At 69.4% G+C, this 55580-nt stretch carries 50 protein-coding genes (1 of these 50 cut by a window edge); 27 read left to right on the forward strand and 23 right to left on the reverse strand.

Features of this window, described 5'->3' with window-relative positions; translation table 11 throughout:
* The 5 genes in view from QTI20_RS03050 to QTI20_RS03070 are tightly spaced (at most 49 nt apart) and all read left to right on the forward strand, a layout consistent with a single transcriptional unit that may run on beyond the window.
* Window positions 1–787: the 3' portion of a hydantoinase/oxoprolinase family protein gene (locus QTI20_RS03050; protein WP_286550350.1), read on the forward strand. The gene continues 1334 nt to the left of window position 1, outside the view; 787 of the gene's 2121 nt are visible here — the last part of the coding sequence; the start codon falls outside the window, past its left edge; the stop codon is at window positions 785–787.
* Window positions 784–2508 carry a hydantoinase B/oxoprolinase family protein gene (locus QTI20_RS03055; RefSeq protein ID WP_286550348.1) on the forward strand — a complete coding sequence of 575 codons (1725 nt, stop codon included), beginning with the start codon at window positions 784–786 and terminating at the stop codon, window positions 2506–2508. The genes QTI20_RS03050 and QTI20_RS03055 overlap by 4 nt, the downstream gene beginning before the upstream one ends.
* Before the next feature lie 49 nt (window positions 2509–2557).
* On the forward strand, window positions 2558–3559 hold the full coding sequence (locus QTI20_RS03060; RefSeq protein WP_286550347.1) for an ABC transporter substrate-binding protein: 1002 nt from the start codon (window positions 2558–2560) through the stop codon (window positions 3557–3559).
* Between the two features lie 25 nt (window positions 3560–3584).
* A complete protein-coding gene (locus tag QTI20_RS03065; protein WP_286550346.1) occupies window positions 3585–4358 on the forward strand; it encodes an ABC transporter ATP-binding protein in 774 nt (257 codons plus the stop codon).
* Window positions 4359–4363: 5 nt separating this feature from the next.
* On the forward strand, window positions 4364–5161 hold the full coding sequence (locus tag QTI20_RS03070) for an ABC transporter permease (protein ID WP_183023223.1): 798 nt from the start codon (window positions 4364–4366) through the stop codon (window positions 5159–5161).
* 39 nt (window positions 5162–5200) lie between these two features.
* On the opposite strand, the gene QTI20_RS03075 is transcribed toward QTI20_RS03070, so the two are convergent.
* The 3 genes from QTI20_RS03075 to QTI20_RS03085 are packed head-to-tail and all read right to left on the reverse strand — an operon-like array spanning window position 5201 to window position 7466.
* Window positions 5201–5932: an aldolase gene (locus QTI20_RS03075; RefSeq protein WP_286550345.1), complete on the reverse strand. Its 732-nt coding sequence runs from the start codon at window positions 5930–5932 to the stop codon at window positions 5201–5203.
* Window positions 5933–5943: 11 nt separating this feature from the next.
* Window positions 5944–6588, reverse strand: coding sequence for a 2-dehydro-3-deoxy-6-phosphogalactonate aldolase (locus tag QTI20_RS03080; protein WP_286550344.1), 645 nt, complete (start codon window positions 6586–6588; stop codon window positions 5944–5946).
* A complete protein-coding gene (locus QTI20_RS03085) occupies window positions 6585–7466 on the reverse strand; it encodes a 2-dehydro-3-deoxygalactonokinase (protein ID WP_286550343.1) in 882 nt (293 codons plus the stop codon). Before QTI20_RS03085 ends, QTI20_RS03080 begins: the two co-directional genes overlap by 4 nt.
* Before the next feature lie 142 nt (window positions 7467–7608).
* Here QTI20_RS03085 and QTI20_RS03090 point away from each other — a divergent pair, with 142 nt between their 5' ends.
* From QTI20_RS03090 to QTI20_RS03100, 3 genes are read left to right on the forward strand one after another with little or no spacing between them, the layout of a single operon-like run.
* Window positions 7609–8583: a Bug family tripartite tricarboxylate transporter substrate binding protein gene (locus QTI20_RS03090; protein WP_503011369.1), complete on the forward strand. Its 975-nt coding sequence runs from the start codon at window positions 7609–7611 to the stop codon at window positions 8581–8583.
* Window positions 8580–9527, forward strand: coding sequence for a 2-hydroxyacid dehydrogenase (locus QTI20_RS03095; RefSeq protein WP_286550342.1), 948 nt, complete (start codon window positions 8580–8582; stop codon window positions 9525–9527). The genes QTI20_RS03090 and QTI20_RS03095 overlap by 4 nt, the downstream gene beginning before the upstream one ends.
* A 17-nt stretch (window positions 9528–9544) precedes the next feature.
* On the forward strand, window positions 9545–10291 hold the full coding sequence (locus tag QTI20_RS03100) for a FadR/GntR family transcriptional regulator (protein ID WP_286550341.1): 747 nt from the start codon (window positions 9545–9547) through the stop codon (window positions 10289–10291).
* A 37-nt stretch (window positions 10292–10328) separates the two neighbouring features.
* Here QTI20_RS03100 and QTI20_RS03105 read toward each other — a convergent pair whose 3' ends face one another.
* Entirely contained in the window at window positions 10329–12116 is a 1788-nt protein-coding gene (locus QTI20_RS03105; RefSeq protein WP_286550340.1) for a DEAD/DEAH box helicase, read from the reverse strand.
* 414 nt (window positions 12117–12530) lie between these two features.
* On the opposite strand from QTI20_RS03105, the gene ettA reads away from it, so the two are divergent.
* The 10 genes from ettA (at window position 12531) to QTI20_RS03155 (ending at window position 26596) form a co-directional block, all read left to right on the forward strand.
* Entirely contained in the window at window positions 12531–14192 is a 1662-nt protein-coding gene (ettA, locus tag QTI20_RS03110) for an energy-dependent translational throttle protein EttA (RefSeq protein WP_286550339.1), read from the forward strand.
* A gap of 127 nt (window positions 14193–14319) precedes the next feature.
* Complete coding sequence (locus QTI20_RS03115) at window positions 14320–15483, forward strand: hypothetical protein (RefSeq protein ID WP_286574140.1); 1164 nt, start codon at window positions 14320–14322, stop codon at window positions 15481–15483.
* Window positions 15474–16670 (forward strand): hypothetical protein, encoded by a 1197-nt coding sequence (locus QTI20_RS03120; protein WP_286550337.1) that lies wholly within the window; start codon window positions 15474–15476, stop codon window positions 16668–16670. Before QTI20_RS03115 ends, QTI20_RS03120 begins: the two co-directional genes overlap by 10 nt.
* A 55-nt stretch (window positions 16671–16725) precedes the next feature.
* Entirely contained in the window at window positions 16726–17370 is a 645-nt protein-coding gene (locus QTI20_RS03125) for a hypothetical protein (protein WP_183023232.1), read from the forward strand.
* 4 nt (window positions 17371–17374) lie between these two features.
* Complete coding sequence (locus tag QTI20_RS03130) at window positions 17375–18832, forward strand: CsgG/HfaB family protein (protein ID WP_286550336.1); 1458 nt, start codon at window positions 17375–17377, stop codon at window positions 18830–18832.
* A 469-nt stretch (window positions 18833–19301) separates the two neighbouring features.
* Window positions 19302–21575: a DUF6351 family protein gene (locus tag QTI20_RS03135; protein WP_286550335.1), complete on the forward strand. Its 2274-nt coding sequence runs from the start codon at window positions 19302–19304 to the stop codon at window positions 21573–21575.
* A gap of 131 nt (window positions 21576–21706) precedes the next feature.
* The gene (locus tag QTI20_RS03140) at window positions 21707–22642 is read left to right on the forward strand and encodes a tripartite tricarboxylate transporter substrate-binding protein (protein ID WP_286551003.1); all 936 of its coding nucleotides are present in this window, start codon (window positions 21707–21709) and stop codon (window positions 22640–22642) included.
* Window positions 22643–22765: 123 nt separating this feature from the next.
* Window positions 22766–24787, forward strand: coding sequence for a sensor histidine kinase (locus tag QTI20_RS03145; RefSeq protein WP_286550334.1), 2022 nt, complete (start codon window positions 22766–22768; stop codon window positions 24785–24787).
* The gene (locus tag QTI20_RS03150) at window positions 24780–26153 is read left to right on the forward strand and encodes a sigma-54-dependent transcriptional regulator (RefSeq protein ID WP_286550333.1); all 1374 of its coding nucleotides are present in this window, start codon (window positions 24780–24782) and stop codon (window positions 26151–26153) included. Before QTI20_RS03145 ends, QTI20_RS03150 begins: the two co-directional genes overlap by 8 nt.
* A gap of 92 nt (window positions 26154–26245) precedes the next feature.
* Window positions 26246–26596: a hypothetical protein gene (locus QTI20_RS03155; RefSeq protein WP_286550332.1), complete on the forward strand. Its 351-nt coding sequence runs from the start codon at window positions 26246–26248 to the stop codon at window positions 26594–26596.
* Here QTI20_RS03155 and QTI20_RS03160 read toward each other — a convergent pair.
* Together QTI20_RS03160 and QTI20_RS03165 are read right to left on the reverse strand one after the other, a co-directional pair.
* On the reverse strand, window positions 26586–27947 hold the full coding sequence (locus tag QTI20_RS03160) for a TAXI family TRAP transporter solute-binding subunit (RefSeq protein ID WP_286550330.1): 1362 nt from the start codon (window positions 27945–27947) through the stop codon (window positions 26586–26588). The genes QTI20_RS03155 and QTI20_RS03160 overlap by 11 nt on opposite strands.
* A gap of 18 nt (window positions 27948–27965) precedes the next feature.
* Window positions 27966–29000, reverse strand: a complete 1035-nt coding sequence (locus tag QTI20_RS03165) for a P1 family peptidase (protein ID WP_286550327.1) — start codon at window positions 28998–29000, stop codon at window positions 27966–27968.
* 38 nt (window positions 29001–29038) lie between these two features.
* On the opposite strand from QTI20_RS03165, the gene QTI20_RS03170 reads away from it, so the two are divergent.
* A complete protein-coding gene (locus tag QTI20_RS03170) occupies window positions 29039–30337 on the forward strand; it encodes an NAD(P)/FAD-dependent oxidoreductase (RefSeq protein ID WP_286550326.1) in 1299 nt (432 codons plus the stop codon).
* Between the two features lie 12 nt (window positions 30338–30349).
* Here QTI20_RS03170 and QTI20_RS03175 read toward each other — a convergent pair whose 3' ends face one another.
* From QTI20_RS03175 to QTI20_RS03205, 7 genes are all read right to left on the reverse strand, one after another.
* Window positions 30350–30649, reverse strand: a complete 300-nt coding sequence (locus QTI20_RS03175; protein ID WP_286550324.1) for a copper-binding protein — start codon at window positions 30647–30649, stop codon at window positions 30350–30352.
* A 20-nt stretch (window positions 30650–30669) separates the two neighbouring features.
* The gene (locus QTI20_RS03180; RefSeq protein ID WP_286550322.1) at window positions 30670–31134 is read right to left on the reverse strand and encodes a DUF411 domain-containing protein; all 465 of its coding nucleotides are present in this window, start codon (window positions 31132–31134) and stop codon (window positions 30670–30672) included.
* Window positions 31135–31160: 26 nt separating this feature from the next.
* The gene (locus tag QTI20_RS03185; RefSeq protein ID WP_286550320.1) at window positions 31161–31676 is read right to left on the reverse strand and encodes a cupredoxin domain-containing protein; all 516 of its coding nucleotides are present in this window, start codon (window positions 31674–31676) and stop codon (window positions 31161–31163) included.
* Window positions 31677–31701: 25 nt separating this feature from the next.
* On the reverse strand, window positions 31702–33078 hold the full coding sequence (locus tag QTI20_RS03190; protein WP_286550318.1) for a multicopper oxidase family protein: 1377 nt from the start codon (window positions 33076–33078) through the stop codon (window positions 31702–31704).
* Window positions 33078–34460 carry a TolC family protein gene (locus QTI20_RS03195; RefSeq protein ID WP_286574141.1) on the reverse strand — a complete coding sequence of 461 codons (1383 nt, stop codon included), beginning with the start codon at window positions 34458–34460 and terminating at the stop codon, window positions 33078–33080. Before QTI20_RS03195 ends, QTI20_RS03190 begins: the two co-directional genes overlap by 1 nt.
* A gap of 189 nt (window positions 34461–34649) precedes the next feature.
* Window positions 34650–35036: a DUF2946 family protein gene (locus QTI20_RS03200; protein WP_286550314.1), complete on the reverse strand. Its 387-nt coding sequence runs from the start codon at window positions 35034–35036 to the stop codon at window positions 34650–34652.
* Window positions 35037–35047: 11 nt separating this feature from the next.
* A complete protein-coding gene (locus QTI20_RS03205) occupies window positions 35048–37126 on the reverse strand; it encodes a heavy metal translocating P-type ATPase (RefSeq protein WP_286550313.1) in 2079 nt (692 codons plus the stop codon).
* Window positions 37127–37199: 73 nt separating this feature from the next.
* On the opposite strand from QTI20_RS03205, the gene QTI20_RS03210 reads away from it, so the two are divergent.
* The gene (locus QTI20_RS03210) at window positions 37200–37673 is read left to right on the forward strand and encodes a MerR family transcriptional regulator (protein ID WP_183023247.1); all 474 of its coding nucleotides are present in this window, start codon (window positions 37200–37202) and stop codon (window positions 37671–37673) included.
* Here QTI20_RS03210 and QTI20_RS03215 read toward each other — a convergent pair.
* Window positions 37670–38644, reverse strand: a complete 975-nt coding sequence (locus QTI20_RS03215; protein WP_286550310.1) for a glycerophosphodiester phosphodiesterase — start codon at window positions 38642–38644, stop codon at window positions 37670–37672. The genes QTI20_RS03210 and QTI20_RS03215 overlap by 4 nt on opposite strands.
* A 135-nt stretch (window positions 38645–38779) precedes the next feature.
* On the reverse strand, window positions 38780–39322 hold the full coding sequence (locus QTI20_RS03220) for a DUF1439 domain-containing protein (protein WP_286550309.1): 543 nt from the start codon (window positions 39320–39322) through the stop codon (window positions 38780–38782).
* Window positions 39323–39574: 252 nt separating this feature from the next.
* On the opposite strand from QTI20_RS03220, the gene QTI20_RS03225 reads away from it, so the two are divergent.
* Window positions 39575–40777 carry a hypothetical protein gene (locus tag QTI20_RS03225; RefSeq protein ID WP_286550307.1) on the forward strand — a complete coding sequence of 401 codons (1203 nt, stop codon included), beginning with the start codon at window positions 39575–39577 and terminating at the stop codon, window positions 40775–40777.
* Between the two features lie 38 nt (window positions 40778–40815).
* Here the strand turns inward: QTI20_RS03225 and QTI20_RS03230 are convergent, their stop codons facing one another.
* The 5 genes from QTI20_RS03230 to QTI20_RS03250 all read right to left on the reverse strand — a co-directional run bounded on the left by QTI20_RS03230 (window position 40816) and on the right by QTI20_RS03250 (window position 44673).
* Complete coding sequence (locus QTI20_RS03230) at window positions 40816–41601, reverse strand: amino acid ABC transporter ATP-binding protein (protein WP_286550305.1); 786 nt, start codon at window positions 41599–41601, stop codon at window positions 40816–40818.
* Window positions 41585–42238: an amino acid ABC transporter permease gene (locus QTI20_RS03235; protein ID WP_286550303.1), complete on the reverse strand. Its 654-nt coding sequence runs from the start codon at window positions 42236–42238 to the stop codon at window positions 41585–41587. Before QTI20_RS03235 ends, QTI20_RS03230 begins: the two co-directional genes overlap by 17 nt.
* A 16-nt stretch (window positions 42239–42254) precedes the next feature.
* A complete protein-coding gene (locus QTI20_RS03240; protein ID WP_183023255.1) occupies window positions 42255–42911 on the reverse strand; it encodes an amino acid ABC transporter permease in 657 nt (218 codons plus the stop codon).
* A gap of 149 nt (window positions 42912–43060) precedes the next feature.
* Window positions 43061–43873 (reverse strand): transporter substrate-binding domain-containing protein, encoded by an 813-nt coding sequence (locus tag QTI20_RS03245; protein WP_286550301.1) that lies wholly within the window; start codon window positions 43871–43873, stop codon window positions 43061–43063.
* Window positions 43870–44673, reverse strand: coding sequence for a GntR family transcriptional regulator (locus QTI20_RS03250; RefSeq protein WP_219211723.1), 804 nt, complete (start codon window positions 44671–44673; stop codon window positions 43870–43872). The genes QTI20_RS03245 and QTI20_RS03250 overlap by 4 nt, the downstream gene beginning before the upstream one ends.
* Before the next feature lie 154 nt (window positions 44674–44827).
* On the opposite strand from QTI20_RS03250, the gene QTI20_RS03255 reads away from it, so the two are divergent.
* Window positions 44828–46624, forward strand: coding sequence for a PAS-domain containing protein (locus QTI20_RS03255; RefSeq protein ID WP_286550299.1), 1797 nt, complete (start codon window positions 44828–44830; stop codon window positions 46622–46624).
* Here QTI20_RS03255 and QTI20_RS03260 read toward each other — a convergent pair.
* Window positions 46614–47054, reverse strand: coding sequence for an OsmC family peroxiredoxin (locus QTI20_RS03260; protein ID WP_286550297.1), 441 nt, complete (start codon window positions 47052–47054; stop codon window positions 46614–46616). The genes QTI20_RS03255 and QTI20_RS03260 overlap by 11 nt on opposite strands.
* Before the next feature lie 178 nt (window positions 47055–47232).
* On the opposite strand from QTI20_RS03260, the gene QTI20_RS03265 reads away from it, so the two are divergent.
* Entirely contained in the window at window positions 47233–48930 is a 1698-nt protein-coding gene (locus tag QTI20_RS03265; protein WP_286550296.1) for a long-chain fatty acid--CoA ligase, read from the forward strand.
* Window positions 48931–48935: 5 nt separating this feature from the next.
* On the opposite strand, the gene QTI20_RS03270 is transcribed toward QTI20_RS03265, so the two are convergent.
* The gene (locus tag QTI20_RS03270; protein ID WP_286550295.1) at window positions 48936–49763 is read right to left on the reverse strand and encodes an AraC family transcriptional regulator; all 828 of its coding nucleotides are present in this window, start codon (window positions 49761–49763) and stop codon (window positions 48936–48938) included.
* A gap of 105 nt (window positions 49764–49868) precedes the next feature.
* Here QTI20_RS03270 and QTI20_RS03275 point away from each other — a divergent pair, with 105 nt between their 5' ends.
* Together QTI20_RS03275 and QTI20_RS03280 are read left to right on the forward strand one after the other, a co-directional pair.
* Complete coding sequence (locus tag QTI20_RS03275) at window positions 49869–50810, forward strand: alpha/beta fold hydrolase (RefSeq protein WP_286550293.1); 942 nt, start codon at window positions 49869–49871, stop codon at window positions 50808–50810.
* A gap of 37 nt (window positions 50811–50847) precedes the next feature.
* Window positions 50848–51231 carry a helicase SNF2 gene (locus tag QTI20_RS03280; protein ID WP_286550291.1) on the forward strand — a complete coding sequence of 128 codons (384 nt, stop codon included), beginning with the start codon at window positions 50848–50850 and terminating at the stop codon, window positions 51229–51231.
* A 6-nt stretch (window positions 51232–51237) separates the two neighbouring features.
* On the opposite strand, the gene QTI20_RS03285 is transcribed toward QTI20_RS03280, so the two are convergent.
* On the reverse strand, window positions 51238–52575 hold the full coding sequence (locus QTI20_RS03285; RefSeq protein WP_286550290.1) for an NAD(P)/FAD-dependent oxidoreductase: 1338 nt from the start codon (window positions 52573–52575) through the stop codon (window positions 51238–51240).
* A gap of 122 nt (window positions 52576–52697) precedes the next feature.
* Here QTI20_RS03285 and egtB point away from each other — a divergent pair, with 122 nt between their 5' ends.
* Together egtB and egtD are read left to right on the forward strand one after the other, a co-directional pair.
* Window positions 52698–53954 carry an ergothioneine biosynthesis protein EgtB gene (gene egtB, locus QTI20_RS03290; RefSeq protein WP_286550289.1) on the forward strand — a complete coding sequence of 419 codons (1257 nt, stop codon included), beginning with the start codon at window positions 52698–52700 and terminating at the stop codon, window positions 53952–53954.
* Window positions 53954–54937, forward strand: a complete 984-nt coding sequence (gene egtD / locus QTI20_RS03295) for an L-histidine N(alpha)-methyltransferase (protein WP_503011368.1) — start codon at window positions 53954–53956, stop codon at window positions 54935–54937. Before egtB ends, egtD begins: the two co-directional genes overlap by 1 nt.
* The last annotated feature ends 643 nt before the right edge of the window (window positions 54938–55580 follow it).

A 55580-nucleotide genomic window follows, 5' to 3' on the forward strand; every position in this document is an offset into this window, starting at 1 on the left:
GGCGCGCGCGATCCGCGCGGTGACGGTGGAACGCGGCCGCGATCCGCGCGACATGTCGATGATCGCCTTCGGCGGCGGCGGGCCGCTGCACGCGGTGTCTGTGGCCCGGCTGCTCGGCATCCGCAGGGTGATCGCGCCGATCATGGCCGGAGTCTTCTGCTCCGCCGGCATGCTGTCGGCGGACGCCGAGCACAACTTCGTCAAGGCGGTGCTGAAGCCGCTCGCCGGTTGCGCGCCGGCCGAGCTGGGCAGCATCGCGGCCGCGCTCGGCGACAAGGGCTATTCGGTGCTGGCGTCCGAGGGCTATCAGACGGAAGACGCGACCATCGTGCTGGCCGCCGACCTGCGCTACGTAGGGCAGAGCTCCGAGCTCACCGTGGCGCTGGCCTCCGCGCATTTCGGCCCCGTGGCCATCGAACAGCTGGTGCGCGACTTCCAGGCGATGTACCACCAGACCTTCGGCTACAGCAGCGATGAGCCGCTCGAGCTGGTCAACCTGCGCGTTTCCGCGCGCGGCCGCAGCAAGCACCGGCTCGATTTCGCGACCTGCCAGGTGGACGGCACCGCGCTGCAGGGCGAGGCCGGCACGCGCTCCGTGAGCTTCGCCGCCAACGAGGCGCCCGTGGCCACCCGCGTCGTGCCGCGCGCCCAACTGACACGGGCGCCTGAACAGGGGCCGCTCGTGATCGAGTCCTACGACACCACCATCGTCGTGCCGCCGCACTGCAGCGCCCATGCCGACGCCGTGGGCAACATCATCATCGACCTCCAGGAGCAAGCCGCATGACCACGCCCATCGACCCGATCACCTTTGCCGTGATCAAGAACGCGATGGATGCCATCGTCGACGAAGTCGCCTACACCGTGCTGCGCACCGCGCGTTCGGAGATCGTCAAGGACGTCATGGACTACTCGGCCGCGATCTGCGACCGCGATGGCCAGATGATCGCGCAGGCCAAGACCATCGCGCTGCACCTGGGCGCCATCCCCGAGGCCATGGCGGCAGTGAAGGCGCGCTATGGCGACAGCCTCGCACCCGGCGATGCCGTGATCGTCAACGACCCCTACCAGGGCGGAATGCACCTGCCGGACATCTTCATGTTCGTGCCCTTCTTCTACCAGGGCGAACTCGAAGGCTTCTGCGTGGTGATCTGCCACCACACCGACGTCGGCGGCCGCGTGCCCGGCTCGAATGCCAGCGACTCGACGGAGATCTACCAGGAAGGCCTGCGCATCCCGGTCGTGAAGCTGTACGAGGCCGGCGTGGTCAACGACACGATGGAACGCGTGATCGCTCAGAACGTCCGGCTGCCCGACCGCGTGCTGGGCGACCTGCGCGCGCAGTACGCCGCCTCGCAGGTGGGCGTGCGCGAGCTCACCGGCCTGCTCGACCGTTACGGGCGCGAAGCCGCGCGCACCTACTTTGCCGAACTGCTCGACTACGCGGAACGGCTCACGCGCGCCGAGATCCGCACCTGGCCCAAGGGCACCTTCACCTTCGAGGACTTCATCGACGACGACGGCCTGTCGCCCGAGCCGATCCCGATCCGCGTGGCGCTCACGGTGCACGAGGACCATGTCAGCGTGGACTACACCGGCTCCTCGCCGCAGGTGCGCGCGGCCATCAACTCCACCCGCTCGTACACCAACTCCTGCACCTATCTGAGCGTGCGCTGCGCGCTCAAGGGCGACGTGCCGAACAATGCCGGCGTGTTCCGCTGCGTGAGCATCCACGTGCCCGAAGGCTCGGTGCTCAACCCGGTGGAGCCGGCGGCCGTGGCGGCGCGCGCGCTCACCGGCTACCGCGTCTTCGACACCATGCTCGGCGCCCTGGCGCAGGTGGTGCCCGACCGGATTCCGGCCGCGGGAGAAGGCGGCAACACGGTGGTCTGCCTCTCGGGCCAGGACGACACCGGCAAGCCGTACATCATCGTCGACATGATTTGCGGTGCCTGGGGCGCGCGGCCGCATGCCGATGGCGTCGAGGCCATCACGAACGCCTCGCAGAACCTGTCGAACACGCCGGTCGAGACGCTGGAGGCCCAGCATCCCGTGCGTGTCGAGGCCTATGAGATGGAGCCCGACTCCTGCGGTGCGGGCCGCTACCGTGGCGGCCTGGGCATCCGCCGCAGCTACCGCGTGCTGGCCGACGACGTGCTGCTGCAGCTGCGCGCCGACCGCATGAAGTTTCAGCCCTATGGCCTGAACGGCGGCGGCCCCGCCAGGGCCGCGTCCAACACGCTGGCGCATGGCGACACGGTCGAGGCGCTGCCAAGCAAGGTCGGCATGCGAATTGCTCGCGGTGACCAGGTGACGCACATCCAGCCGGGCGGCGGCGGTTTCGGCGACCCGCTGCTGCGCCCGCTGCCCGAGCTCGAGCACGACGTCTGGAACCACAAGCTCAGCGCGGCCTTCGTGCGACAGCACCACGCCGCTGTCGTCGACCCGGCCACGGGCAAGGCAGATCTGGCCGCTACCCATGCCTTGCGCGCCATGTTGCCCGTCTGAGCGGACGGCCTGAAGACATTCCCACGATCCACCGCAACCGGAGAAAACAATGAAACGACGGACCCTGAGCCAAGGACTGGCGGCCATGCTCGCCGCGCCCGCGCTGTCGCTGGGCAGCCTCCCGGCGCGCGCGCAAGGCGCCGAGAAGCTGCGCGTTCGACTCGATTTCTCGCCCTGGGGCCTGCATGCCGCCATGCACCTGGCACAGCAGAAGGGCCTGTTCAAGGCCCAGGGCCTGGACGTGGAGGTGCAGGACGGCACCGGCACCATCTCGACGCTGCAGTTGCTGGCCGCCGACCAGGTCGACATCGGCCAGGTGGCGCTGGGCACGATGGCGGTGGCCAAGGAGAACGGCCTGGACCTCGTGTCGATCGCCGGTTTCGCACGGACCGGCGACCTCGCGGTGATGGTCGACGAGACGCTCGGCGTGAAGTCGCCTCGGGACCTCGCGGGCAGGAAGATCGTCTGTTTCACCACCAGCCCTTGGGCGCCGTTCATCGAGCCCTTCCTGAAGGCCAACGGCATGAGCAAGGGCAGCATCGGCTTGGTCATGGTGGCGCCCAGCGCGATGATCTCGACCTACGCCTCGGGCAACAGCGACGGCTTCATGTCGCAGGCGCCGTTCGGCCAGCCGATGGTGCTGAAGACCCGCAAGTCCTCGGCGCTGCTGCTGGGCGACAGCGGCATCAGTTTCCCGAGCTACGGCTTGGCGGCAACGCCGAAGGCGCTCGCGGCCAAGCGCGATGCCATCGCCAGGTTCGTTCAGGTGCAGGTGCGCACATGGCAGTACATCTACGACGGCCACATCGACGAGGCGGTCGGGGCCGTCGTCGCCCAGCGGCCCAATGCGCGGCTCGACCCCGAGGTGCTGCGCGGCCAGATCACTGCCTACCGCAGTTTCTTCGAAAGCCCCTCCGCCAGGAACCAGCCCTTCGGAGTGCAGAACGACGCCGACTGGACCGCCGCCATCCGGTCGATGGAACAGACCGGCCAGATCAAGCCCGGCCACAAGCCCTCGGACTACTACACCAATGCGCTGCTTGCCGTCTGACCTCCCCCTCGCGAGGAACCCCTCCGTGTCCAGCTTTCTCGAGATCGAGCGCCTCAACAAGGTCTATGCCTCTGAGCGCAAACCCATCCACGCGCTGCAGGACATCGACCTGCACATCGAGGAGGGCGAGTTCGTCTGCATCGTCGGGCCCAGCGGCTGCGGCAAGAGCACGCTGATGCGTTGCATGGCGGGCCTGGAGCCGATCACCAGCGGCAGGCTGGCGCTGCATGGGCGGCCCATCGATGCGCCACCGGACGACATGGGCGTGGTGTTCCAGCGCGACCTGCTGCTCGAATGGCGCAACATACTCGACAACGTGCTGGTGGCGGCGGAGTTCCATGACCGCGACCGGCGCGAACTCGAGCCGCGTGCGCGCGAGTTGCTGGGCCTGTTCGGCCTGTCGGCGTATCTGGACCGCTTTCCGCGCGAGCTGTCGGGCGGCATGCGGCAGCGGGTCTCGATCTGCCGCGCGATGCTGCTCGACCCGCAGTTGCTGCTGATGGACGAACCCTTCGGCGCGCTCGACCCCTTCACGCGCGACGAGCTCAACGCCGAGCTGCAGCGCACCTGGCTCGAGACCCGCAAGACGGTGGTCTTCATCACGCACTCGATCACCGAGGCCGTCTTCCTGGGCAGCCGCGTCGTGATGATGGCGCGCGGGCCCGGGCGCATCGCCGACGTGGTGCCCATCGAGCTGGAACGCCCGCGCGGCCTCGAGGTGCGCGAGACCGCGGCGTTCGCCGCCTATGTCGCACGCATCCGCGACACCTTCCGAGAAATCGGCATCTACAAGGGCTGAACACCATGAAACAACTCTGGGTACGCACGCAGCGCAGCCGCCAGGCCCTGCTTTCGCTCGTGGTGCTGCTGGTGATCTGGGAGGCCTGCGTGCGCCTGCTGGGCATCCGCGACTTCCTGCTGCCGGCGCCGTCGAAGATCGCGGGTCAGTTCTTCGCGCAACCCGGCTACCTGCTGATGGAGAGCCTGGACACGCTGCGGACCACGGTCTACGGCTTCGCGCTCGCGCTGCTGCTGGGGGTCGCGGCGGCCATCGGCATCGTCTATTCCAAGTTCCTGGACCGGACGCTCTACTCGCTGCTCGTGGCGCTCAACGCAGTACCCAAGGTCGCGCTGGCGCCGCTCTTCGTGATCTGGATGGGCACCGGCGCCATGCCCAAGGTGGCGATCGCGATGCTGATCGCGATCTTCCCGATCCTCATCGACACCGTGCTCGGCTTGCGCTCGACCGACCCCGACATGCTCGACATGGCGCGGGTGAACCATGCTTCGCGCGCCAAGATGCTCTGGAAGATCCGCTTCCCGAACGCGATGCCGAGCATCTTCGCGGGCATGAAGGTGGGGGTGTCTTTCGCGCTGGTGGGCACCATCGTCGGGGAGTTCGTGGCCGGGGAATCCGGGCTCGGGCATGTGATCCTGGTGGCGCAGGGCAGCTTCGACACCTCGACCGTCTTCGTGGCGCTGGCCTTGCTCTGCCTCATGGGCGTGCTGCTGTTCAAGGCCATCGAGTTCGCGGAGATCCGTCACCTGGGCTGGCATTCGTCGCAGCGAGAGAAGCCCGCGCCGAACGGCGTTCCGGCCTGAGGGAGCGACGAGCGGGCCGGGCTTGCGGCACGCGCGACCTCAGGGCAGCAGCCGGCGCAGCGCCTCGAAGAACAGGTCGGACTGCTCGCGCTCGCCCTGCACCTGGGCCGCCACGCGCGCAGCCAGCGCGGGGTCGACCGGTGCCAGCGGCCGGCCGGTCGATTGCGCGAGCACCTGGTGCAGGCAGGCGCGCTCCAGGTAGTAGAGGTCGTCGTAGGCATGGGCGAGGGTGGCGCCCGCGACGATCACGCCATGGTTGGCGAGGAAGGCCACGTCCCTGCCGTCGGCCATGCTGCGCGCGATGCGCTCGCCCTCGGCATCGTCGAGCGCCAGGCCGTTGTACTGCGCGTCGATCGCGATCCGGCCCATGTAGCGCATCGCGTTCTGGCTCAGCGTGGGGTCGAGCGCGCGGTCGCTGGTGAGCGTGAGCGCGGTGGCGTAGGGCATGTGGCAATGCAGCACCACCGCATGGCCCGTGAGGCGGTGCACCGCGCCGTGGATGAACAGCGCGGTCGGCTCGACGCGGTGGCGTCCGGCCAGCACCTCGCCGTGCAGGTCGATCAGCACGATGTCGTCGGCCCGCACCTCGCTCCAGTGCAGACCGCGCGGGTTGATCAGATAGCGGTCGACGCTGCCGGGCAGCGTCACGCTGAAGTGGTTGCACACGCCTTCGGACAGGCCGTGGTGCGCGGCGGCGCGCAGGGCGAGCGCGAGGTCTTCGCGCAGGCCCTGGACCTGGGGGCTGGCGTACTGGGCGTCGGCGTTCGGCATGGGACGGGCTTTCAGGTGCGCAGGGCGTGGTTCCAGGCGGCGGCGAACTGCAGCGCATCCTCGCGCACCGCGGCGGCGCTCTTGCCGGGCTTGTAGAGCGCGGAGCCGATGCCGAAGCCGGTGGCGCCCGCGGCGCGCCAGGCGTCCATGTTGGCCGGCGTGATGCCGCCCACCGGCATCAGCGGCGTGCCCTTGGGCAGCACCGCGAGCCAGGCCTTGACCACCGCGGGCGAGGCCGCCTCGGCCGGGAACAGCTTGAGGCCGGTGGCGCCGGCGGCGAGCGCGCCGAAGGCCTCGGTGGGCGTGGCCACGCCGGGCAGGCTCACCATGCCGAGCCGGGTTGCCTCCGCCACCACCTCGGCGTTGAAGTTGGGCGCGACGATCAGCGCGCCGCCGGCCGCATGCACCTCGCGCACCTGCTGCGCCGTGAGCACCGTGCCGGCACCGACCAGCGCGGCGGGGAAGCGCTGGCGCAGCAGCGCGATGCTCTCCAGCGGCTGCGGCGAATTGAAAGGCACTTCGAGCAGCTCGAAGCCGGCTTCGGTCAGTGCGTCACCGACGGCGGGCGCCTCGGCCGGCGTGAGGCCCCGCAGGATCGCGACCAGCGGGAGTCGGCGCACGGCGGCGTGGAAGGTGTCGAGGGCAGCGGTGCTCATGGTGCGAGGGTGGTGGCCACGGCATGCAGCCCGGCCCAGGTCGCTTCGGCGCCCAGGGTCCGGCTGGCCACGCCGCTGGCATGGAGGGCCAGCGCATAGCGCTGGGTGAGGGCGGGCGAGCCGATCAGCACGACCTCGCCCGCGGCGCGCAGCGACTGCGTGCGCAGCTCTTCGCCGATCAGCAGGCCCGAGAGGTAGCTCGCCAGGTCGGCCGCCGACATGCGCTCGAACAGCGCCAGCGTGCGCGCGCCGAAAGCGTTGTGCAGCAGGCCTTCGTTGTTGGCCGACTGCATCACGCCCTGCAGGAAGGCGGCCTCGTCGAGCGGCGCCGTGGTGTCGAGGGTGCGCGCCAGGATCGAATGGGTGCCGAGCAGCGCATAGAACTCGCCGGTCATGAAGGTGCGGAAGCCCGCCACGCGGCCCTCGGCCACGCGCACCCATTTGTTGTGCGTGCCGGGCAGCACGAAGAGGCCGTCGCGCAGGCCGGTCAGCGCCATGGCGCCGAACAGCTGCACCTCCTCGCCGCGCATCACGTCGGGCACGCCGTCGTGCTCGTCGCTGAGGCCGGGCACCATCGCCACGCGGCCGGGCTGGACCTCGATCACCTTGGCCGCGATCTCGGCGAGGCCGGCCGGGCAGGCGCAGTAGGGGGCTTCGACCCAGCCCTGCTTGCTGCCGGCCATGCCGGAGATCAGGCAGCGCGTGCCCGAGGGCGCCATCCAGGCGCCGAACAGTTCGTCGAAGACGGCCCCGAAGCCGCCGGCCGGCACGCTCAGGATGCCGCGTGCGTGGCTCTGTTCCTCGAGCACCTTTCCATCGGCATCCAGCAGCGCGCCGCGCAGCGAACTCGTGCCCCAATCAACTGCGACCCAATGCATCGTGGCGTGTCTCCGGCTTCATCGTCATGGCGTCCGCATCCCAGGGTTTCTCCTGCGGAAACGGCATTTTCAATCATCATATGATAAGCCGGCGAGCCCGGGCAGACCCGGATGGCCGCACCCCCCATACCGGAGACAGAGCATGCAAGACACCCTCTCGGCGCAGCGCCGCCACCTTCTGCAGGGCCTCGGCGCGATGCTGCTGCCGCTGCCTTTCGCCGCCTTCGCCGACGACTACCCCAGCAAGCCGGTCGAGCTGGTGGTGCCGGCCTCCGCGGGCGGCGGCACCGACGCGCTGGCGCGCGGTTTCGCCGAGATCGCGAAGAAGCATTTCCCGCAGCCCTTCATCGTCAACAACAAGCCCGGCGCCAGCGGCGTGGTCGGCATGGGCGAGGTGCTCAACAGCAAGCCCGACGGCTACAAGGTGTCGGTGGTGATCGCCGAGCTGGTGATCCTGCCGCACCTGAACCTGTCGAAGTTCACCTATGCCGACTTCCGTCCCATCGCGCGGCTCAACGCCGACCCGTCGGCGATCACGGTCAAGGCCGATGCGCCCTGGAACACCATCGAGGAGTTCCTCGCGGCATCCAAGGCCAAGCCCGGCGAGATGCGGGTCGGCAACTCGGGCAACGGCTCGATCTGGCATCTCGCGGCCGCGGGCCTGGAAGACAAGGCCGGCGTCAAGTTCAACCATGTGCCCTACCAGGGCGCGGCACCCGGCGTGGTGGCGCTGCTCGGCGGCCACATCGATGCGGTGGCCGTGAGCCCGGGCGAGGTGGCGGTGCACGTGCAGGCCGGCAAGCTCAAGATCCTGGCCGTGATGGCCGACCAGCGCCTCAAGGCCTTCGACAAGGTGCCGACCCTGAAGGAACGCAAGATCGACCTGTCGATCGGCACCTGGCGCGGCCTGGCCGTGCCCAAGGCCACGCCGACCGCGGTGGTCGACGTGCTGCGCGCCGCGGCGCGCAAGACCGCCGAGGAGCCGGCGATGCGCGAGGCGCTCGAGAAGCTCAACCTGGGCTTCTCCTACCTCGACGCGGCCGAGTTCGGTCAATCGATGGAGCGCGACCACCTGTACTTCAAGGAGCTGGTGCAGAAGGTGGGGATCCGCGCATGAGCGTCGAACGCCCGGAGGTGCTGGTCGTCGCGCCGGTGATGCCCTTCCTGATGGACGCGCTGCGCGGCGCGGTCACCGTGCACGACCGCCTGCACCTGAACGACCCGTCCGCCTTCGCGGCGGCGGCGCCGCGCATCCGCGCGGTGGTCGCGACCGGCGAGTCGAAGGTGCCGGCCGCGCTCATCGCGCAGCTGCCCGCGCTGGAGATGATCACGGTGTTCGGCGTCGGCTACGACGGCGTGGACGTGGCGGCGGCCCGGGCGCGCGGCATCCCCGTGACCCACACGCCCGGCGTGCTCAACGACGACGTGGCCGACCTCGCGCTGGGGCTGCTGATCTCGGCGGCGCGGCGCATCCCGCAGGCCGATCGCTTCGTGCGCGGCGGCGAATGGCTCAAGGGCCCGATCCCGGTGGCGCGCAAGGTCGCGGGCAGCCGGCTGGGCGTGGTCGGCATGGGCCGCATCGGCCAGGCGATCGCGCAGCGCGCGCTGGCCTTCCGCATGGACGTGGCCTACACCGCGCGCTCGCCGCGCGAGAACCTGCCCTACACCTACCACCCCGACGCCGCATCGCTGGCCGCCGCGGTCGATTTCCTGGTCGTCATCACGCCCGGCGGCGCGGCCACGCGCGGCCTGATCGATGCCAAGGTGCTGCAGGCGCTGGGCCCGCAGGGCTACCTGGTGAACGTGGCGCGCGGCAGCGTGGTCGACCAGCCGGCGCTGATCGCGGCGCTGCAGGCCGGCACCATCGCCGGCGCCGCGCTCGACGTCTTCGCCGACGAGCCCCACGTGCCGGCCGAATTGCTGGCCATGGACAACGTGGTGCTCACGCCGCACATCGGCAGCGGCACCAGGCAGACGCGCGAGGCGATGGCGCAGCTCACCTTCGACAACCTGCGCGCGCACTTCGCGGGCGAGCCGCTGCTCACGCCGGTCCCGGCCTGAGAAGGTCGGCACAGGCGATGGCCAAGAACGCGCACGGCCAGACGGTCGACCTGCTGGGCGAGGCGATCGTCTCGGGCCGCTACCCGGAAGGCGGCGTGATCCCGCCCGAGCCGGTGCTGGGCCAGGAACTGGGGGTGAGTCGCACGGTGGTGCGCGAGGCCATCAAGGCGCTCGCCGCCAAGGGCATGGTCGTGACCGGGCCCAAGGTCGGCAGCCGGGTGCTGCCGCAGCAGGACTGGAACTGGTTCGATCCCGACGTCATCACCTGGAAGGCCAAGGTCGGCCTCACGCCCCAGTTCCTGCGCGACCTGCAGGACCTGCGGCGCATGGTCGAGCCGGCCGCGGTGCGCCTGGCGGCCGAGCGCGCGACCGCGCAGGACCTCGCGGAACTGGAGGACGCCTATGCCGGCATGGCGCAGGCGGTGGCGGCGCGCAGCACCGACTACACCACGCACGACCTGCGCTTCCACCACGGCCTGCTGCGCGCGGCGGGCAACCTGATGCTGGCGCAGATGAGCAAGGCGCTGAACGCGCTGCTGCGCACCAGCTTCGAGATCTCCAGCACCCTGCACAACGGGCCCGCGCTGTCGCTGCCGCGGCACCGCGCGGTGCTCGATGCGGTGCGCGCGCGCGACCCGGACGAAGCCGAGCGCGCGGTGCTGGCGCTGATCGACAGCGCGCGCAGCGACATCGAAGCGGTGCTCGGTGCGCGGTCGCCCGCGCCATCCGACCGGCCAAGCAAAAGGGCGCCGAAGCGCCCTTGAGGAGAGTGGAGTGCTGCCATCGAGGGCAGCAGCCGGCTCAGCGGCCGAAGGAACGGCCACCGCCGCCGCCCGAGCGGCCACCACCGCCACCGCCGTAACCACCGCCGCCGCCGGAACGACCACCACCGCCGCCGCCGCCCGAGCGGTTGCCGCCGTAGCCGCCACCACCACCGCCGCCGCCGCGACGGCCGCGGCCGCCACCCATGCTGTCGACGCTGGTGCGCAGCGGATCGGGCTGGCCGTCGCCGCCGCCGACCGATTCGGCGCGCAGGTGCGCGACCTGGTTGGCCTGCGTCGGGCTGTGGCTGTTGCCGTGATGGCGCGGTTGGCGCTCGTCATGCGGCAGGCCTTGCGGTGCATGGTGCGGCGCGCGCGCCGGACCCTGCGGGCCGCGGCCCGGACCGCCTTGCGGACGCGGTGCCTGGCCGCGTGCCGGGCCTTGGCCGCCACCGCCGCCGCTGCGCGCACCCTGGGGTGCCGCACCGCCGCCGCGGCGTTGACCGCCACCGCCGCCGCCGCCGTTGCCGCCGCCCTGGCCGGCCTTGTTATCGCGCACGCGCTGCAGCATCTCGGTGCGTGCGGCCTTGGCGGCCGCCTGCATCACTTCGCGGCTCGGCGGACGACCGGCACCGCCCCAGATCGTCTGGCGACCCATGGCGATCGGCTCGGCGCGTTCGCCTTCCTCGGGGCCGAAGCCGTCGACGACCTTCACCGGGATCTGCTGCTTGGTGAAGCGCTCGATCTCCTGCATGAAGCCTTCCTCGTCCAGGCAGACCAGGCTCACGGCCTCGCCGCTGTTGCCCGCGCGGCCGGTGCGGCCGATGCGGTGCACATAGTCTTCGCTGACGTTGGGGATCTCGTAGTTCACGACGTGCGGCAGCTCGTCGATGTCGATGCCGCGGGCCGCGATGTCGGTCGCCACCAGCGCGCGGATGGCGCCGGTCTTGAAGCCGGCCAGGGCCTGGGTGCGTGCGCTCTGGCTCTTGTTGCCGTGCAGCGCCATCGCCTCGATGCCGTTCTTGGTCAGGAACTCGGCCACGTTGTTGGCGCCGAACTTGGTGCGCGTGAACACCAGCACCTGGCTCCAGTTGTGCTCGTTGATGATGTGGGCGAGCAGGGCCTTCTTCTTGCCGCGGCCGACCGGGTGGATCACCTGGGTGATGCGCTGCACGGTGGTGTTGCGCGGCGTGACCTGGATGCTCTGCGGGTTCTTGAGCAGGTTGGCGGCCAGGTCACGGATCTCGTCGCTGAAGGTGGCCGAGAACAGCAGGCTCTGCTTTTCCTTGGGCACCAGCGCGAGGATCTTCTTCACGTCGTGGATGAAGCCCATGTCGAGCATGCGGTCGGCTTCGTCGAGGATCAGGATCTGCACCTGCGACAGGTCGAGCATGCCCTGCTGCTGCAGGTCGAGCAGGCGGCCGGGCGTGGCCACGAGGATGTCGACGCCCTTCTTGAGCTTGCTGATCTGCGGGTTCATGCCGACGCCGCCGAAGATCACGGTCGAGTCCAGCTGCAGGTACTTGCCGTAGGTGCGCACCGACTCTTCGACCTGGGCCGCGAGTTCGCGCGTGGGGGTCAGCACCAGCGCACGGATGCCGGTGCCGCCGAACTTGTTGGTGGCGCTGCGGCTCATGGTGAGCTTGTGCAGCATGGGCAGCGTGAAGGCCGCGGTCTTGCCGGTGCCGGTCTGGGCGCCGCCGAGCAGGTCGTGCCCCTCGAGCACCACGGGGATCGCCTGGGCCTGGATGGGCGTGGGCGTGTCGTAGCCGTGTTCGAGCACAGCCTTCAGGATGGCCGGGGCCAACTTCAGATCTTCAAAAGTCATTTGGAAGCAATAGCGCCTTGCATGGCGCAGTGGCATCGGCCCACCGCGGTGCCCTTTGTTGGGGCGACCCGGTCAGTCAAGGCTGATGTATCAAGGGTGGGAGCCGAGAGCCAGTCGCATGGGTGTGCGCAAAGCCTTCTTGTCCCCGGCAGAAGAGCCGCTGTTGCGGGCAACTGGACCCGGCAACGAAGGCCCATTGTCGCATGAGTCGGCGCTGTGCCTCCAAATGTCGTGCGCAAGGCCTTGCGGCGCGCGGGTGGGCGCCGCTAAAACCTCGGGCCCGGTGCCGGAACGGGGCGGCGCCGGCGGGGCCACCCACGCCATTGGGGATAATAGAAGGTTCGCCGCCCCTCGCTGACCGCCCGCAGCGCCTGGCGCGGCCCTTGTTCCAACCTGTTCCAACCTGCAAGAGATATGGCTCAATACGTCTATTCGATGAACCGCGTCAGCAAGACCGTGCCGCCCAAGCGGCAGCTCTTGAAAGACATTTCGCTCTCCTTCTTCCCCGGCGCCAAGATCGGCGTGCTCGGCCTGAACGGCTCGGGCAAGTCCACGCTGCTCAAGATCATGGCGGGTGTGGACAAGGAGTTCGAGGGCGAGGCGCTGCCGATGCAGGGGATGACGATCGGCTATCTGGAGCAGGAGCCCAAGCTCGACGCCGAGCACACGGTGCGCGAATCGGTGGAGGAGTCCATGGGCGCGGTGTTCGCGGCCAAGGCGCGCCTCGAAGAGGTGTACATCGCCTACGGCGCCGAAGACGCGGACTTCGACGCACTGGCCGCCGAGCAGGCCCAGCTCGAAGCCGTCATCGCCACCGCCGGCACCGATTCCGAACACCAGCTGGAAATCGCCGCCGACGCACTGCGCCTGCCGCCGTGGGACGCGAAGATCGGCCTGCTGTCGGGCGGCGAAAAGCGCCGCGTGGCGCTGTGCCGCCTGCTGCTGTCCAAGCCCGACATGCTGCTGCTCGACGAACCCACCAACCACCTGGACGCCGAATCGGTGGAGTGGCTCGAAGTGTTCCTGCAGCGCTTCACGGGCACCGTGGTGGCCATCACCCACGACCGCTACTTCCTCGACAACGCGGCCGAGTGGATCCTGGAAATGGACCGCGGACGCGGCATCCCATGGAAGGGCAACTACAGCACCTGGCTCGAGCAGAAGGGCGAACGCCTGGCGCAGGAGCAGAAGAGCGAAGAAGCCCATGCCAAGGCCCTGAAGAAGGAACTGGAATGGTCGCGCCAGAACCCGAAGGCGCGCCAAGCCAAGAGCAAGTCGCGTCTGGCTCGCTTCGAAGAGCTGAGCGACATGGAATACCAGAAGCGCAACGAAACGCAGGAGATCTTCATTCCTGTGGCGGAGCGGCTGGGCCAGCAGGTGTTCGAGTTCCACAACGTCAGCAAGTCCTTCGGCGACCGCATGCTGATCGACAACCTGAGCTTCACCGTGCCGCCGGGCGCGATCGTCGGCATCATCGGCCCCAACGGCGCCGGCAAGTCGACGCTGTTCAAGCTGCTCGCGGGCAAGGAACAACCGGATTCGGGCGAGGTCGTGATCGGCCAGACCGTGAAGATGGCCTTCGTCGACCAGCATCGCGACGAGCTGGCCAACAGCAAGACCGTGTGGGAAGACATCTCGAACGGCCTCGACATCATCAACGTCGGCAAGTTCCAGATGGCCAGCCGCGCATACGCGGGCCGCTTCAACTTCAACGGCGCGGACCAGCAGAAGAAGGTCGGCACGCTGTCGGGCGGTGAACGCGGCCGCCTGCACCTGGCCAAGACCCTGATCGCCGGCGGCAACGTGCTGCTGCTGGACGAACCGTCGAACGACCTGGACGTGGAAACCCTGCGTGCGCTCGAAGACGCGCTGCTCGAATTCGCCGGCACCGTGATGGTCATCAGCCATGACCGCTGGTTCCTCGACCGCATCGCCACCCACATCCTCGCGGCCGAAGGCGACAGCCAGTGGACCTTCTTCAACGGCAACTACCAGGAGTACGAAGCCGACAAGAAGAAGCGTCTCGGCGAAGAGGGCGCGAAGCCCAAGCGCATGCGCTACAAGGCCCTCAAGTAAGCCTTTCGAATGCATACCAAAAAGCCAGCGCCTCGCTGGCTTTTTTCATTGAAAAGGCCTTTGTCTGACAGGGCAAATAACACTTACTCACATAGACTCGCCGAACTTTACATAACGAGGGGGACGGATGGTTCGGCATTCCAGATGGGTGGCTTTTCTCTTTCTTTTTTGGGGAGGCCTCGTCGGCCAGGCACTCGCGCTGAGCGTCTCGCTCGCCGGCTTCGCCTACTCGGGTGATGCGGCCAGCATCACGGCCCGTTTCCCGCATTCGCAGCGCCTCGACAAATCGCTGGGCGCGGGCGGCATCAACGGCCTGATCCGGCAGGTGGTGGCGGCCCAGCCGCCGACCGCCTTCGAGCTCGACACGGCCAACCTGATGGAACTCAAGGGCCGCGACCAGGCAATCGCCGTGGCGCTGATGCTCAACGGCGAGACGGTGTCGACCGAGCGCTTCGGCGGTTTGTCGAAGGTCTTCATCCAGCTGCGCGCGCAGGCCATGTTCTTCGACTTCAAGACCATGACCGTCCTTCGCGCCTATCCGTTCAGCGTGGCCTATGTCGACCTGCTCGACCATGCGCCCACCGAGGACGAGATCGCCGAGCGCGTGCGCACGCTCTACCTGGGCGCGGGCACCACGCCCGGCATCCTGAACCGCTTCTCCGAAGCGCTCGCGCGCGCCAGCCTGCCGGCCCAGGTGCCGCGTTTCCTGCAGGTCTCGCAGGCCACCGTCAGCGATGAAGTGCGCAAGCTGCTGCCGGCCGAACTCGCGAGCCAGCCCGGCGTCGCCGAGACCTGGGTCGCCGACATGCTGGCCGAAGCCATCTCCAGCCGCACCGGCGTGCCGATCCTGCCCTACGCCAAGGGCTATGCGATCGGCAAGGTGATGTCGATGCGCGTGGCCGACGGCTCGGTCTACGAGCTCAAGCTGCCCGAGCCCGACTACGCGATCTCGGTGGACCTCACGCGCTTCGGCCGCTTCGAGCACGCCAAGGTCGCGGCCGGCACCAGCTACATCTACGCCTCGAAGGTCGCGGTCAAGGTGCAGCAGCCGCTGGCCAACCGCGTCTACATGAATTCGGAATTCAAGAACGGCGAGGTCAAGACCGTGCCTTCTTCGCAGCGCAGCGTGGACGACTTCCCCGCCTACAGCGACAGCCTGCGCGGCCTGTTCACCAAGCTCTCCGGCGTGCTCGCCGGGGGCAATGATCCGTGGCTCAAGGATGCGGCCGCCGCCCCGGACATCGACAAGCAAATCACCGCCACCAAAGAGGTCATCCAGTCATGCAAATAGCCTTGCCACTCGCCGCGCCGATCGCGCGCCATCCGATGCGCAGCGTCGTCCTGATGCTGCTCGCCTTTGGCCTGTTCTTCATGGTCCTGGCCGCGCACGCGCAGGTCGCGACCGCCCGCGGCAAGGCCTCGGTGACCTACGAGGGCTCGGTGTTCGGCAGCAAGGCCAGCCCCGAGGTCAAGGAGCGCGCGATGCGCGAGGCGCAGGTCAAGGCGGTCGAGTTCTACTACGCCGAAGCCGGCGAGTCCGAGTCGGCCAACTTCGACGCGATCCGCGAGCGCGTGGGCGCCAACCTCGACAAATTCATCCTCGACGCGACCGTCCTCGACGAGCAGGACCAGACCGACAAGCGCGTCTACACCGTCACGGTGCGCACCTCGATCAACGTGGCCAAGCTGCGCAACGCGGTCAAGGCCGGATCGGCCACCACGGCCACGGCCAAGGGCGACCGCTCCAAGCTGACCTTCCTGTTCGTGTCGCGCCAGGTCGATTCCGAGAAGACCTTCGACGACCGCGTCTACCAGCGCGTGGACCGCGGCGTGAAGGTCGATGCGCAGGGCTCCGACAAGCGCCGCGGCGCCGAGGGCGAATCGATCCGTGGCGGCCAGATCGGCACCAACGCATCGCGCAGCCGCGAAACCGCGTTCGAAGCCAAGCGCACCGACACCATCGAGACCGGCGGCAGCACCACGCGCCGCGCGAGCGAATCGACCTGGCGCATCTTCCCGAGCGCCAACCTCAATTCGGTGTTCACCGGCATCTTCGCCTCGGCCGGCTTCAAGGTGCTCGAGGCCGGCTTCGTCGAGCCCTACACCAACGGCCTCATGAAGATCAAGAACGTCGAGAACGACTACAAGACCGGCAACGACCTCGACCCCGCGACACTGCGCGACGTGGTGCGCGGCCTGCAGGCGGCCCAGGTGCCGTACCTGGCCTTCGGCACGCTCGACGTGGGCCTGACCGATACCGATCCGTCCAGCGGCCTGCAGCGCGTGGCCGTGACCGTGACCGGCAAGATCCTCGACCTCACCAGCGGCATCCCCGAGAACATCTCGACCGTCGGCCCGGTGCAGTACGCCGGCGTCGGCCCGACCGAAGCCGAAGCCCGCGGCAACGCGCTCAAGAAGGCCGCCGACAGCGCGGCGCGCGAACTCGTGAGCCAGGTCACCAACCTCGGCCTGCGCTGAACGCCGCACACCTGCTCTCTTTTCTTTTTTCTTTCACTCCAAAGAACACCACAACATGTCCAAGAAACTGACCGCCATCGCACTCGCCGCCGCCTTCATCGCCCCTTGCGCCTTCGCGCAGTTCTCGATGCCCTCGATCGGCAGCATCACCGGTGGCGCGGCCTCGGGTGGCGGCGACCAGGGCGCCGAGCAGGACTCGCTGGTGCGCGCCTACGTGTCGGCCAACAAGGAAGTGCTGGTCGCGCAGTCGAAGATGGCCGAGGCCGTGGGCCTCAAGGAATCGGCGGCCAAGCTGAAGTCCACCGCCGATGCGTTGGGCGACGGCGCGACCAAGGGCAACCTGTCGGACGCCGACAAGATCCAGAGCGATTCGTCCAAGGAGATCAGCGCCCGCCTCAACGACAGCAACCTGAAGATGGATGCACAGTCGCAGGCGCTGTACCAGTCGGGCATGGCCTCGCTGGGCCTGGGCGTGGTCAAGTACGTCGGCCTGCGCCCGCACGTGCTGGCCTTCAGCAACACGCTCAAGGCTTCGCCGATGCTGGCCATGACCAAGCTCAACGCCGGTGCCTACGTGGTGACCAATTTCCCGAGCAACGCGAAGAACGTCTACGACACGCTGAGCTACTCGACGGCCTACGCCAAGAGCCACGACATCCCCGTGCCGACCGACGCGACCAAGGCGCTGGGCGCGTTCTGAGGCCATGGGCACCGTCCGACTGACGCTGGCGCTGTCGCTGGCCTTCTCGGTCTCGGCCTGCGACCAGGCCCAGACCATGATCGACAAGTACACCGGCAAGAACAAGCCGGTGCCCGCGGTGGTCGCGACGCCGGTCGCGCCGGTGGCGCCCCCGCCATCGGCTTCGCCCGTGGCCGCGCTGCCCGACGCCGGCAAGGTCGGCACCGTGACGGTCAACGCGCAGGGCACGGGTGCCAGCGCGGCCGAGGCGGTCGACGAAGCGATGCGCCTGGCGCTCAAGATGGTCAACGGCACGACCATGGACCTGGGCAGCGAGCAGCTCAAGCTCACGCTCACGCTGGCGCGCGGCCGCAATGCCGAGGCCCTGCGCGGCACGGCCTTCGCCGAGCAGGTGGTGCAGAGCGCGGGCGGCGCGATCACCGGGTTCAAGGTCAATGCGCTCGACGGCCCCGACAGCCGCGGCTTCTACCAGGCCGACATCGAAGCCTCGGTCGCCAAGTACACGCCGCCCGCGGCCGACAGCAAGAAGCTCAAGATCGTGATCGCGCCGCTGCGCTACGACACCGCGTCCTTCCCGATGGGCGGACGCAGCGTGCCGGCCGAGAAGGTGGCCGAGGACCTGCGCCAGCAGATCCTCACCGCGCTGACCAATACCGGGCGCTTCACCGTGCTCGACCGCGACATGGGCGGCGAGGTGGCGCAGGAGCTCGACATGATCAGCTCGGGCCAGGCACCGCGCGCCGAGTTCGGCAAGCTGGGCCAGGCCCTGAGCGCCGACGTGATCTGGGTCGGCAAGATCACTTCCTTCGCCTACAACCGCCACGCGCGCCAGCTGCAGACCAGCGACCGTGAACTGGTGAGCTACTCGGGCGGCTGGGGTGTCTCGCAGAAGCTGGTCAACGTGTCGACGCGGCAGGTCATGCTGTCGGAGTCGCTGCGCGGCGAAGCGCCCAAGGTCGCGGCCACCACGCTGGGCTCGGGCATCGACGGTGCGCAGGTCAGCGAAGGCATGAAGAACGAGATCGCCAACCGCATCGTCTCGGGCATCGTCTCGCGCACCTACCCGGTGACGGTGATCTCGCGCGACGGCAATGCCGTGGTGCTGAGCCAGGGCGGCCAGGCGGTGCGCGAAGGCGGTCGCTACCAGCTGGCCTACATGGGCAAGGAGATGTTCGACCCGCAGACCAACCAGTCGCTGGGCCGGGTCGAATCCGACTGCTGCGAGGTGGTGATCGAACGCGTGACGCCGACCATGGCGCAGGGCCGGCTCGAACGCGTGCAGATGCCGCTCGACGGGCTTCAGCCCGGCGCGCTGCAACTGCGTGGGATGGTGACGGCGCGTGTGGCGGCAGCCGACACCGCCGCGGCACCTGCCGCCGCGGCCAAGCCGAAGCCGGCACGCCCGGCCGCTACGCGCAGCGATGCACCGGCGGCGGCGCCGACGCGCGACGACAAGTGGTGAGATCGCCCCGGTGCTGACACCACCGCCTCGGAAAACCGCCTTCGGGCGGTTTTTTTTCGCCTGAAGCGCCCGCGGTCGCCGGCGCCGCCATGGCTGCGGCAGGCGTGCGGATTCCCGGACAGGGCGCTCGCCGCGTGGCCGGTTTTTCATCCGCCGCAGCGCGGGAAAACCACGACGCTGCGGAGAAAAATCCTTTGAATTCAATCACTTGCATCGCGTGTGCGGCGTGGCACGTCGGTTGCTATTGAACAGGCACAACACCCGAGGATGGAGACACCGATGAGCCCGCAGCACTGCACGACCCGCGCACCCCCGGCACCGCCTTCACGGGCGAGGCCGGCGCCTGGCGCGCCTTTCTTCCCGCCCCCGCACTGACGCCGCACGCCTGGCGCGACGACCCGGTTCGACCGTGTCGCGCCGCCGCATGGGCAAAGCCTTTTCCCTTCACAAAAAGACGGAGACCTTGAGCATGAGATTCGAAAAGAACATTCCCCGATTCGGCCGGAACTCGGCGCGCATCAGCGCCTTGCTGGCCGCGCTGATCCTGTCGGCCTGCGGCGGCAGCAGCAACGACGGGGGCGGCACCAACCCGCCGACCGGCGGCAACCCGGTCACGCCCGTGCCGGACCCCGGCAGTCCCAACCCCGGCACGCCGGCGGATGCGACGGTCAAGGTCAGCGTGCTGTCGTCTTCGCCCAAGCTCGTGACCGGCGACGATGCGCTGGTCGAGCTCCAGCTGCTCGGCGACAAGCCGATGAGCACGCTGTCGGTGACGGTCGACGGCCGCGACGTGACGGCGGCCTTCGCCCGCAACCCCGCCGACGGCCGCCTGCTGGGCAAGGTCACGGGGCTCAAGCTCGGCGAGAACCAGCTGCTCGCGCGCTACGGCGACTACAGCACCACACTGGCGCTCACGGCCTATCCGGTCACCGGCCCGGTGATCTCGGGTCCGCACGAGGAACCCTTCGTGTGCGGCTACGCCACTTTCACCCGCATGGGCGGCCAGCCGCTCAAGTCGCTGGACGACGGCAAGTGCTCGGTCGAGACGCGGGTCGACTACTACTACCGCAACAGCAGCGGCGGCAACACGCGCTTCGAGCCCGCGTCGATCACGGCCTATCCGGCCAACATGACCTACCTCACGGTCAACGGCAAGAGCGTGCCCTACGTGGTGCGGCTCGAGAGCGGCACCATCAACCGCGGCCTCTACCAGTCGGCCATCCTGCACGACGTGCTCAACGAGCCCGCGCCGTCGCCGACCACGCCGCCCGCCGGCTGGAACGGCCAACTGCTCTACCCGCTGGGCGGCGGCTGCCAAGGCGGCTGGTTCCAGCAGGGCAACGACTTCGGCACGCTGATCAACCCGGTCTACCAGAGCCGCGGCTTCGCCGTGACCACCTCGACGCTCAACGTCTTCGGCACCAACTGCAACGACCAGCTCTCCTCGGAGACCATCGCGATGGTGAAGGAGCGCTTCATCGAGAACTTCGGCGTGCCCAAGTACACCATCGGCGTGGGTGGCTCGGGCGGCTCCTACCAGAGCCACCAGACCAGCGACAACTATCCCGGCCTGTTCGACGGCGTGGTGGTGAGCCAGGTGTTCGCCGACGTGACCTCGTCGACCATCTTCAAGCTGCACGACTCGCGCGTGCTCAACAGTTACTTCAACGACCCGGCGACTTCGGCGCTGGCCTACACCGTGGCGGAGAAGCAGGCCATCTCCGGCTACCTGCAGATCGGCAACATCGCCAACATGAGCGGCAGCGCGGGCCGGCTCGACCCGACCGTGTCCTTCCCGGCCGGCGTGCCCGTGGAGCAGCGCTACAACCCGTTGACCAACCCGACGGGCGCGCGTGCCACGGTCTTCGATCACACGGCCAACGTCTACGGCAAGACCGAGGCCGAAGGCTTCGCGCTGCGGCCGATCGACAACGTCGGCATCCAGTACGGACTGAATGCGCTCAACGAAGGCAAGCTCTCGATCGACAAGTTCCTGGACCTCAACGAGCGCGTGGGCGGCGTCGACCGGGACATGAAGCGCACCGCCACCCGCACCGTGGGCGACGTCGAGGCGCTCAACCGCGCCTACCAGTCGGGACGGATCGTGAACGGCGGCGGCGGCCTCGCATCGACCGCGATCATCGACCTGCGCGACTACAACGACGGCACGGTGGGCGGCGACATCCACACCAAGATCCACTCGTTCTCGATGCGCGAGCGCCTGCGCCGCGCCAACGGCCACATCGACAACCACGTGATGTGGACCAAGGGCGGCAGCGAAGCCGAAGCCTTCGACCAGATGAACACCTGGCTGTCGGCGGTGCGTGCCGACACCTCGGGCCGCACCAAGGCGCAGAAGGTGGCGGCCAACCGGCCGGCCGACCTCAAGGACGCCTGCTGGAGCAACGGCCTGAAGTACGTGGAGGAACAGACCGCCTTCGGCACCGGCGCCTGCAACACCTTCTACCCCGCGGGCACCACGCCGCGCATGGCGGCCGGCGGCCCGCTGACCGACGACATCGCGAAATGCCAGCTCAAGCCGCTGAACCCGTCGGACTACCGCGTGATCTTCAGCCCGGTGCAGTGGGGCCGCATGCAGGCCGCGTTCCCCGGCGGTGTCTGCGACTGGACCAAGCCGGGCGTGGGCCAGCAGGCCTTGACGGGCACCTGGCTGTCCTTCGGGCCCTCGCCGGTCAACCTGCTGTTCGACATCACGAAGCGGCTGCTCGCCAGCTTCATGTGATCGCCTGAGCGATCGAATGCCGGGCCGCGCGCGGCCTGGCGTCTGCATTTTTTCTTTCCTGGAGTTCGCACTTGAAATCATCGACGACGACGAAGAAATCCCTGGCCGTCCTGGCGGCCGCTGTCCTGTCCATGAGCGCCTCGGCCCAGAGCTTTCCCGACGGCAAGGTCATCACGATCGTGGTGCCCTTCGCAGCCGGCGGCCCGACCGACCGCGTGGCGCGCGACCTGGCCGAGGCCATGCGCAAGCCGCTGGACGGCGTGAGCATCGTGATCGACAACGCTGCCGGTGCCGGCAGCACCATCGGCAACGCCAAGGTCGCGCGCGCCAAGGCCGACGGCTACACGCTGCTGCTGACCCACGTGGGCATGGCCACCACCCCGGTGCTCTACCGCAAGCTGCCCTACAACTACGAGACCGACTTCGAGTACCTGGGCCTGATCAACGACGTGCCCATGACCGTGATCGGCAAGCCGCAGCTCGAAGCCAACAACTTCAAGGAACTGCGCGAGTGGATCGGCAAGAACCCGGGCAAGGTGAACCTGGGCAACGCGGGCATCGGCTCGGCCTCGCACCTGTGCGGCCTCTTGTTCCAGAGCGAGCTGAAGGCTGAAATGACCACCGTGCCGTACAAGGGCACGGCGCCGGCGATCGCCGACCTGCTGGGCGGCCAGATCGACCTGCTGTGCGACCAGACCACCAACACCACGAGCCAGATCGAGGCGAAGAAGGTCAAGCCGTACGCGGTGACCACGCTCAAGCGGCTGACGACGCCGGCGCTCAAGGACATCCCGACGCTGGACGAGTCGGGCATGAAGAACTTCCAGGTCACGATCTGGCACGGGCTGTACGCGCCCAAGGGCACGCCGCCGGCGGTGCTCAAGAAGCTCAACGACGCGGTGAAGGTGGCGCTGAAGGACCCGGACTTCATCAAGAAGGAAGAGGGCCTGGGCGCGGTGGTGGTGACGGACAAGCGCGTGGAGCCGGCGGAGCACAAGAAGTTCGTGCAGGCGGAAGTCGCGCGCTTCGGGCCGGTGATCAAGGCCGCGGGCGTGTACGCGGACTGAGGCGGGCATGCCAGGGTCCGCGCGCGATGGCGAGGGTAAGTCCGTGGCGCCGCGCGCCGGCGCGGTGACTAGGATCGAGCCCCGTCGCCGCCGTCGCGCGGACCCTCGCTCCACGCTGCTCCCGTGTCATTGCTCCTGTCCGTCGGCCGTGCCGTGCTGAACATCTCCGCGCCACGCCGGCCCGGCTTCGCGGGCGCGCCCGACGGCGTGCTGGCGGGCCTCCAGGCCGAGCCTCCCGGCGCGTCCGAGCGCTGGCATGCGGTGCGCCGCTGGATCGCCATCGGTGCCTGGCTCGGCCTGATCGCCTCGGGGGGCATGCTGGCCCACACGCTCGGCGAGCGCGCCGGCATCCATTCGCTGCAGCAGGGCACGACGCACCGGCTCGACATCTACTCGGCCAGCCTGCGCAGCGAGCTCAACCGCTACGAGTACCTGCCGCAGGTGCTGTCGCTGAGCCCGGACGTGCTGGACCTGCTGCGCAAGCCCGCCGACCGGAACCTGCAGCTCGACGCCAACGTCTACCTCGAGACCGTCAATGCGCACGCACTGGCCTCGGCCATCTACGTGATGGACGCGCAGGGCCTCACGCTGGCCGCCAGCAACTGGAACCAGCGCGGGAGCTTCGTCGACATCAACTTCTCCTACCGACCCTATTTCCAGGATGCGCTGCGCGGGCAGCACGGGCGCTTCTACGGCATCGGAACGGTGAGCCGCGAGCCCGGCTACTACTTCTCCTTCGGCATTCCGGGCGAGGGCGACATGCTCGGCGTGGCCACCGTCAAGGTCAGCCTCGACAAGCTCGACGAGGCCTGGTCGCACTCCACCGAGAAGGTGCTGGCGGTCGATGGCAACGGCGTGGTCTTCCTGTCGTCCGACGCGGCCTGGAAATTCCGCGCGCTGCGTCCCCTGTCCAGCGAGACGCTGATGGAGCTCGCGAAGACGCGCCAGTACGCCGAGGCCGGCGAGCTGACGCCGATCGAGATGCGCGAGAAGAAGCGGCTCTCGGGCGGCGACAGCACGGTGGTGCAGCTGAGCGCGAACGAAGCCCGGCGCCAGACCGGCGGCGAGCCCTTCGGCCCCGACTACCTGCTCGACAGCCGGCCGGTAGACGGTACCGACTGGAAGCTGATCATGCTGTCGGACATGAAGCCCGCCCACGCGCTGGCCCGCACCAGCGCGCTCGCGACCATGTTCGCGCTGGTCTTCCTCACCCTGCTGGTGCTGTTCTTCCAGCAGCGCCGGCGCATCGTCCACCAGCGGCTGGCGGCGCGCGAGGCGCTGCAGCAGGCCTACGAGGAACTCGAGCACATGGTGGGGCTGCGCACCGAGGCGCTGAGCGCGGCCAACCATCACCTGCAGAGCGAGATCGCCGAACGCGAGCGGGCGGAGGAGATCCTGAAGACCACGCTCGACGACCTGGTGCAGACCGGCAAGATGGCCGTGCTGGGCCAGATGTCCGCCGGCATCACGCACGAGCTCAACCAGCCGCTGGCCGCGCTGCGCACGCTGTCGGCCAACGCGATGGTGTACCTGGCGCGCGGGCAGGGCGCGCAGGTCGACTTCAACCTGCGCACCATCTGCCAGCTCATCGACCGCATGGGCCAGATCACGGCGCAGCTCAAGAAGTTCGCGCGCCGCTCGGCGGTGGAACTGCAGCCGGTGATCCTGGGCGACGTGATCGCCGACGCGCTGTTCCTGCTGAACCAGCGCATCCGCCACGACCAGATCCGGATCGAGCAGGCCATCGAGCCGGGCCTGCTGGCGCTGTGCGAGGGCAACCGGCTCGAGCAGGTGGTGGTCAACCTGCTGACCAACGCCTTCGACGCGACCCTGACCGCGACCGGCGGCGCCCCGGCGATCTTGCGTCGGGTGCGCATCGTGGCACGCAGCGGCCCGGAGGGCGCGCGGCTGGAGGTGCACGACAACGGCACGGGCATCGCGCCCGAGGTCATGCCTCGCCTGTTCGAGCCCTTCTTCACCACCAAGGAACAGGGCGTCGGCCTGGGCCTGGGGCTGGCCATCTCGGCCGGCATCGTGCGCGACTTCGGCGGCCTGCTGCGCGCCGGCCGGAGCGAGCTCGGCGGCGCGGTCTTCATCGTCATCTTGCGCAGCGGACAGCGCGCGGAAACTTCTTCTCATGCCTGAACAACTCGAAGTGCTGTTTGTCGAAGACGATCCATCGGTGCGCCTGGGCAGCACGCAGGCGCTGGAGCTCGCCGGGCTGCGCGTGTCGGGCTTCGTCTCGGCCGAGCAGGTGCGCCCGCACGTGGTGCCCGGCTTCGCCGGCGTGCTGGTCACCGACGTCAAGCTGCCTGGCGCCGACGGGCTGGCCCTGCTGGCCCATGCGCTGGAGGTCGACCCGACGCTGCCGGTGATCCTGGTGACCGGGCACGGCGACATCACGATGGCGGTGCAGGCGATGCGCCTGGGCGCCTACGACTTCATCGAGAAGCCCTTCTCGCCGGAGCAGCTCACCGAGGTGGTGGAGCGCGCGCTCGAGAAGCGGGCGCTGAGCCTGGAAGTGGAGCGTTTGCGCCGCAAGCTCGAAGGCTACGAGGCGATCGAGGCCAAGCTGATCGGGCGCTCGTCGGCGATGCAGCGCCTGCGCCGCATGGTGCTCGACCTGGCGGGCACCGATGCCGACGTGCTGATCCTGGGCGAGACCGGTACCGGCAAGGAGCTGGTCGCGCGCTGCCTGCACGACTACGGGCGTCGCCGTGGCGGGCACTTCGCCGCCATCAACTGCGGCGGCATGCCCGAGGCCCTGTTCGAGAGCGAGATGTTCGGCCACGAGGCCGGCGCCTTCACCGGCGCCTCGAAGCGGCGCATCGGCAAGGTCGAGCACGCGCGCGCGGGCACGCTGTTTCTCGACGAGATCGAGACCATGCCGATGAGCCTGCAGGTCAAGATGCTGCGCATGCTGCAGGAGCGCAAGTTCGAGCGCCTGGGCTCGAACGAGCTGCTGCCCATGGATTCGCGCGTGATCGCCGCGACCAAGGCCGACCTGCTCGAGGCCGCGGGCGAGCAGAAATTCCGGGCCGACCTCTACTACCGCCTGAGCGTGGTGGTGCTGACGCTGCCGCCCCTGCGCGAACGGCGCGAGGACATCCCGCTGCTGTTCACCCATTTCGCGATGCAGGCCGCGCTGCGCTACGAGCGCGAGCTGCCGAACGTGTCGCCGCGCCATCTGCAGGCCCTGATGACGCATGCCTGGCCCGGCAACGTGCGAGAGCTGTGCAACATGGCCGACCGCTTCGTGCTCGGGCTGTGGGACGGCGCGCCCGGCTTCAGCAGCGAGGCGCAGGGCCCGCGCTCGCTGGACGAGCAGATGGTGCATTTCGAGCGCTACCTGATCCAGGAAGCCTTGGAGGCCTGCGGCGGCAGCGCCACCGCGGCGGCCGAGCGGCTGGGCGTGCCGCGCAAGACGCTCTACGACAAGATGCGCCGCCTCGGGCCGCTCGAGGCCGCGGCCGGCGACGCGGCCTCGCGCCGCGCGCTGCGCAGCGCCTGAGTCCGCGGGCGCCGGATGGCGGGCATCGTCCTACGCCGCGGTCGCCGCGAAGCTGACACCATGGGCTTTTGCAACGCGGCCAGCATGGTGTCATGAACAGATCCTTCTTCTCTCTTTGCCTTGCCCTGGGTGCCTGCGCACTCGGGAGCGTCGCCGGCGCCGACGAGGTGAAGGTGCCCATCGACAGCAACGACAAGCGCATCGTCTACGTCACGCCCAACGTGGTGTCGACCGAGAACACCGTGGTCACCAACGGCGCCACCATCGGCGTGCAGAAGCCCGATGGCGGCACGGCCTACGGCGGCATGAACACCGCGGGCGAGCGGCCCACTTACTCGGTGGGCGCGAGCACCGGCGGCGACGTGTCCTTCTCCGCGGGCGTGCAGTCCGACGGGCGCAAGGAAAGCGCCGCGGTCAAGGCCGGCGTGACGATCAAGTACTGACCGGCTTCGCGGCCGGCGAGCGCATGGCCTCGACGCGCCGGCGCACGGTCGCGATGTTGCGGCGCAGGGCATAGAGTTCGTCGGCGTACGACAGCGGCACCGCCACCTTGTTGACGCGCCGGTCGAGGTCGTCGAGCTCCTTGAGCAGCTTGTCCTGCGCATCGGTGCCGCCCTCGAGCCGGGTCTCGACTTCGCGCAGCCGCGCATACCAGCGGAACACGCGCGAGCGCACGCGGAACTGGTAGAGCGGCGGCACCACGCGCGACAGCGGCAGCATCAGCACCACCAGGCCGCCGAGCACCAGCCACATGCGTTCGACCAGGTTGCTGGCCCAGAAGGGCAGGTAGCGCTGCCAGAAGGGCGGCGTGCCGTTGATCGCGCGGTCGCCTTCGGGGCTCACCGGCAGTTCGCTGGTGCGGGTGTTGGGGAAGTCGCGCGCGTGGTTGAACCAACCGGCCTCGCCGTGCAGCGTTTGCGCGCTCTGGGCGAACAGCTGCTGCAGCGCCGGGTGCGTCTGCTCGCGCGACAGCAGCGAGGTGGTGGCGGCCAGCATCGACACGTCGGCGGGCGGCAGGTCCTTGGCCAGGTCCACCACGCCGCGCGGCAGCGACACGGCCGACAGGAAGGCGAAGCGGCGCGAGTAGGCGTCGCTCTGGCCGAAGTCCAGCAGCGCGATGCCGGGCGTGCGCAGCAGGTGCTGCACCTGCGGCGATTGCGGCGCCGAGGCCAGCACGATCACGTCGAGCAGGCCGGCCTGCAACGCTTCGGAGGCCGATTTCTGTTCCAGGTGCGAGAGCTGCATCTGCGCCGGGTCGAGGTGGTTGGCGCGGAACATCTTGTCCATGATCTCGGGCACGCCGCTGCCCAGCTTGTCGACGTTGACGCGCAGGCCCTGCAGCTGGGCCAGCGAGCTCAGCGTGCCGGTCTTGCGGTCGATGCGCCGCGCGGTGTCGCTGCGGTAGAAGACCCACAGCGGCTCGTAGAACAGGCTGCCCAGCGAGCGCAGGCCGGCCTCCTCGTCGGCCACCACGTCGGCGCTGCCGCCGCGCACGAAGGCCACGTCCACATCGCCGTTGCGCAGCATCTGCAGGTTGTCGGAAGAGCCGTCGCTGGGCCGCAGTTCGACCTGGATGCCACTGGTGGCCAGGGCCTGTGCATAGCGCTTGCCGAACTCCGCATAGGCGCTGCCGGCGGGGCCGGTGGCCAGCGTCACGCGCTGGGGTGGCTGCGGCTGCAGCCACCAGTAGGCGGCCACCAGCAGTGCGATGACCAGGAACACCACCGGCCCGGCCGAGGCGATCAGGTCACGGATCGAGAGCAGGAAGAGCTTGAGCGGCTTGGGCATGGACATGGCGGGCCTTGTCTGCGGTCAGTCCAGTGTGGCGATGCCCGCCAGTTCGGCCGCGCAGGGGAAGTGCTGGCCACCGACGTCGAGCGAGCGCGCGGCCTGCACCGCGCGCAGCGTGGCGCGCGCCACCACCTCGGCGGCCATCGCGCTGAGCACCGTCATGCCGGGCGCATCGCCCTCGAGCGGCACGCGACAGGTGGCGAGCGCGAACAGGGTGTCGCCGTCGCTCATGGTGTGGACCGGGTTGATGCTGCGCGCCAGCCCGTCGTGCGAGACCATGGCCAGCCGGTTGGCCTGAACCTTGGTCAGCACCGCGTCGGTGGCGATCACGCCGATGGTGGTGTTGGTGCCGGCCAGGAGCGGCCGGGGCGCCTCGCCGCGCATCAGCGCGCGCCGGATGTCGAGCAGCGCGCGGCCATCGACCGTGCGCGCGCCGGCCACCACCTGCGCGGTGTCGGGGTCGATCACGTCGCCCAGCGCGTTGCAGGCGATCAGTGCGCCCACGGTGACGCCGCCGACGGTGACCGAGGCGCAGCCGATGCCGCCCTTCATCGCGCGGTCGACGCCGAAGAGCTTGCCGACCAGCGCGCCGCTGCCCGCGCCCACGTTGCCTTCGGCCGGCGGCTGCGTCGACGCGGCCTCGCAGGCCGCATAGCCCGCGGCGGCGTCGGGACGGATGCGCGCATCGCCCACCGGCAGGTCGAACAGCACGGCCGAGGGGATGATCGGCAGCGTGCCGAAGCGCACGTCCATGCCGACGCCGCGTTCCTCGAGCCAGCGCATCGCGCCGTCGGTGGCGGCCAGGCCCCAGGCGCTGCCACCGGCCAGCATCACGCCGTGCACCTGCTGCACCAGGTTGCCGGGCGAGAGCAGATCGGTCTCGCGCGTGCCGGGCGCGGCACCGCGCACGTCGACGCCGCCGACCGCGCCTTCGCGCGTGAGGATGATGGTGCAGCCGGTGGGCCGGCGCGGGTCGCTGAAATGGCCGACTTCGATGCCGGCGACGTCGGTGATCGAACCGGCGGAGGGAGGGAGGAGGGAGGAGGGTGCGGACATGGCGGCCGATTATGGGACTGAGCCTCTACGATAGGCCCATGACAGTTGAAGCAAATGGTGTCGCTCCGCAGGGCGACGCAAGGCGCCACGTGGTGGTGATCGGCGCGGGCGCGGTGGGCAGTGCCACCGCCATCGAGGCCCTGCGCGCGGGCTTGCGCGTGACCGTGGTCGAGCCCGAGGCGCCCGGCAGCCCGCATGGCGCGAGCTATGGCAATGCGGGCTGGTTGTCCTCGCATTCGGTGGTGCCGCCGGCCTTGCCGGGCGCGTGGCGCAAGGTGCCCGGATGGCTGGCCGACCCGCTGGGGCCGCTCGCGCTGCGCTGGCGTTACCTGCCGCGCGCGCTGCCCTGGCTGCTGCGCTACCTGGCCTCGGGCTGGACCGAGGCGCGCGTGCAGCGCACGGCCGAGGCGTTGCGCAGCCTGCTCGCGGATGCGCCCGCGCTGCATGCGCAGCTCGCGGCCGAGGCCGGCGTGCCGCAGCTGGTCGAGCAGCGCGGCCTGCTGCATGCCTACCGCTCGCGGGCCGAGTTCGAGGGCGATGCGCTGGGCTGGCGCGTGCGCGCGCGGGTCGGTGTGCAGTGGGAGGAATGGCCGGCCGAGGAGCTGCATCGCCGCGAACCGGACCTCGACGCGCGCTACACGCTGGGCATCTTCGTGCCCGAGGCCGGCCATTGCCGCGACCCGGGCACCTACGTGGCCGCGCTGGCGCGGCATGCGACCGCCCGTGGCGCGCGCCGCGTGGTGTCGCGCGCCACGGGCTTCCGCATCGAAGGCGGCTGCCTGCGCGCGGTGCACACCGAAGGCGGCGACATCGCCTGCGATGCGGCCGTGGTCTGCGCGGGCGCCTATTCCCGCCCGCTGGCCGCGGCCGCGGGCTCGCCGGTGCCGCTGGACACCGAGCGCGGCTACCACGTGGTGATCGAGGGCGCGAGCGTCGGCCCGCGCACGCCGGTGATGGTGGCCGACGGCAAGCTGATCGCGCACTGGATGGACGGCGGCCTGCGCGCCGCGGGCCAGGTCGAGATCGGCGGGCTCGCTGCCGCGCCCGACTGGCGCCGCGCCGACATCCTGCTGCGCCATCTGCGCTCGATGTTCCCGGCCTTGCCCGAGGGCGACGCCGCGAAGGTCAAGCACTGGCTCGGCCGCCGTCCCAGCATGCCCGACGGCCTGCCCTGCATCGGCCCGTCGGCGGCCAGCAAGGACGTGGTGCTGGCCTTCGGCCATGGCCACGTGGGCCTGGGCGGCTCGGCGCGCACCGGGCGGTGGGTGGCGCAGCTGCTCGCGGGCCTCGCGCCCGAGAATTTGCTGGCGCCCTTCGATCCGAAGCGCTTCGGCTGAAAAAGCTCTCGCTCAGCGCAGCGGTTCGATCGACAGCACGGTGAGCGCGCCGTCGACCTTGTCGGCGGTGAAGCGCACCTTGTCGCCTTCCTTGACCTGCGTCAGCAGCGCGGGGTCGCGCACGCGGAACACCATGGTCATCGGGCTCATCTCGATGTTCGGGATCTCCTGGTGCCGAAGCGTGATCTTCTGCGCCAGCGGATCGACCTTGCGCACCTCGCCCTCGACCGCAGGCAGGGCGCCCTGCGCGAAGACGTTGAGCGTCACGGCGGCCAGCATCGCGGCCAGCGCCGCGTTCCATTGCTTCTTCATCTGTTTTTCCTTGGGTGGTTTCAGCGGTAGCTCTGGTAGACGCGCGTGCTGCCGTCGGCCAGCACCAGCAGCACGTCGTAGGCGTCGCGCTGGTTGCCATAGGCGGGGCCGTCCATGCCGGGTGAGCCGATGGGCATGCCGGGCACCGCGAGGCCGACGGCCTTGGGTTTTTCCTTGAGCAGCCGCAGCACCTCGCGCGCCGGCACATGGCCTTCGATGGCGTAGCCGCCGACCAGGCCGGTGTGGCAGGAGCCCAGCTTGGCCGGGATGCCCAGGCGCGCGCGGGCGGCGTTGTTGCCTTCGTCGTGCACGCGCGTGGCCAGGCCGTTCTTGTTCAGGTGCAGCACCCAGTCCTGGCAGCAGCCGCAGTTCGGGTCCTTCCAGATCTCGACCATGGGCGCGGCCGCCAGGGCGGCCAGCGGCAGGGTGCCGGAGGCCAGTGCCAGCAGCGGGCCCGCGCGTTTCAGCAATGTGCGTCGTTGCATCGTTCTTCCTTTCGTTCGTGTTCAGATCAGGGTTTGGCGGCGGCAGCGGCCCGCACGCGGATGCGGCCGGCCATGCCCAGTTCGTAGTGGTCGTCGACCAGGCAGGCGAAGTCGAAATCGCCGGCACGGTTGAAGGTCCAGACCATGGCGCCGGTCTTGCCCGCGGGCACGTGGACCATCCAGGGATCGTCGTGCTCCATGCCCGGGAATTTCCGCATCATGGCGGCATGGGCCTCGATTTCGGCTTTCGTGCCGAGCACGAGCTCGTGCAGTTCCTGGCCGCGGTTCGTCAACCGGAGCCGGACCGTCTCGCCTTCGCGCACCTCGATCACCGAGGGCGTGAAGCTCATGTCGTCGGCCATCGCGATGTCGATGGTGCGGGTCACGGCGCGGGCCTCGCCGGCGATGCCCCAGGGCTTCTGCTCGGGCGCGAGCGTGGCCGCGCCCTGGGGCTTGGCACCGTGGTTCTCGTGCGCCATGGTGGCGCCGGTGGCCGCCACCAGCACGAGGCCGGCGGCGAGGGATGCGAGTGTCTTGTGCATGGTGATGTGAATGTCGTGAAGGGCTTCAGTGGTCGTGTGCGCCATGACCCGAGGGCTTGCGCACGGTGGCGTCGGGCGTGCCTGCCGCCGGGGCGGCCTGCGTCGGTGGCGGCGCGTCGCCGTTCGGCACCTCGCGGGCCACGGTGCCGGCCGGGTGCCTGAACCAGCCGGGGTCGCTGTAGTCGCCGGGTTTCTGGTCGCGCCGCACCTTGAGCAGGGTGAACATGCCGCCCATCTCGGCCGAACCGAAGGGGCCGCTGCCGGTCATCATCGGCACCGTGTTGTCGGGGATGGGCATTTCCATGCCGCCCATGTCGGCCATGCCCTTGTCGCCCATCACCATGTAGTCGGGCACCAGCTTGCGGATCTTCTCGGCCACACCCCTGTGGTCGACGCCGATCATGGTCGGCACCTCGTGGCCCATCGGTCCCATCGTGTGGTGGCTCTTGTGGCAGTGCAGGGCCCAGTCGCCTTCCTCGTCGGCGATGAATTCCATCTGCCGCATCTGGCCCACCGCCACGTCGACCGACACCTCGGGCCAGCGCGCGCTCTTGGGCACCGGGCCGCCGTCGGTGCCCGTGACCTCGAACTCGTGGCCGTGGATGTGCACCGGGTGGTTGGTCATCGTGAGGTTGCCCACGCGGATGCGCACCCGGTCGCCCTGGCGCACGTTGAGCGTGTCGATGGCCGGGAACACGCGGCTGTTGAAGCTCCAGATGTTGAAGTCGGTCATGGTGTTGACCTTGGGCGTGGCCGCGCCGGGCTCGACGTCGAAGCTGCCCAGCAGGAAGCAGAAGTCGCGCTGCACCGGCGCGATCAGCGGATGCCGCGCCTTCGGGTGCGTGACCCAGAAGCCCATCATCCCCATCGCCATCTGCACCATCTCGTCGGCATGCGGGTGGTACATGAAGGTGCCGGGCCGGCGCGCGGTGAACTCGTAGACGAAGGTCTTGCCCGGCGGGATGTGCGGCTGCGTGATGCCGCCGATGCCGTCCATGCCGTTGGGCAGGCGCTGGCCATGCCAGTGCACGGTGGTGTGCTCGGGCAGGCGGTTGGTCACGAAGATGCGCACGCGGTCGCCCTCGACCACCTCGAGGGTCGGCCCCGGCGACTGGCCGTTGTAGCCCCACATGTTGACCTTGAAGCCCGGCGCCATTTCGCGCACCACGGGCTCGGCCACCAGGTGGAATTCCTTGACGCCGGCGTTCATGCGCCAGGGCAGCGTCCAGCCGTTGAGCGTGACGACCGGGTCGTAGGGGCGGCCGTCGGGCGGCAGCAGCGGTGCGGCGGTGGCTGTCGAGCCTTGCGTGTGGGCCTCGGGCAGCGCGGCCAGTGCGGCGCGGCTCACGCCGGCCGCGGCGATGGCGGTGGCGGCGCCGGTGAAGAAGTGGCGGCGGTCCATCAGTGGGCTCCTGCGGTGGAAGGGAGGGCGGCGCTGTCGCCCGGTGATTGCAGCGCGTTCACGCCGGCCGGCGAGCTGCCGGTGAGCGCGAACTGCAGGTCGGTGTCGGCCAGCCAGAAGTCGCGCTGGGCGTCCATCGCGGCATTGACGGCCAGCATGCTGGCGCGGGTTTCGGCCAGCAGCTCCCACACGCTGGCGAGCATGCCGTTGTAGCGCAGCACCATCTGCTCGTTGACCTGCTGGCGCAGCGGCAGCACCTCGGTCTGGTAGCGTTGCGCGATGTCCCAGGCGCTGCGCCAGCCGCCGTAGGCTTCGCGCGCCTCGCTGGCGGCCAGCAGGCCGGTGGCGCGCACGCGGGCCGCCGACTGGCGGTAGAGCGCCTCGGCCCGCGCGCTGCGGGCCTGGCCCCAGTCGAACAGCGGGATCGGCAGCGAGAGTTCGAAACCTTGCTGCGTGCGGCGGCTGCCGTCGGCGTCGTTCTCGAATTTGGTGTTGCGCACGCCGCCGATCTCCAGCGCATCGACGAAGCGGGTCGCATGGGTGAGGCCCAGCGAATCGGCGGTGGCCGCGGTCTGGGCCTGGGCGGCGCGCACGTCGAGCCGGTCGCGCAGCGCGCTGGCCTGTACGTCGGCCAGTGCAGGCATCGAGACGGGCAGGGGCGGCAGGCGATCGGGCAGCCGGTAGCCGGCCTGCGCCGCGTTCAAGCCCAGCAGGCGCGTGAGCTGCTCGCGCGCGGACAGCGCGGCCTGCTCGGCGCGCGCCAGCTGGGCCGCGGCATCGGCATGCAGCAACTGCTCGCGCGTGCGCTGCAGCGCGCTCCAGTTGCCGACCCTGGCCATGCGCTCGGCCAGCTCGGCACCGGCCTCGGTGGCCGACTCCGCGTCGCGCAGGTAGACCACGGCCTGCTGCGCGGCCACCGCGCGCACCCAGGCGCGGCGCGTGTCGGCGGCCAGCTGCAGCACGCTCTGCGCGGCCTGCAGCTTGGCGACCTCGTGGCGCTGGCCGGCCCAGCGCGCCTGCCAGGGCAGCGTGAGCAGGCCCAGCACGTTGAAGCCGATCGCGCGCTCGATCTCGAGCTCGCGGCCCTCGCGCAGCCGGCCGAAGGCGAACACGGGGTTGGGCAGCGACGCGGCTTGCACGCGGTCGGCGTCGCTGAGCTGCAGGGTGGCGAAGGCCTCCTGCATGCGTGGGCCGTTGGCCAGCGCGATGCGCACCGCAGCCTGCGCGTCGAGCGGCTGCGCGAGCAGCGCGTCGACGGCTTCGCGGCTGGCCGCGTCGGGCGCGGCGCGCGGCGTGGCGTCGCCGAGGATGGCGTTGCCACCGACCAGCGACTGCACGTCACGCTCGCCGCCGTCGGGCGCGAGGCTGGCACAGCCGGCCAATGCGAGCGCGGCGGCCAGCGTCAGGGCACGGGGAACAAGGGGAAGGGGCGTCGCGCCGCGCTCAGGAACGCGCGGCGCAGCCCTCGAAGGGCGATGAAGAAAAAGGAACACGGTGGATCTCCACGAGCGAGGAAGCGGCCGCCTGGCGCCCCCAAAAGGGGCACGGCGGACGGACTGCGGGCAGGGAGATCAGGAAATGGGCGGCTTGAAGCCCTGGCCGGCGTCGGCGCTGGCGAACAGCACGGGCTCGGCGGCCGGCGCGTGGCGTGGCGCCTCGGCCGGAAGGGGGACCTCGGGCCAGGCCGTCACGGCGACGGAATGGCAGAACTGGCAGGTGTCGCAGGTGGCGTGGCCGGCATGGGCCGTGGGGGCATCGCCGTGGTCCATGGCGTGGCCCGCATCGGCGGCGGCATGCGCCATGTGCATCGCGTGCGCCTCGCCGCTCATCTCGTGCGACATCTCGTGCATCGCCTGCGCCGCGGCCACCGGCTGCGCCGGCGCCAGCATCATGGCGTCGCCCATCCAGCCGCGCAGGGGCAGCAGGACGATGGCGAGCAGGAGCACGAGGATGCGCATGGCACCCGATTCTAAAGTCGGGCGCGCAGCAACCTCAAGCCATTCCCCACCACCAGCAGGCTCGCCCCCATGTCGGCGAACACCGCCATCCACATGGTCGCGCTGCCGAACACCGCCAGCGCGAAGAACACGGCCTTGATGCCCAGCGCCAGCGCGATGTTCTGCCACAGCACCGCGTGCGTGCGGCGCGACAGCCGGATGGTCTCGGCGATGCGGCCCAGGTCGTCGTTCATGATCACCACGTCGGCGGTCTCCATCGCGATGTCGGTGCCGGCGGCGCCCATCGCGAAGCCGATGTCGGCCTGGGCCAGCGCGGGCGCGTCGTTGATGCCGTCGCCGGTCATGCCGGTCGCGCCGTAGCGCTGCTGCATCGCGCGCACCGCGCCCAGCTTGTCTTCGGGCAGCAGGCTGCCGCGCGCATCGGCAATGCCGGCCTCGCGGGCCACGGCCTGCGCGGTGGTCTCGTTGTCGCCGGTGAGCATCACGGGCGTGACGCCCAGCGCGAGCAGCGCGGCCACGGCCTCGCGCGAGCCGGGCTTGACGGTGTCGGCCACCGCGAAGATGCCGAGCACGGCGCGCGCGTCGGCCAGCAGCGTGACGGTGCGGCCCTGCTGCTCGTGCACCGCGAGCGCGGCCTCGAGTTCGGGGCTGCACAGGCCGCGCTCCTCGATCAGCCGGTGGTTGCCCAGCACCAGCGCGCGGTCGCCGATGCGGCCCTCGGTGCCGCGGCCGACCAGCGCGCGGAAGTCCTCGACCGGCGCATGCGCGCCCTCGAGTCCCGCGGCCAATGCCTTCGACACCGGATGGTCGGAGCGCCCGGCCAGGCTGGCCGCGGCCTCGCGCACCAGCGCCTTGTCGGCCGCGCCCCAGGCCTGCCAGTCGACCAGCTTGGGCTTGCCTTCGGTCAGCGTGCCGGTCTTGTCCAGCGCCACGGCGCGCAGCTTGCGCGCGGCCTCGAGGTGCGTGCCGCCCTTGATCAGGATGCCGCGCCGCGCGGCCGCCGTGAGGCCGCTCACCACCGTGACCGGCGTCGAGATCACCAGCGCGCAGGGGCAGGCGATGACCAGCAGCACCAGGGCCTTGTAGATCGCGTCGAGCCACAGCCAGTCGAGCAGCAGCGGCGGCAGCACGGCCACCGCGATGGCGAGCACGAACACGGTGGGGGTGTAGACCGCGGCGAAGCGTTCGACGAAGCGCTGCGTGGGCGCGCGCGCGGCCTGCGCCTGCTCCACCGATTCGATGATGCGGTCCAGCGTGGTCTGGCCCGCGACGGCGGTCACGCGCACCTGCAGTTCGCCGCTCTGGTTGACGGTGGCGGCGAAGACCGTGTCGCCCACCGCCTTGTCGACCGGGATGCTCTCGCCGGTGACGCTGGCCTGGTCGATGGCGCTGGCGCCGGCCGTGACCACGCCGTCGAGCGGCACGCGCTCGCCCGGGCGGATGCGCACCACCGCGTCGAGCGCGACCTCGCGCGCGGCCACGCGGCGCCAGCTGCCGTCGGCCTCGCGCACCTCGGCCTCGTCGGGGGCCAGCGCCATCAGGCCGCCGATGGCGTTGCGCGCGCGGTCGGCCGCCTTGTGCTCGATGAGCTCGGCCAGGGCATAGAGCGCCATCACCATCGCGGCCTCGGGCCATTGGCCGATCAGGAAGGCGCCGGTCACGGCGACCGCCATCAGCGCGTCGATGCCCAGCTTGCCGCGCAGCAGCGACTTCATGCCGCTGCGGTAGATGCCGGTGCCGGCCAGCGCGATCGCCACGGCCGCCAGCGCCATGCCGGCGATGCGCCAGGCGGTGGTCTCGGGCAGCAGCAGGTGGCTCAGCTCGGCCGCCAGCGCCACCACCAGCGCGGCGGCGATGCGCGGCCAGCCGGGCAGGGGGCCATGGTCGTGGCCGTCGCCTTCTTCTGCGTGGTCATGGTCATGGTCGTGATCGTGCGCGTGGCCTTCGTGTCCCTTGTGGGCCGCGTGCGGCTTGTCGCGCAGGCTGATCGGCGCGCCGCAGCAGCCGTCGCTGGCGCAGCCCGAGGCCGCGTCGGGCTGGACCAGCGGCGTCACCGGCGGCAGGGCGGAGGAGGAGCGTTGTGAGGACATCGGTCGTCGGTTCCTGGTTGTTCTCGAAGATGTGCCACGATTGGAAAGGTTGAAGTCACTCCAAGGTCAAGCCATGTCCCTTCCAAAGCCGCACGCCACCCAGGGTTACCGCATCGGCGAGGCCGCCGCGGCCAGCGGCGTGAGCGCCGCCAACATCCGCTACTACGAGAAGCAGGGCCTGATCGCGCCGCCCGGCCGGGCCGACAACAGCTACCGTTTCTACAGCGATGCCGACGTGCACGCCTTGCGCTTCGTCAGGCTGTGCCGCGCGATGGACATGTCGCTCGACGAGGTGCGCACGCTGCTGGGCCTGGACCTGCGCAGCAAGGCCGATTGCGACGCGGCCTGCGTCGCGCTCGATGCGCACCTGGGCCATGTGCGCGAGCGCCTGGACGAACTGCGCACCTTGGAGAAAGACCTGCTCGCGCTGCGCGACAGCTGCGACGGCAGCGATGCGCAGTGCCACATCATCGAGTCGCTGCACGAACGCGCCGACGCGCAGGCCCTGCAGGGCGAACGTGGCACCTCGGCCACGCGGCACGTCTAGTTGACGGGGCCGGTCGGCAGCGGCATCGGCAAGCCCTGCGCCCGCACCGCCGTGCGCAGGCGGTCGGGGTAGTCGCTGATCAGGCCGTCGACGCCCATGTCCAGCAGGGCCTGGATGTCGGCCGGCTTGTTGACGGTCCACGGCACGACCTTCAGGCCCAGCGCCTGCGCCTCCTTGACGGCCGCGGGCGTCACGTCGTTGCCGGCCGGCGACCACAGCACCGGCGCCGTACCGTCGCCGGCCGCGGCCTTGACCAGCTTGGGCGTCGAGCCGAAATCGGCCGCGTTCAGGCCGGCGGTCCAGCGCGGGTCTTTCAGGGTGCGCGCGGTCGTGAGGTAGGCCCGCGGCATCGACGGCGCGAGTTTCCCCACCAGCGCCAGCGTGCGCCAGTCGAAGCTCTGCAGGGTCACCCGATCGGCCATGCCGGCCTTGTCGATCTCGGCCAGCAGCGCGCGCACCATCGCCTCGGGCGCGGCGCTGCTGTCGGGCTGCGTGGGGTCGATCTTGGTCTCGATGTTGAAGCGCACCGCATGCGCGCGGCGCGCCTGCACCAGCGCGAACACCGAGGCCAGCGTCGGGATGCGCTCGCCGTCATGGGCGGTCTGGCTGGCGAACTGCTCGGCGTACTTGCTGCCGGGCTGCAGCCGGCCCACGTCGTAGGCCTGCAACTGCGCCAGCGTGAGCGAATGGATCAGCGGGCCGGCCGCGGGCAGCCACTGGCCCTTCGCATCGCGCGTGTGCGCCGGGTTGAGCGCCATGTCGTGCGACACCACCACCACGCCGTCGGCCGTGAGCCCGATGTCCAGCTCGAGCGTGCTCACGCCCATGGTCACGGCCTGGTCGAAGGCATGCAGCGTGTTCTCGGGCCACAGGCCGCGGCCGCCGCGGTGGGCCTGGATGTCGAAGGCCTGGGCGGCGAAGGTCGCGAGGGCCAGCAGCGCGGTGGCGATCAAGGGGCGTGCACGTGGCATTTCATATCTCCAGGGTGTAGGCGCCCGCAGCGCATGGAACCGACGCGACCCGAGGCAAGGGCACCCGCGGAACTGGCGCCGCCAGGCCGCCGGGTGCGCCCCCTGGGGGGAGGCGCCGCAGGCGCTTCGGGGGGGTCATAGCAAGGCGACCTTGATGTCGTCTTGTTGCACCGTGATGTCGCCGATCTGGTAGGTCTTGCGGCCCACGGTCAGTTCCTCGGGCTTGAAGGTGCGCAGAGGGTAGTCGCGCAGCAGTTCCTGCGCCACCAGCCCACCGATCTTCTGCAGCCGCTCGGCGTCGCGTCCGTCCAGGCCCTGCAGCTCGATGCGCTCGGCGCGCGGTTCGTGCAGCCGCAGCGCGAGCGCGGCCACGTCGTACTTCAATGCGCTGCTGACCGACACGATGCCCTCGACACTCGAGGGCTGCAGCAGCGGGCTGCCGATGGTCATGTTCGCCGTGATGCCGGCGCGGTTGGCGGCCGGGTCGAGCGTCAGCTGCGGATCGCGCAGACTCACCGAGAACAGCTCGGCATAGCGCTGGCGCACCGGGAAGCGCTTGGCGATCTGCGCCTGCAGCTCGTCGCGGCCGATGGTGTATTCGCTGGTGAAGAAGTTGAAGCCGGCCAGCGCGGCCAGGGGCGCGCCGGTTGCAATCCCGATCAGGGCCTTCAACGCCAATCGACGTTCCCGTTGTAGGTCAAAGCTTGAGTAGTCGTTGGCATATCGCATGGAACTCAGAGCTTGCCACAAAGGCAATCGTTCCCGACTGCACGGCGCCGATAGATCGCTGTGACACAACCGACTTCAGCTATTGCGTCATTTTTTGGCATCTTCAAGGAGTAGTTTGTGAGGATCTATCGTGCAAAGAAGGTTGCATCTTTTAGGCTTGCGTCTGGTATTTCGTAGTCACTAAAAATCCAGGGAGGATAGATGAAACGAACAGAGCGCGCAGGTCTGCGCAATATTTCTTCTCGCGCATTGCTGGCCTTCGTCGTGCTCGCGCTAAGCGCATGTGGAGGCGGCGGTAGCAGTGGTGAAGGCGATGCGGCCCAATCCAGATCGTCAAATGGCGCTCCTCCAACAGAAGCGACTCGTCCTGACATTGGCGCGCCGGGTCCCGGTGCCGATGTGGCGCCACCGCAGAACGATGTCGAGAGTGTTCGTCGTGCCCTCGATACCGTCAACCCCATTGTCGTCAATGGTGAATTCGACATCGAGGTTTCCGACAATTTGAGTCGCTCGATCAGCCTGAACTACCAACTTTTCAATCTGGATGGTTCGAATGTCGACGGTGCCATCGTGACGGAGTTGTATGGTGCCGGTGGATCTTTTTTTCCCCGGACAGGATCGCTGCGAAAAATAAGGATTGCCGATGTTGCGCCTGGTCGTTATGTTTTTCGGGTGAAGGGAACATATGCCAATCCAACGACACACGCGTTTGAGACACGTACGGCGGACCTCCAAGTCGAACTCGGTACGCTTTCCTTGCATCTTGCCAGTCTGAGTTACAGCGCAGGCTTTATTGTCAATGGGTCTATGCGGCATGTGCCCTATGAGGTGAGCGGCGTCGCCGACGGAGTTCTCTATTTCTATCCGCTCCATCAACGTTCGGCGATTTGCCCAACAAAGTCGGAGATCGAGTTGAAGGCGACAGCGGAAGTCGAGATCATGCGGATCGTCGGCAAGCCCGATAGGGTGACTTCGAGCGTTCTGAACGGATCACTCTTTTCCGATGTGGATACCCTTTGCGCCCAGTTTGTGAGAGCGGCAGATGCCGTTGCCGAGGCTCCATACACCTTCCAGTTGCGGTGGGTGCCCGCACCGCGACAGGGGGGCGCTCTCGTGCTAAACCTGGATGCCACGGCTGCTGCCGTATCAAAGGCCGCTCTGAGTCTGGTGTCGTTGCCGCGTCGCTCAGCTGGCAGTGCCGCATTTAATTGGAACGAAAGGCGTCAGGTCTTTAGTTCAGGAGATCGGCCCGAGCAGTTCACGCTCACCAGTTCGCGCGCAACGCTTTCCGAAACGGGTAGAAACTGGTCCTATGTGATCACCGCGCCGACGGCGGACGACGGTCCCTTCTACGTCGCCAAGATAGAGGGCCGGCCGCCAATGGTTTTCTACATGGCTGACTGATCGCTATCGAAGTGTGCAACGCGCAGGTTCGCGGCCCGTCAGTCGTGCAGCGAGGACAGGAACTGCTGGAGTTCCGGCGTCTGCGGATTCGCGAACAGCTCGGCCGGCGGCCCCATCTCGTGCACCCGGCCCTGGTGCATGAAGATCACGCGGTCGCCGACCTTGCGCGCGAAGCTCATCTCGTGCGTGACCATCAGCAAGGTCATGCCCTCTTCGGCCAGCGACTCGACCACGCGCAGCACCTCGCCCACCAGTTCGGGGTCGAGGGCCGAGGTGATCTCGTCGCACAGCAGCACGGCCGGCTCCATCGCCAGCGCGCGGGCGATGGCCACGCGCTGCTGCTGGCCGCCCGAGAGCTGGTCGGGCATGGCGTCGAACTTCTCGGCCAGACCCACGCGCGTGAGCAGCTTGCGGGCCTGCGAGGCGGTCTCGAGCGTGCTGCGCTTCTTCACCAGCGTGGGCGCGAGCATCACGTTCCTGCCCACCGTGAGGTGCGGGAACAGGTTGAAGCCCTGGAAGATCATGCCCACGCGTTGGCGCAGCTCGCGCATCGCCATCGCGCTCTCGTGCAGCAGCGGCTTGCCGTCGACGCTCAGCGATCCTTGCTGAAAAACCTCGAGCCCGTTGATGCAACGCAGCAGCGTGCTCTTGCCCGAGCCGCTCTTGCCGATGATCGCGATCACCTCGCCGCGCTTGACCGTGAGGTCGATGCCCTTGAGCACTTCGTTGGTGCCGTAGGACTTGCGCAGCGCCGTGATCTGCACGATGGGCGCGCCGGCCGCCACGTGGGCGGCATGCGCCGGGGCTTCAGCGACGATGGACATGGATCTTCCTTTCGAGGTGCCGTGCATAGAGGCTGATCGGGAAACAGAGGGCGAAGTACATCAGCGCCACGCAGCTGAACACCACGAAGGGCTGGAAGGTGGCGTTGGAAATCATGCTGCCGGCCTTGGTCAGTTCGACAAAACCGATCACCGAGGCCAGCGCCGTGCCCTTGACCACCTGGACCAGGAAGCCGACCGTGGGCGCGGTCGCGATCTTCAGGGCCTGCGGCAGGATCACGTGGCGCATCTGCTCGCCGAAGCCGAGCGCCAGGCTGCCCGAGGCCTCCCACTGGCCCTTGGGGATCGAGGCCACGCAGCCGCGCCAGATCTCGGTGAGGTAGGCGCTGGTGTAGAGCGTGAGCGCGACCGTGGCCGCGGTCCAGGCCGAGACCTCGACGCCCAGCAGCGCGATGCCGAAGTAGGCCAGGAACAGCTGCATCAGCAGCGGCGTGCCCTGGAACAGCTGCACATAGGTGCCGATCGCGCGGTCGAGCGCCTTGCCCGCGCGCAGCCGCAGGAACAGCAGCAGCGCGCCCACCACGCCGCCGCCGACGAAGGCGATCACCGACAGCGCGACGGTCCAGCGCAGCGCCATCAGCAGGTTGCGCAGGATGTCCCAGAGGGAGAAGTCGTTCATGATCTTTCCCCCGCGTTCAGCGGCCGAAGAACCAGCGCGGGCCGGCCCAGTTGAGCAGGCGGCGCAGGCCGACCGACAGCGCCAGGTACAGCACCGTGGCGATGATGAAGGCCTCGAAGGCGCGGAAGTTGCGGCTCTGGATCAGGTTGGCGGCGTAGCTCAGGTCCTCGACCGAGATCTGGCTGCACACGGCCGAGCCCAGCATCACGATGATGATCTGGCTCACCATCGCGGGCCAGACCTTCTTCAGCGCCGGCGGCAGCACCACGCGGGTGAACACCTGCACCTTGTTGAGCGCCAGGCTCACGGCCGCCTCGATCTGGCCGCGCGGCGTGGCCTCGATGCCGGCGCGGATGATCTCGGTCGCGTAGGCGCCGAGGTTGGCCACCATCGCGATGACCGCGGCCGTCTCCGGCGTGAGCTTCACCCCCGCGGCCGGCAGGCCGAAGAAGATGAAGAACAGCTGCACGATGAAGGGCGTGTTGCGGATCAGCTCCACATAGGTGCCCACCCCCCAGCGCAGCCAGGCCGGCCCGCTGGACCGCGCCCAGGCGCAGGCCACGCCCACCACCATGCCGATCAGCGTGGCGATGGCCGTCAGGCCCACGGTCCAGCCGATGCCCTTGGCCAGCAGCCGCCAGTCGACGAGGACGGCGCCGAAGTCGAATTCCATATCAAAGGCTCCTTGGTGCCAGGCACATGAACAGCGATCGCACTTGTTCTTCAGTCGTGGGACACCGCGGAACCGGCTTCGCCGGGCCGCTGGTGTCGCCCCCTGGAGGGGGAGGCGGCTACACGGAGTGAGCCGCGTCGGGGGTGGGCCTATACAGGAAGGTCGCCGGCGGCCTTGCCGAGCCATTTTTTCGACATCGCGTCGAGGGTGCCGTCCTTTTTCGCGGCCGCGATGATCTCGTTGACCTTGGTCTTCAACGCGGTCTCGTTCTTGGCGATGCCCACGAAGCAGGGGCTGTCCTTGAGCAGCAGCTTGAACTCGGCGCTGACCTTGGGGTTCTTGGCCAGCATGTCGCCCGCCACCGCGGCGCTGGTGGCGATGGTCTGGGTCTGGCCGGCCACGAAGGCGGCGATGGTCGCGTTGTTGTCCTCGAAGCGGCGGTAGTCGACGTTGGGCGGCGCCACCTTGTTGAGCTCCTGGTCCTCCATCGCGCCGCGCGTCACGGCCACGGTCTTGCCGGCCATGTCGGCGAAGCTCGCGAGCTTCATGCTCTTGGCCGCGTACACGGCCTGGAAGAAGGGCGCATAGGCGGAGGAGAAGTCGATCACCTTCTCGCGCTCGGCGTTCTTGCCCAAGGTGGAGATCACCAGGTCGGCCTTCTTGGTCTGCAGGTAGGGGATGCGGTTGGCGCTGGTCACGGGCACCAGCTCGACCTTCACGCCCAGCTTCGCGGCGATCAGCTGCGCCATCTCGACGTCGAGGCCGATGGGCGTCATGGTGCGGTCGACCGAGCCGTAGGGCGGGTAGTCGGTGGGCACTGCGACCTTGAGCGTCTTCGACTTCAGAATGTTGTCCAGCGCGGCCTGGGCCTGGGCGGCACCGGCGGCGAACAGGGCGGAGGAAGCCAGCGCGAGCAGGGCGACGCGGCGCGTCGAGAAAGTGGCGGAGAGGAAGGACTTCACAGCAGGGCTCCTAGGTAGGTCGATGAATCGTCGGGAGAGGAAGAAGGGGGCGCCGATTTGCGCGTCGCCTTCGTCTTGCGGGGACTTGTATGCAAGACGTGTGCCTTGTTCTTGTCGTTCAGTTCGCCGCCCCGAACCGGTGCGAGCGCATCGCGCAGGTGCGCCAGCGGGTCGCTGCGGGCCTGCAGGCGCAGCGCCGACTGCACCGTTCCGATGTGTTCGGCCATCAGGGCCTCGGCCTGGGCCGCGTCGCCCCGCGCCAGTGCATCGACGATGCGCACGTGGTCGCCGCACGATTGCGCGGCATCGTGCGTGGATTGGTAGAGCATCGCGATCAGCGTGGTGCGCGCGGTGAAGTCGCGCAGCGTGTCGGCCAGCAGGCTGTTGCCCAGGCACTCGGCCAGGCAGACGTGGAAGTCGCCCAGCAGGAAGCTGCGTGTGCCCACGTCGGTGCCCTGCACGGCGGCCTGCTCGCGCTGCAGGTGCAGCTTGAGCCGGCGCAGCGCGGGTTTCTCGATGCGGCCGGCGCTGCGGATCAGGCCGACTTCGATCACGCGGCGGGCCTCGAAGGCTTCGCGCGCTTCGTCCTCGGAGGGCTCGATGACGAACCAGCCGCGGCGCGAGGACACGGTCACGATGCCGCGGGCGGCCAGGCGCGTGAGCGCCTCCCGCACGATGGTGCGGCTGCAGTCGAACAGCATGGCGAGCTGCTGCTCGCCCAGGCGCGAACCCGGTGCGAGCTTGCCCGCCATCACCGCTTCGACGATGCGGGCACTGATTTCGGAGGCGGAGATGGACATGGCGCAGGCATCAGCAGGTTCCGTGCCTGCTGGTATGCAAGCGCTGTGCGCACGGCCGTCCGGGCGGCCGCGCGCCGGGGGCGCCGGCTTCGCAGGCAGAATCCACGCAAAACAAAAATTGCACCCAGCCAGAACACCGCGTGGAGACCTTCAGATGAGCGCTCAAGAGTTGCCGGTTCACGGCGGCCCGGAGGCGGCCGCCGCCTTGCTGAGGCCGGTGGCGGCCGCGCTCGATGGGCTGGGGGTCGCGGTCTGCCTGTTCGACGAGGGCGACAACGTGCTGCTCTGGAACCGCAGCTTCCTGCGCTTCTTTCCCCAGCATGCGGGCCATGTCCAGGTCGGCGAGCCCTATGCCGCCAACCTGCGCCGCTTCTACGAAGGGCGGCTCGACGCCCGCGAGATGCCGGCCATCGAGCGCTACATCGCCGAAGGGCTGGCGCGGCACCACGCGCAGCAGCGCCCCTTCGTCTTCGAGCACGAGGGCCGCTCGCTGTGCGTCGCGTCGCTGCCCTTGCCCGGCGTGGGACGGATCCGGCTCTGGAAGGAGCAGGAGACGGCCGAGCGCGGCGACGAGGTGATCTCGGCCTTCGGCAGCCTTTCGGGCGCGCCCGAGGTCGACGGCACGGTGCTGTTCGACCACGTGGCCGATGGCGTCATGGTGACCGGCAGCGACGACCGCATCCTCTGGGTCAACGAGCCCTTCGTCGCGATGTACGGCCTGCCGCACCGGCGCGCGGCGCACGGGCTGCGCTTCGAGCAGGCCTATCGCCAGGCCTGGGCCGAGCACCGCGGCGACGAGCGGGCGCTGTTCGACGAGGGCATCGCCATCCTCGAGGAGAACATGCGCTTTGCCGGCGCGCCCTTCGAACTGCCGCTGCCCGGCGCCCGCTGGAGCCGCGTGATCGCGCAGCGCAGCCCCGACGGCAAGGGCTTCTACGCCCATGTCGACATCACGATGCTCAAGCGCCAGCAGCAGCTGCTGCGGGCCGCCGAGCGGCGCGCCCGCGAGAGCGAGGCGCTGCTGCGCCAGAAGTCGGCGGTGCTCGAGGCCACGCTCGAACGCATGGAGCAGGGCATCATGATGGTCAATGCCGAGCGGGTGGTCGAGGTGTGCAACCGGCGCGCCATGCAGCTGCTCGACCTGCCCGAGGCCCTGATGGCCTCGCGCCCCAGCTTCCAGCAGGTGCTGGACCACCAGATGGCCAGGGGCGAGTTCTCCAGCACGCCGGCGGACGTGATGGACTTCATCCGGTCCGGCGGCATCCTCGACAGCGTGCAGCGCTACGAGCGGCAGCGCCCCGACGGCAGCGTGATCGAGATCTTCAGCGTGCCGATCGAGGGCGGCGGCGTGGTGCGGACCTACACCGACATCACCGAGCGGCGCCGCAGCGAAGAGCGCATCCGCCACCTGGCGCGCCATGACGGCCTGACCTCGCTGGTCAACCGCGAGGTGTTCCTCGAGCACCTGCGCACCGCGAGCGCCGCGGCCGCGCAGGGCGGCGAGGCCTTCGCGGTGCACTACATCGACATCGACCATTTCAAGCCGATCAACGACCGCTTCGGCCACGCCGTGGGCGACCAGGTGCTGATCGCGGTGGCCGATCGGATGCGGCGGGTGAGCGGACCGGGCGAGGTGCTGGCCCGGCTCGGCGGCGACGAGTTCGCGGTGCTGCAGCACCGGGTGCACGAGGCCGCGAGCGCGCGGCGGCTGGCGGGGCGCATCCTGTCGGCGCTGGCCGAGCCGCTGCAGGTCGAGGGCCACGTGCTGTCGGTGGCGGCCTCGATCGGCATCGCCCTCTACCCGCAGGCCGGGCACGACCCCGACCTGTTGCTGCGGCATGCCGACAGCGCCATGTACGCCGCCAAGGCGCAGGGCGTGGCGGGCATCCGGGTCTTCGGCGACTGTGCGAACGGCGCCGACCCGGATCCTGCCGCCTGGATCAGCCCTTGAGCACGGCCTTGAGCGTGACCTCGGGCACGCCGGTCAGCGCCTTCGACAGCGGGCAGCCGGCCTTGGCCGCCGCCGCGATGGCCTGGAACCTCGCCTCGTCGAGGCCGGGCACGGCCGCGTCGAGTTCCAGCGCGATGCGGTCGATCTTGAAGCCCGCGCCGTCCTTGGCCAGCCGCACCGCCGCGCGGGTGTCGATGGCCGTCGCGGCCAGGCCCTCGGCTTCGAGCGCGAAGGCGAAGGCCATGGTGAAGCAGGCCGCATGCGCGGCGCCCACGATCTCCTCGGGGTTGGTGCCCTTGCGGTCGTCGCCGAAGCGGCTCGCGAAGCCGTAGGGGTAGTCCTTGAGGGCACCGGTCTCGGTGCTGACCTGGCCCTGGCCGGTCTTGCCGGCGCCTTCCCAGTGAACGCTTGCCTTCTTGTCTGCTGCCATGGGAGCTCCTCGGGGTGGTGGATGGAGACCCCTTTTAGAGCCCCCGCGCCCGGCCGTCTGTCGGCGCGCAGCCCATCGTCGGTTTTTTCGGCGTCGCGCAGGTGACGCGCTTCGGGGCTTCCCCGATGCATGGGCCCGACTTCGCGTCGTAGGCTGTCGGGCTCAAAAGGGAGACTTCATGGACCGTCCGCATCACAAGTTCTGGCCACAGCGCCTGCCCCATGCCATCACCGTGCCCGCCACCTCGCTGTGGCACAACCTCGCCGTCTCGGCCGCGCGCTATCCCGACAAGGCGGCGCTGGTCTTCTTCGGCCGCGAACTGAGCTACCGCGAACTGGTGGACCAGGCCGAGCGCCTGGCCGGCACGCTGCACGCCCTGGGCGTGCGCCGCGGCGACCGCGTGGTGCTCGACATGCAGAACTGCCCGCAACTCGTGATCGCGCATTTCGCGATCCTGCGCGCCAATGCGGTGGTGGTGCCGGTCAACCCGATGAACCGTGCCGAGGAGCTCAAGCACTACATCGTCGACCCCGACGCCAAGGTGGCGATCACCACCGGCGACCTGGCGCCCGAACTGGCCAAGGCCAGCGACGCGCTCGAGCCCGCGCAGCGCCTGGCGCACCTGATCGTCACCCAGTTCACCGACGCCTTCGATGCCGCTGTCAGCGGCGACGAGGCCCCCGCGCCGGCCTGGCGCGACTGGCTGCTGGCGCGCCACCCGCTGCCGGCGCTGGCCGGCGGCAGCGCCATGCACTGGCAGGACGCGGTGGATGCGGGCCATCCGGCGCCGGAGCACGTGGTCGGCGCCGACGACATGGCGCTGCTGCCCTACACCAGCGGCACCACCGGCCTGCCCAAGGGCTGCGTGCACCACCATTCGAGCCTGATGCACAACGCGGTCGCGAGCCAGCTCTGGGGCTCGGTGTCGGCCGAAGCGCGGGTGCTGGCCGTGATCCCGATGTTCCACATCACCGGCGTGGTGAGCATGCTGCACACCGCGATCTTCTCGGGCGGCACGCTGGTCATCATGCCGCGCTGGGACCGCGAGGTGGCGGGTCGGCTGATCTCGCTGCGCAAGATCACCACCTGGACCAACATCCCGACCATGGTGATCGACCTGATGGCCAGCCCCAACTTCGCGAGCTTCGACCTGCGCAGCCTGGTCTACATCGGCGGCGGCGGGGCCGCCATGCCGCAGGCGGTGGCCCAGCGGCTGTTCGAGCAGTACGGCCTCAAGTACCAGGAGGGCTACGGCCTGACCGAGACCGCGGCGCCCTCGCACGCGCAGCCGGCCGACAACCCCAAGCAGCAGTGCCTGGGCATCCCGTTCATGAGCAGCGACTCGCGCGTGGTCGACCCCGACACCTTCAAGGAGCTGCCGGTCGGCGAGTCCGGCGAGATCATCACCTGCGGCCCCGAGGTGTTCCAGGGCTACTGGAAGCGGCCCGACGCCACGGCGGCGGCCTTCATCGAGTTCGAGGGCAAGCGCTACTTCCGCACCGGCGACATGGGCCGGGTCGACGAGGACGGCTACTTCTTCATCACCGACCGGCTCAAGCGCATGATCAACGCCAGTGGCTTCAAGGTCTGGCCGGCCGAGGTCGAGCTGCTGATGTTCAGGCATCCGGCGATCCAGGAAGCCTGCGTGATCGCGATGAAGGATGCCTACCGCGGCGAGTCGGTCAAGGCCGTGGTGGTGCTGCGCGCCACCCACAAGGACACGACCGAGCAGCAGATCATCGACTGGTGCCGCGAGAACATGGCGGTCTACAAGATCCCTCGCCGGGTGGAATTCGTCGACGCGCTGCCCAAGAGCGGCGCGGGCAAGGTCATGTGGCGGCTGCTGCAGGAGAAGGAGCCGGCCGCGGCGACCTGATCGCCCTAGGCTTGCTGCGCCTGCTTCCACTCGCGCGGCGAAAGCCCGCACTGCGCCTTGAAGGCGCGTGACAGCGCGGCCTCGCTGCCGTAGCCGACCTCGCCGGCGATCAGCTTGAGCGATCGCCCCTGGCGCAGCGCCTGCTGCGCCAGGCCCACGCGCCAGCGCTGCAGGTAGGCGCCGGGCGTGCACCCTACCGTGTCCCGGAACTGCGTGGCGAAGACGCTGCGCGACATGCCGGCGCGCTCGGCCAGCGTGTCGAGCGTCCAGTCGCGCTCGGCGCCCTCGTGCATCGCCACGATCGCGTTGCGCAGCCGCGCATGCGACAGCCCCGACAGCATGCCGGCGCGGGTCTGGCCCTTTTCCATCAGGTGGCGCAGCACCTGGATCAGCACCACCTCGAACAGGCGGTCGAGCAGCGCCTGCCGGCCGCAGTGCTGCGCGAAGGCTTCCTCGAACAGCAGGCTCAGCACCTGCTGCGCGCCGCCGATCTCGGCCAGCGGCACGCAGACGAAGGGCGGCAGCGCGGCGCAGATCGGGTTGTGGGCACCGCCCTCGAAATCCAGCTGCGCGCAGACGAAATCGGCCCCGTGCTTGGGGTCGGTGAGGAAGCGGTGCGCCATCGGCTGCGGGTAGAGCAGCAGGCTGGGCTGCGTGATCCGCAGCACTTCCGCGCCGCCATGGCTCACGCCCACCTCGCCGCTGCGCACCAGGTGCAGATGGCCGCAGCCGCCCCGGTCCGAGAGCTCGTTGATGCCGCACAGCGCGCCGCTCTGGAAGACCTTCGCCGTCACGCTGAAGTGCGCGAGCAGTGCTTCGAGTCGATCGACCATGAATACTCCAAGTCAAGTTATCAGGACTTTTTATCACCAATCGTTTTTCAGGGCGCCTAAAGTTGCTTCTGTCGCTTCAACACACCCCCCTCAAAGGAAAAAGCCATGAAAACCATCCCCCGTCTTGCCGTCCTGGCCGCCGTGGCCCTCGCATGCGGCGCCGCGCTGGCGGCCGAGCCGGCGCCGGCACGCCCCGTGGCGGGCGTCGTGCAGAGCGCGAACTACATCACCACCAGGGACGGCGTCCAGCTCTACTACAAGGACTGGGGCCCGCGCAACGGACCGGTCGTGACCTTCAGCCATGGCTGGCCGCTGGACTCGGACAGCTGGGAGTCGCAGATGCTGTTCCTGGCGTCCAAGGGCTACCGCGTGGTGGCGCACGACCGCCGCGGCCATGGCCGCTCGAGCCAGCCCTGGGACGGCAACGACATGGACCACTACGCGGACGACCTGGCCGCCGTGATCGACGGGCTCCAGCTCAAGGACGTCACGCTGGTCGGCTTCTCCACCGGCGGCGGCGAGGTGGCGCGCTACATCGGCCGCCATGGCACGGCCAAGGTCAAGAAGGCGGTGCTCGTGAGCTCGGTGCCGCCGCTGATGCTGAAGACCGCGGCCAACCCGGGCGGCCTGCCGATCGAGGTCTTCGACGGCCTGCGCAAGGCCTCGCTGGCAGACCGTTCGCAGCTGTACCTGGACATCGCCTCGGGCCCCTTCTTCGGCTTCAACCGGCCGGGCGCCAAGCCTTCGCAGGGCGCGATCCAGTCCTTCTGGGCGCAGGGCATGCAGGGCGGCCACAAGAACACCTACGACTCGATCGCGGCCTTCTCGGCCACCGACTTCACCGAAGACCTGAAACGCTTCGACGTGCCCACGCTGGTGATCCACGGCGACGACGACCAGATCGTGCCCATCGACGCCGCCGGCCGCGCCTCGGCCCGGTTGATCAGGAACGCCAAGCTGATCGTCTACGAAGGCGCGCCGCACGGCCTGACCGACACCCACAAGGACCGGCTCAACAACGACCTGCTGAATTTCCTTCAGCAGTGATCTCCCCCGCACCCGTTTCAACCCAAGGAAATCCATCATGAAGACCACCCAAGTTCTCGGCGCCATCGTTCTGTCCCTGCTGGGCGTCGCCACCGGCGCGCAGGCCGAAAGCTACCAGGGCGTGCAGCGCATCGATGCGGTCCGTTCGCGTGCCGACGTCGCCGTCGATGCGCGTGCCGCGGCCCGCGCGCCGGTGTTCGGCGAAGCCTCGGTCGCGCAGACCCGGGCCGTGGCGGTGAACCAGGCCGACCGCGGCGCGGTGCGCGCCGGTGCCCTGGCCGCGAGCCGGGCCGGCAACCTCTATGGCGACGCGGCCTCGGCCGGCGTGCTGAGCCTGGGGCAGGGCGGCGGCGGGCTCACGCGCGAGTCGGTGCGGGCCCAGGCCCGGCAGGCCGCGCGCGACGGCCACGCGGCGCTCTGAGCGCGGCTACGACTCGCCCTTGCCCGCCACGTCCACGTCGGCCACCACGCGGGCATAGCGCTGGAAGCTCCAGTAGGCGCTGGCCCAGTCCATCAGCACGACCAGGCGGTTGCGGAAGCCGATCAGGAAGTAGACGTGGGCGAACAGCCAGAACAGCCAGGCGAGCTTGCCGCTGAAGCGCAGCGGGCCGAAGGGGGTCCCGAGGTCGACCACGGCCGAGTTGCGGCCGATGGTCGCGAGGTTGCCGTAGTCGCGGTAGCGGAAGGCCTCGGTCGGCTCGCCGGCCAGCCGGTGCAGCACGTTGGCCGCGGCGGTGCGGCCCATCTGCTTGGCGCCCGGCGAGACGCCGGGCACGGGCTTCGGGTCCTTGCCGGGCGCATGGCTCAAGGCGGCCGCCAGGTCGCCCACCACGCTGATCTCGGGATGGCCGGCCAGGCTCAGGTCGGGCTCGACGCGGATGCGGCCCGCGCGGTCGACCTCGGCGCCGACCGCATCGGCCAGCAGCCGGCCCAGCGGCGAGGCCGCCACGCCCGCGGCCCAGACCACGCAGTGGGTGTCGATGCGTTCGGTGCTGCCTTCGGCCCCCACCGCGATGTCGAGGCCGGTGGCGTCGATCGAGGTGACCCGTGCGTTCAAACGCACCTTCACGCCCAGCCGCTCGAGCTGTTCCCTGGCCTTCTGGCTCAGGCCCTCGGGCATGGCCTGCAGCACCCGCGGGCCGCCCTCGATCAGCAGCACCTCGGCGCTGGCCGGATCGATGCGGCGGAACTCGCCGGCCAGCGTGTGGCGCGCGATCTCGGCCAACGTGCCGGCCATCTCGACGCCGGTCGGGCCGGCGCCGATCACGGCGAAGGTCAGCAGCGCGCGCTGGCGCACCGGGTCGCTTTCCTTCTCCGCGGCCTCGAAGGACATCAGCACATGGCGCCGGATCTCGAAGGCATCGGCCAGGGTCTTGAGGCCCGGCGCGAAGCGGGCCCAGTGGTCGTTGCCGAAGTAGCTGTGGGTGGCGCCGGCCGCGACGATCAGGTGGTCGTAGCCGATGCGCTGGCCGTCGCGCAGCTGCACGGCGCGCTCGGCCGGCAGGATGTCGGTCACCTCGCCCAGCAGCGTGGTGATCGAGGCCTGGCCGCGGAACAGCAGCCGGGTGGGCGCCGCGATCGAGGGCGCGGCCAGGCCGGCGGTGGCGACCTGGTAGAGCAGGGGCTGGAACAGGTGGTGGTTGGTTTTTTCGATCACCGTCACGTCGACCGCCTCGCGCTGCAGCCGGCGCGCGGCCTCGAGCCCGCCGAAACCACAGCCGACGATGAGGACATGGGGGCGGCGGGCAGGGGCGGTGGAAGTCATGCAGGCATTATGGGCAACGGAAAGCTGCTGTTATGTCGGGTCGCACGCGCGCGTGCTTGTCCTACGGACGCACGTCACCGTCATCGACTACAACGCCCGATGCGATCCCTGGAGTCCTCCCCATGAAGCTTTCCCGGCCGAGCACGCAGGCCCCCGATGCCTTGCGTGACACCTTCCGCGCGGTGCGCGCTGCCAGCCTCGAACTCGCGGCACCGTTGTCGGCGGAGGACCAGTGCATCCAGTCGATGCCCGACGCCAGCCCGACCAAATGGCACCTGGCCCACACCACCTGGTTCTTCGAGACGGTGCTGCTGCAGCCGCATTCGAGCGGCTATCGGCCCTTCGACCCGCGATTCCAGTACCTGTTCAATTCCTACTACGAAGCCCTGGGGCCGCGCCACCCGCGGCCGCAGCGCGGCCTGCTCACGCGCCCTTCGGTCGACGAGGTCCATGCCTACCGGGCGCATGTCGATGCCGGCGTCGAGCGGCTGCTCGACACGGTCGACGCGGCGGCCTGGGACGAGGTGGCGGCGGTGCTCACATTGGGGCTGCACCACGAGCAGCAGCACCAGGAACTGCTGCTCACCGACATCCTGCATGCGCTGTCCTGCAACCCCTTGTTGCCGGCCTACCGCGCCGCGGGCGGCCCGGCCCTGCGCCTGGCCACGGTGGCGCCCGAGATGCACTGGCGCGCCCAGCCCGGCGGCCACCTGGAGATCGGGCACGAGGGCCAGGGCTTCGCCTTCGACAACGAGACGCCGCGTCACCGCGTGCTGCTGCGGCCCTACGCCATCGCCGACCGGCTGGTGAACTGCGGCGACTATGCGCAGTTCATCGCCGACGGCGGCTACCAGCGGCCCGAGCTGTGGCTGTCCGACGGATGGGCCGCGGTGCAGGCCCAGGGCTGGCGCGCGCCGGCCTACTGGCTCGCACCCGACGATCCGCGGCTGGGCCTGGCCGGCGGCGCGCCCGCGGCCGTGGGCTGGCAGCTCTTCGGCCTGCACGGCGTGCGGCCGCTGGCGCACGAGGCGCCGGTGTCGCAATTGAGTTTCTACGAGGCCGCCGCGTATGCCGAATGGGCCGGCGCGCGCCTGCCCACCGAATTCGAGTGGGAGGCCGCCTGCGCCGACACCGGCATGCACGAGATGACCGGCCATGTCTGGCAGTGGACGCGTTCCTCCTACGACCCGTACCCCGGCTTCCGTCCGCTGCCCGGCGTGGCGGCCGAATACAACGGCAAGTTCATGGTCGGCCAGCTGGTGCTGCGCGGCGGCAGCGTCGCGACGCCGGCCGGCCACACGCGGCCCAGCTACCGCAATTTCTTCCCGCCGGCCGCGCGCTGGCAGTTCTCGGGCCTGCGGCTCGCAAAGGATCTCTGATGCGCAATCCCGCCTCCCTGCCCGCGGACCTTTCGCGCGGCGCCACGCCTTCCACCCCGGCGCCCTTGTCCGAATTCGGCCGCGAGATGCAGGCCGGCCTGTCGCGCCGCGCGCGCAGCGTGTCGCCCAAGTTCTTTTACGACGTCGAGGGCTCGGCGCTGTTCGACCGCATCTGCGAGCTGCCCGAGTACTACCCGACGCGCACCGAGCTGGGCATCCTGACCGACTGCGCCGCGGAGATCGCGCAGCAGATCGGCCCGAACGCCGAGATCATCGAGTTCGGCGCGGGTTCGCTGACCAAGGTGCGCCTGCTGCTCGATGCACTGGAAACGCCGCGGCGCTATTTGCCCATCGACATCTCGGGCGAGCACCTCGAGGCCGCGGCCGAGCGCCTGCGCGCCGACTACCCGCAGCTCGTGGTGCAGCCGGTGGCGGCCGACTACACGATGCCGCTGGTGCTGCCCGCGCCGGGCGAAGGGGCCGGGCGGCGCGTGGGCTTCTTCCCGGGCTCGACCCTGGGCAACTTCACGCCGGACGAGGCCCTGAGCTTCCTGCAGCTGGCGGCGCGCCTGCTGCGTGGCGGCGGCCTGCTGCTGGGCGTGGACCTGGTCAAGGACCCGGCCCTTTTGCATGCGGCGTACAACGATGCGCAAGGCGTGACGGCGGCCTTCAACCTGAACCTGCTGCGGCGCGCGAATGCCGAACTGGGGGCCGACTTCGACCTCGAGGCCTTCGGTCATGCGGCTTTCTACAACGCGCCTTTGCAGCGGATCGAGATGCATCTCGTCAGCCGCTGTGCGCAGAGCGTTGTGTTGAACGGTGAGACCTTCGAGTTCGCTGAAGGGGAGACCTTGCATACCGAGCATTCGCACAAGTTCACGGTGGAGGGGTTGCGTTCTTTGGCGGTGCGGGCGGGGTTTCGGCCGGTGGCGGTTTGGACGGATCCGGAGAGGTTGTTCAGCGTGCATTGGTTGGCTGCTTAGTTGTCTCTGCTGGGGACGGGGGCCGGGACTCGCCCCGGCGGGCGACTCACTTTCTTTTGCTTCGCCAAAAGAAAGTAAGCAAAGAAAAGGCGACCCTGCTGTCTGCGACCCTCCGCTTCGCTGCGGGCAACCTGCGGTGCTCGCGGTTCGCGGGGTCTCGCTCGAACTCGCTTCGCTCAGACAATCGCGAGCCCTTATCCGCGAACCGCTGCGCTCCTCGGCGCAGCCAGAAGGGATTTGGGAGCGGGAACCGAACGGGCCATCGCTTCGCTCGGCCCGACCAAACACAAGAACAACAAGCTCCAGCGCTGCAGGCGCAACGCGCCTGCAGCGCGTTGTGGGCCGAGCGAAGCAAAGGCCCGAGCGCTCTTCAAGCCCCTCTGGATGCGCTGAGGAGCGCAGCGGTTCGCGGATCAGGGCTCGCAGTTGTTTGAGCGAAGCGAGTTCTGCGAGACCCCGCGAAACGTGAGCACCGCAAGGTGCCCTGGAGCGAAGCGGAAGGGTCGCAGACGGTGGGGTCGCCTTTCTTTTGCTTACTTTTCTTTGGCGAAGCAAAGAAAAGTGAGTCGCCCGCCGGGGCGAGACCCGGCCCCAGCCCTCGCAAAGGTCCGAGCCGTCGAAAAGGGTTGATCCGTCGAACAAG

The organism is Variovorax sp. J2P1-31 (genome assembly GCF_030317215.1).
In the GTDB taxonomy this organism is placed as follows: domain Bacteria; phylum Pseudomonadota; class Gammaproteobacteria; order Burkholderiales; family Burkholderiaceae_C; genus Variovorax.

What these genes read in the sequence shown, in the direction of transcription:
- QTI20_RS03055 (WP_286550348.1), top strand. Translation starts at nt 784, where the DNA reads ATGACCACGCCCATCGACCCGATCACCTTTGCCGTGATCAAGAACGCG.
- QTI20_RS03060 (WP_286550347.1), top strand. Translation starts at nt 2,558, where the DNA reads ATGAAACGACGGACCCTGAGCCAAGGACTGGCGGCCATGCTCGCCGCG.
- QTI20_RS03070 (WP_183023223.1), top strand. Translation starts at nt 4,364, where the DNA reads ATGAAACAACTCTGGGTACGCACGCAGCGCAGCCGCCAGGCCCTGCTT.
- QTI20_RS03075 (WP_286550345.1), bottom strand. Translation starts at nt 5,932, where the DNA reads ATGCCGAACGCCGACGCCCAGTACGCCAGCCCCCAGGTCCAGGGCCTG.
- QTI20_RS03080 (WP_286550344.1), bottom strand. Translation starts at nt 6,588, where the DNA reads ATGAGCACCGCTGCCCTCGACACCTTCCACGCCGCCGTGCGCCGACTC.
- QTI20_RS03085 (WP_286550343.1), bottom strand. Translation starts at nt 7,466, where the DNA reads ATGCATTGGGTCGCAGTTGATTGGGGCACGAGTTCGCTGCGCGGCGCG.
- QTI20_RS03090 (WP_503011369.1), top strand. Translation starts at nt 7,609, where the DNA reads ATGCAAGACACCCTCTCGGCGCAGCGCCGCCACCTTCTGCAGGGCCTC.
- QTI20_RS03095 (WP_286550342.1), top strand. Translation starts at nt 8,580, where the DNA reads ATGAGCGTCGAACGCCCGGAGGTGCTGGTCGTCGCGCCGGTGATGCCC.
- QTI20_RS03100 (WP_286550341.1), top strand. Translation starts at nt 9,545, where the DNA reads ATGGCCAAGAACGCGCACGGCCAGACGGTCGACCTGCTGGGCGAGGCG.
- QTI20_RS03105 (WP_286550340.1), bottom strand. Translation starts at nt 12,116, where the DNA reads ATGACTTTTGAAGATCTGAAGTTGGCCCCGGCCATCCTGAAGGCTGTG.
- ettA (WP_286550339.1), top strand. Translation starts at nt 12,531, where the DNA reads ATGGCTCAATACGTCTATTCGATGAACCGCGTCAGCAAGACCGTGCCG.
- QTI20_RS03115 (WP_286574140.1), top strand. Translation starts at nt 14,320, where the DNA reads ATGGTTCGGCATTCCAGATGGGTGGCTTTTCTCTTTCTTTTTTGGGGA.
- QTI20_RS03120 (WP_286550337.1), top strand. Translation starts at nt 15,474, where the DNA reads ATGCAAATAGCCTTGCCACTCGCCGCGCCGATCGCGCGCCATCCGATG.
- QTI20_RS03125 (WP_183023232.1), top strand. Translation starts at nt 16,726, where the DNA reads ATGTCCAAGAAACTGACCGCCATCGCACTCGCCGCCGCCTTCATCGCC.
- QTI20_RS03130 (WP_286550336.1), top strand. Translation starts at nt 17,375, where the DNA reads ATGGGCACCGTCCGACTGACGCTGGCGCTGTCGCTGGCCTTCTCGGTC.
- QTI20_RS03135 (WP_286550335.1), top strand. Translation starts at nt 19,302, where the DNA reads ATGAGATTCGAAAAGAACATTCCCCGATTCGGCCGGAACTCGGCGCGC.
- QTI20_RS03140 (WP_286551003.1), top strand. Translation starts at nt 21,707, where the DNA reads ATGAGCGCCTCGGCCCAGAGCTTTCCCGACGGCAAGGTCATCACGATC.
- QTI20_RS03150 (WP_286550333.1), top strand. Translation starts at nt 24,780, where the DNA reads ATGCCTGAACAACTCGAAGTGCTGTTTGTCGAAGACGATCCATCGGTG.
- QTI20_RS03155 (WP_286550332.1), top strand. Translation starts at nt 26,246, where the DNA reads ATGAACAGATCCTTCTTCTCTCTTTGCCTTGCCCTGGGTGCCTGCGCA.
- QTI20_RS03160 (WP_286550330.1), bottom strand. Translation starts at nt 27,947, where the DNA reads ATGTCCATGCCCAAGCCGCTCAAGCTCTTCCTGCTCTCGATCCGTGAC.
- QTI20_RS03165 (WP_286550327.1), bottom strand. Translation starts at nt 29,000, where the DNA reads ATGTCCGCACCCTCCTCCCTCCTCCCTCCCTCCGCCGGTTCGATCACC.
- QTI20_RS03170 (WP_286550326.1), top strand. Translation starts at nt 29,039, where the DNA reads ATGACAGTTGAAGCAAATGGTGTCGCTCCGCAGGGCGACGCAAGGCGC.
- QTI20_RS03175 (WP_286550324.1), bottom strand. Translation starts at nt 30,649, where the DNA reads ATGAAGAAGCAATGGAACGCGGCGCTGGCCGCGATGCTGGCCGCCGTG.
- QTI20_RS03180 (WP_286550322.1), bottom strand. Translation starts at nt 31,134, where the DNA reads ATGCAACGACGCACATTGCTGAAACGCGCGGGCCCGCTGCTGGCACTG.
- QTI20_RS03185 (WP_286550320.1), bottom strand. Translation starts at nt 31,676, where the DNA reads ATGCACAAGACACTCGCATCCCTCGCCGCCGGCCTCGTGCTGGTGGCG.
- QTI20_RS03190 (WP_286550318.1), bottom strand. Translation starts at nt 33,078, where the DNA reads ATGGACCGCCGCCACTTCTTCACCGGCGCCGCCACCGCCATCGCCGCG.
- QTI20_RS03200 (WP_286550314.1), bottom strand. Translation starts at nt 35,036, where the DNA reads ATGCGCATCCTCGTGCTCCTGCTCGCCATCGTCCTGCTGCCCCTGCGC.
- QTI20_RS03205 (WP_286550313.1), bottom strand. Translation starts at nt 37,126, where the DNA reads ATGTCCTCACAACGCTCCTCCTCCGCCCTGCCGCCGGTGACGCCGCTG.
- QTI20_RS03210 (WP_183023247.1), top strand. Translation starts at nt 37,200, where the DNA reads ATGTCCCTTCCAAAGCCGCACGCCACCCAGGGTTACCGCATCGGCGAG.
- QTI20_RS03215 (WP_286550310.1), bottom strand. Translation starts at nt 38,644, where the DNA reads ATGCCACGTGCACGCCCCTTGATCGCCACCGCGCTGCTGGCCCTCGCG.
- QTI20_RS03225 (WP_286550307.1), top strand. Translation starts at nt 39,575, where the DNA reads ATGAAACGAACAGAGCGCGCAGGTCTGCGCAATATTTCTTCTCGCGCA.
- QTI20_RS03230 (WP_286550305.1), bottom strand. Translation starts at nt 41,601, where the DNA reads ATGTCCATCGTCGCTGAAGCCCCGGCGCATGCCGCCCACGTGGCGGCC.
- QTI20_RS03235 (WP_286550303.1), bottom strand. Translation starts at nt 42,238, where the DNA reads ATGAACGACTTCTCCCTCTGGGACATCCTGCGCAACCTGCTGATGGCG.
- QTI20_RS03240 (WP_183023255.1), bottom strand. Translation starts at nt 42,911, where the DNA reads ATGGAATTCGACTTCGGCGCCGTCCTCGTCGACTGGCGGCTGCTGGCC.
- QTI20_RS03250 (WP_219211723.1), bottom strand. Translation starts at nt 44,673, where the DNA reads ATGTCCATCTCCGCCTCCGAAATCAGTGCCCGCATCGTCGAAGCGGTG.
- QTI20_RS03255 (WP_286550299.1), top strand. Translation starts at nt 44,828, where the DNA reads ATGAGCGCTCAAGAGTTGCCGGTTCACGGCGGCCCGGAGGCGGCCGCC.
- QTI20_RS03260 (WP_286550297.1), bottom strand. Translation starts at nt 47,054, where the DNA reads ATGGCAGCAGACAAGAAGGCAAGCGTTCACTGGGAAGGCGCCGGCAAG.
- QTI20_RS03265 (WP_286550296.1), top strand. Translation starts at nt 47,233, where the DNA reads ATGGACCGTCCGCATCACAAGTTCTGGCCACAGCGCCTGCCCCATGCC.
- QTI20_RS03270 (WP_286550295.1), bottom strand. Translation starts at nt 49,763, where the DNA reads ATGGTCGATCGACTCGAAGCACTGCTCGCGCACTTCAGCGTGACGGCG.
- QTI20_RS03275 (WP_286550293.1), top strand. Translation starts at nt 49,869, where the DNA reads ATGAAAACCATCCCCCGTCTTGCCGTCCTGGCCGCCGTGGCCCTCGCA.
- QTI20_RS03280 (WP_286550291.1), top strand. Translation starts at nt 50,848, where the DNA reads ATGAAGACCACCCAAGTTCTCGGCGCCATCGTTCTGTCCCTGCTGGGC.
- QTI20_RS03285 (WP_286550290.1), bottom strand. Translation starts at nt 52,575, where the DNA reads ATGACTTCCACCGCCCCTGCCCGCCGCCCCCATGTCCTCATCGTCGGC.
- egtB (WP_286550289.1), top strand. Translation starts at nt 52,698, where the DNA reads ATGAAGCTTTCCCGGCCGAGCACGCAGGCCCCCGATGCCTTGCGTGAC.
- egtD (WP_503011368.1), top strand. Translation starts at nt 53,954, where the DNA reads ATGCGCAATCCCGCCTCCCTGCCCGCGGACCTTTCGCGCGGCGCCACG.